Genomic DNA, 57671 nt, shown 5'->3' on the forward strand with positions numbered 1-57671 from the left:
AGATAAGAACACGACTGACGGCCGTTTTTCGGTGCAATACGTTATTCGTCCTCAAACAGATGAGCTGCACGACTACCGCGGATATGCAGGTCGTTTACAAAGTGGTTCTTTGAAAAAAGGAGAAGCTGTAAAAGTTCTTCCTTCGGGAACAGAATCCAAAATTGCCAGAATCGAATTTGGTGGACAGGAAATTGAAGAAGCTACTGTTTTTGAATCGGTTACGATACTCTTGGAAGATGACATCGATATCAGTCGCGGTGATATGATCGTTTCGGTTGACAATTCACCGGTGGTGAGTCAGGATCTTGAAGCGCTGATCTGCTGGATGGACGATAGAAAAACATTGAAACCAGGTGATAAATATCTGCTTCAACATGGAACTGCAAGGACAAAATGTTCTGTTAGAAGCATTGAATACCAAATAGACATCAATACATACGAGAAACTGGATGAGGTTGAAAAACTGAAACTGAACGACGTCGCGAGAATCGTTTTGAGAACAGCACAACCTGTTGCATACGACGCATATCAGCAAAACAGAGCAAACGGCGCTGCGATCCTGATCGACGAAACATCAAACGTAACCGTAGGCGCTTGTATGATAGAATAGAAGGTGTGTTTCCAACACCTTTTTTCTGATATAAAGTTAATATACTATTCCGATAGGCTATAAGAATAACATTCACCATGAACAATTTAGTAATTTCAGACAAAGTGTCAGCCGTAGCAAAACGCGATATCGTTGATTTGCAAAACAAAATCAACGCGTTTAATACGGGTGAAACACCGGAAGAAGCTTTTCGTAAGTTTCGTCTGACGCGCGGAGTTTACGGTCAACGCCAGCCAGGCGTTCAAATGATCCGTATCAAATTGCCTTACGGACGGATCACCGCTGATCAGCTTGTCCGTATTGCTGACACTTCCGACAAATTTGCAACCGGTAATTTGCACGCAACGACGCGTCAGGATATCCAGCTGCACTTTGTAAAACTTTCAGATTCTCCTCAGTTATGGGCAGATCTGGAAGATGCAGGAATTACTTTGAAAGAAGCTTGTGGAAATACCATTCGTAACGTGACGGCTTCATCGGTTGCCGGTATTGATCCGGAAGAACCTTTTGATGTGACCCCGATCACACATTCCATATTTACTTATTTCCTTCGTAATCCGATCAACCAGGATATGGGAAGGAAATTTAAAATTGCCGTTTCTTCTTCTGAAAAAGATTCAGCCCTTGCTTTTATCCACGACGTTGGTCTTATCGCCAAAATGGGTACCACTGAAGCAGGTGAATCCGTAAAAGGTTTCAAAGTTTTGATTGGCGGAGGGTTAGGCGCGCAGCCTTTCTCGGCACAAACTGCTTTTGAATTCCTGGAAGAAAAAGATGTTATTCCGTTTATAGAAGCTTTGCTTCGTGTTTTTGACCGTTACGGAGAACGTGTGCGTCGCCATAAAGCGCGTATGAAATTCCTTTTGAACGATCTTGGACTGGAAGGAATGATGGCAAAAGTTGCAGAAGAACGTACTGCCGTTAAAAATAAAGTCTTCACAATTCCTGAGGACTTATTCGGTACCAACGAGGCTGAATCAATCAACCACGCGCCCCGCCCCTCTTTGAGCGAAGAAGAAATTTTGAAAATTGCTTCTGAAAGTATCGAAGACCTTACAGAATTCACAAAATGGCTAAAAACCAACACTTTTGAACAAAAACAAAAAGGTTGGTACGCTGTTCAGCTACGTGTTTTGTTGGGAGACATGAGTTCGGATACAGCGCGTACTTTGGCTGATATTGTTCGTCAATATGCGGCTGATGATATTCGTGTAACGGTAAACCAGGGTTATATCCTTCGTTTTGTAAAAGGCGAAGATCTTGTGGCGATCTACCATGAACTGGCCAAGCTTGGACTTGTAAATCCTGGCTTCGACAGCACAATGGATATCACAACGTGCCCGGGAACAGATACCTGTAACCTTGCTATTACCAGCAGCTACGGAATTACCCGTGTGCTGGAAGATGTCATGAAGGATGAATTTCCCGAAATGATCTACAACCAGGATATCAAAATCAAGATCAGCGGTTGTATGAATGGCTGTGGCCAGCATAACGCTTCTAACATTGGTTTCCACGGAAGCTCTATTAAAAACGGGAAACTGGTTTTGCCAGCACTTCAGGTTTTATTAGGTGGTGGTTTTTCCGGTGATGGAATTGGTTTGATTGGAGATAAAGTGATCAAAGTTCCTGCAAAACGCGGGCCGGAAGCACTTCGTACCATTTTCAATGATTACGAATCCAATGCTTTTGATGGTGAATATTTCAACCAGTATTACACTCGTCAGACCAAAAATTATTTCTTCCAGCTCTTGAAACCAATTGCGGATCTTTCCAATGTGCAGGAAGATGACTACCGCGACTGGGATCACGATGAAATGTTCAAAACTGAGATTGGTGTTGGTGAATGCGCCAGCGTTTTGGTTGACCTTGTAGCCACTACCATTACAGAAGGACAGGAGAAATTGAATCTTGCAAAAGAAAACTTTGAATCAGAAATTTGGGCTGATGCTATTTATCATGCTTACAATGTTTTGATCACCGGTGCAAAAGGTTTGCTGATGACTAAAGACGTGAACACAAACACGCAATACGGTATCATCAACGACTTTGAAAGTAACTTCGGAAAAGAATTCAAGTATGAAACCCCGGCTGAATACATTCTTCCGGATTCACAGGAAACACCATTCCGTTCGCTTGCTTTCAGCATCAATAAATTTGAACCAACACAGGCGTTTGCAACCTATTTTGTTGCTACTGCTGAGAAGTTCTTAGACTTTGTTCGCAACACGCGTGAAGCGCAGTTGATGGAAACGGGTGAGCCCGCTTTGCAGGAGCTTTCGTTTGGAAAGGATAGCTAATTGAATGGTAGTCGGCTTTCGGCAGTCGGCGATCAGCTTTTCGCCTGGTGCTGAGCCATAAAGAAGTCAAGTTTTGAAAACGGGGACACCCTGTCTTGACTTCTTTAACCTTACCAAACATTTGACTTTTTATGCACTTTAAGTCGTTCCAGACTTCAATCATTTTACTGCAACCTACTGACAGCTGATCGCCGAAAGCCGACAGCCATTTCCTCATGAAACTTACATTAATCGGTGCCGGACCAGGTGATCCTGATCTTATCACCATGAAAGGTATAAAAGCATTACAAACTGCAAAAGTTGTGCTTTATGATGCGCTGGTGCATCCCTCCATTCTGGAAAATTGTCCGGAAGATTGCCTGAAAATTCATGTAGGTAAACGTTTTGGTAAAGTAAGCTGCGGACAAGATGAAATCAACAAACTGATCGTTGCCTCGGCCGAACAACATGGCGAAGTCGTACGACTGAAAGGTGGAGACTCCTTTATTTTTGGCCGCGGTTATGAAGAAATAGAATACGCCGCACAATTTGGCATCGAATCAGAAGTTATCCCTGGTATATCCAGTACCTATGCCGTTCCTGCCCTGGCCGGAATCCCTCTGACTACACGTGGCGTCAGCGAAAGTTTCTGGGTGGTTACCGGAACTACAAAATCACACGAATTATCCGCCGATCTTCCCTGGGCAGCGCGTTCATCTGCAACGGTAGTGATCCTGATGGGCACACATAAGCTGGAAGAAATCGTAGGGATTTATACCAACCTCGACAAGTTCGACGAACCCGTGGCCATAATCCAGAACGGGTCTTTACCCGAACAGAAAATTGTTCTGGGTACAATTGGCAATATCCTCCCCCTTGCCAAAGAAGCAGATGTAAAGTCACCAGCCGTTATTGTGATAGGAAAAGTGGCCGCTTTACCCGGTTTGTCTTATCAAAAACTTGAAGAAGTAATAGGTCGGCCGAACCTGACCGCCTGATTAAAGAATAAAGAAGTAAATAATTCCTGCCAGAACAAGATAGCTTACAAAAAGCCATTTCTTCTTATACTCATAGGCTTCGCGGTTGTGGAAATAATCAAAAACCATTGAAGCAGAAAATCCAATAACCATCAAAACGACGGAAAACACACCGCAATCAAGGCGGTAGTGTTTGTAGGCATGAAGTGCCGGGGCACCCAAAGCCAGATACATCAGCCACATACCAAAACCCATCCGGTAGAGGTATACGCTGAGGCGACGATCATTCTTTATGTCAAATAAGCCTTCTAACACAGTCTGATACGTATTTATTTGATTTAGTGAAACTAACCAAATTTAAAAACAAATGCTAATTTTTTATAAACATATGATATATGTAATTTTGCAAAAAATGTTTTATGAATAAATTAGTTTCGAAAATTTCAATTTTTTTCCTTAATTCTCTGGCCGGCCTTTCCTGGAAAAACGCTTTCAGAATTTCTACTATGCTTAGCTGGCTGTTATTTGACGTTGTCAGATATAGAAGAAAAGTGATATTGAACAATTTACGAAACAGTTTCCCCGATAAAACAGAAGCTGAACTTGCCTTGATTGCAGACAAGTTTTACATCCATTTTACAGACCTGATCCTAGAAACTTTAAAGTTCAGAACTGCTCCTCCCGAGGTGATCAGAGAACGGCTCCAAGGTGATCTCAGCATCATCAACAATTTATATCACCAAAACAAGAGTGCCATTTTCCTGATGGGTCACCGGGGAAACTGGGAGCTTGCGAATTTGTTTTCCTCACTCGAATTTTCTCACGACTGCATTGTTGTTTACAGGCCTTTACAAAACAAAGAATTCGATAAATGGTTTCTTGATTACCGGACGCGTTTTGGAGCCAAACTGGTTCCGATGGACAAAATATTTAAGGAGTTGTTGACGCCAAGAACCAAACCTTTTGTCGTGGTTTTGGCAAACGACCAGTCAGCGAATCCCAAAACAGCATTCTGGACCAAATTTCTTCATCAGGATACCGGCATTTTCCGGGGCGTAGAAGCGATTGCAAGAAAACTGAATCTTCCTGTATTATATGCAGAATTCAGCAAAGTTGAGAACAAAAGAGGTTATTATCATGTTGACATAACAACAATAACCGAGACTCCGAAAGAAATTCCTGTCAATGGAATTTTGGAAAAGCAGATTCAGATATTGGAACAGGATATCAGACTTCAACCACATAACTGGTTATGGAGCCACAGACGCTGGAAACATTGTAAACCTGAGTGTCTGAAACCTGAACAATTGCTGAGTTTAGTACCCTGACGAAAAAGTTAGCTGCGTCCGTACTTTGCTTCTCTGAATACAGCCGGTTTTGTGAACCGAAAACGCTGTTATTTTAGAAGTACGCATCGCATGAAAAATATCACTACCCAATTTTTAATAAGGCTCTTATCTGCCATTTCGAAATTGTCATGGAAAGCGCTGTATCGCTGTTCCGACATGCTCCGGTTTTTAATTTTTGATGTATTTCACTATCGCCAGCAGGTTATCCTGAACAACTTACGAAACAGCTTCCCGCAAGAAAAAGAAAATACCATTCAGAAAATAGCCAAGAAATATTATCAGAATTTTACGGACATTATTTTCGAAACAATCAAACTAAGAAACATTTCCAAAAGTGATCTTCTCAGTCGTTTTGAAGCTGAATCGGATTTACTGGATCATTATTATGAACAGAAAAGAAATCTGGTTGTGGTTGCGGGGCACCTGGGAAACTGGGAAATGCTGAACTTATTTGGCTCGGTCAAATTCAGATATCAGATGGTTGTCGTTTACCATCAGCTTGCCAATCAAACATTCGATAACTGGTTTAAAGATGTAAGAACCCAGTTCGGAACGGAAATGGTCCCGATGCAGGAGGCCTTTGCACGGGCGATAAGTCCGCGAGAAAAACCATTTCTTTTTATCCTCATCAATGACCAGTCTCCCGCGCCTGAACGGGCCTATTGGACGACTTTTCTTAACCAGGATACGGGCGTTTTCAGAGGTGTTGAGCTGATCGCGAGAAAACTTAACGCACCAGTCTTGTATATGGGTGTTTTAAGGAATAATTTTAAACGGGGATTTTATAAATTTTATTTCCGGCTGATTACCGAAACCCCAAAACAAGAACCGACCAACTATATTCTTCAGAAGCAAATTTCGTTTTTAGAAGAAGATATTGTCCGACAACCTGATAACTGGCTTTGGAGCCACAAGCGCTGGAAACATAAGCGTCCGCAGGTATTACAGCGGGATCAACAACTTGAAGTAAAAGAAAAATCGTGAATAAACCTGTTAAGTTTTTAATCCTCCGCTTTTCATCCATTGGTGATATTGTTCTTACTACGCCCGTTGTTCGTTGTTTGAAACAACAATATCCAAATGCTGAAATTCACTATTTCACAAAAAAGAAGTTCGGCTTTTTACTCGAAGATAATCCCTATATAGACAAAACATGGCTGCTCGACGGCAGCCTCAATGCCATGATCAAAGAGCTCCGTACGGAAAACTTTGATTATATTATTGATCTTCATACCAACCTGCGCACGCTGCATATCAAACTGGCGCTGTTCAGGCGGTCGTATAGTTTTAAAAAACTGAATGTGCAAAAATGGTTGCAGACACAGTTTAAAATCAATTATCTGCCGGATATCCACATCGTGGACCGATATCTGGAAACACTGAAACCGTTAAACGTCATCAACGATGACCTCGGCCTGGATTATTTTATCCCCTACAAGGATAAAGTGGAAAGAGACTGGATTCCTCAGACACACCGTAAAAACTTTGTGGCGTATGCAATCGGCGGACAACATACGACCAAGAAACTACCCGTACCCCGGATGATTGAATTGTGTCGTAAAATCAATTTCCCGATCATTCTATTGGGTGGGAAAGAAGACTTTGAGGCGGGGGAAGAAATAGCCAAAGCCCTGGGCGATCAGCTGATATTCAATGGCTGCGGTAAATATAATTTCAATCAGTCGGCTTCGCTGGTGGAACAGTCCATGATTGTTTTTTCACACGACACCGGGCTGATGCATGTGGCTTCCGCATTTAAGAAAAAGGTTTATTCCATCTGGGGCAATACGGTTCCTGCTTTTGGCATGTATCCGTACAAAACTGCTTTTGAGGTGATTGAAAACAATAATCTGGATTGCAGGCCCTGTTCCAAAATCGGGTATAAGGAATGCCCGAAAAAACACTTCAACTGTATGAACCAGCTTTCCTTTGACTTTGATATCAAAGAACTTCCAAACAGTAAATAGTGTTTTTGAAACCGTTGCTCAATTAAAATATCATAACTTTTATTGAATGAACAAGAAAGTAAATATCGGAATAGTTCAAATGAGCTGTTCTGCTGACGTAGAAGAAAATTTCGAAAAGGCTAAAAATAAAATCCGTGAAGCGGCTTCCAAAGGTGCGCAGGTAATCTGCCTTCAGGAGCTTTTCAAATCCCTGTATTTTTGTGATGTTGAAGATCATAAAAACTTTGAGCTCGCGGAAGCCATCCCCGGCCCTTCCACAGACGCGTTGGGAAGTCTGGCCAAAGAACTTGGTGTAGTCATTATTGCTTCGCTGTTTGAAAAACGTGCGCATGGTCTTTATCATAACACCACGGCCGTATTGGATGCAGACGGAACGTACCTTGGCAAATACCGTAAAATGCATATCCCTGATGATCCGGGTTATTACGAAAAATTCTATTTCACACCGGGAGACGCCTCAAGCGAAGAATCTGACACAAACGGCTACCGCATTTTCAATACCAAATTTGCGAAGATCGGCGTGCTTATCTGTTGGGATCAGTGGTATCCGGAAGCTGCGCGTATTACCAGCTTAATGGGAGCCGAAATTCTTTTCTATCCTACGGCCATTGGCTGGGATACCAATGAAACCGATCCGGTGATTAACGACGAACAATACGGTGCCTGGCAAACCATCCAACGCAGTCATGCCGTGGCCAATGGTGTCTACGTGGTTTCGGTTAACCGTGTAGGCCGTGAAGCTGACCAGCAATTCTGGGGCGGATCCTTTATTGCCAATCCGCATGGAAGGTTGCTGTACCTGGCATCCCATACCGACGAAACGGTACATGTAGAAGAACTGGATCTGCAAAAACTGGATCATTACCGCACGACCTGGCCGTTTTTCCGGGATAGAAGAGTCGATTCTTACAAACCTATTTTAAGCCGCTATATCGACGGAAAATAAGTAACTAAAATATAACTATTCCTATATTTAAAAAGGATCACATCATGTGATCCTTTTTTCATTTCGACTATTCACAAAACTTATTTTTGAAGTTTTAGCAAAAATTTTAACAATAATATTAAAATTTAAAACCTGAAAATTTAATATCTACACAAAATACATACAAAATCATCTAAATATAAACTTAACAATCAACACAATTACCCGCCACACAACAAGTCTACCAAGCATATAGATTGGATCAAAGTAAGTTTATTGTAATTAAATATAGGTATATTACAATAATATTCTCCCACAAAGCCAACAAACCAATTATTATTGCAAAAAACTTCAATTTTTAAATTTATTCTCTTGCATTTATCCTCTTTGTCAGTATATTTGAAATGTCATTAAACGAATGACTAAACTTCTTAACTGCCAGATATATTCCAGCCGCACATGAATATATCCGAATGTAAGAGGGGGAACACGATTATCTTGAGTTGCCAGGCCGCGCGTCTGTCAAAAAAGAAGTTCTGCCTTTTTACGATATACTATTTACAATTGATTACCCGTCAACGTGGACAAACAATTTTGTCGACTGCTGAACTACCACGTTAGCACTCAGCGACGATCCCACTGTTTGTCCTCGATTAAGAGGGTATTGCTTTCCGGAAAAGCAGTTTTGTAAGCTTATGGCTGTGCTGTTCTGTCCATGCGAAAGTGTGTGCGGCGCACAGAAACGTGGACACCGCAGCCATAACTTTTTTTTACCCGCTCTGCATTAGTACTCACCTAATTAATTTAACCGGATTCCCCATGCGTAAAATTTTACTATTATTCTTATGGGCCTCTCTCTTTTCTACATTGGCGAATGCCCAAACTCGTGAAATAAGTGGAAAGGTAACTGCGGCCGATGACGGTCTGGGATTAGCGGGAGCTTCTATTATCTACAAGGGCTCTAATACAGGAACAAACGCCGACGCGGACGGTAAATTTAAATTTACAATTCCTGGCGACGGCGTTTTGGTTATTTCTTACGTTGGTTTTTTAATTAAGGAGGTTCCGATCGGGAATCAATCTGTTTTCGACATTAAATTAGATGCGGATACCCGCCAGCTTGCCGAAGTCGTAGTAACAGCTTTTGGTATTGAGCGAGAGAGAAAAGCATTAGGTTATACAGTTCAGGAAGTTAAAGGTTCAAGTCTTACCGAATCACGCTCCACAAACGTAGCAAACGCACTTTCAGGTAAAATTGCAGGTGTAAGAATCCAGTCAAACGGCGGACCTGGCAGTGGTTCTACCATCCAGATACGCGGTGCCGGATCAATTTCCGGAAACAACCAACCCCTCATTGTTATTGACGGTGTGCCTATGCAACAGGCCTCCGCAACTTCTGCATCAAACCAGTATGGTGGTGGTATGTCAGAAGTAAACCCCGACAACATCAAAGATGTTTCCGTTTTAAAAGGCCCGAATGCAGCAGCCCTCTATGGTTCACGTGCAGCAAACGGGGTTATTCTGATCACTACAAAAAATGGTAAAGGCACAAAAGGAATTGGCGTTGAAGTTAATTCAAATGTAACTTTTGAACGCCCCTGGATCAAACCAAAATTCCAGAACACCTATGGTGGCGGAAATGGTTACAGAACCTGGTACCACGACGGATGGAGCGGTTCCATCACCGATCCTCTTGAAATTCAGCAATACCGTGCAGCTTACGGCCCTAATGCACCTCTTTCGGGAACAGAAGGAACGGATGAAAGCTGGGGCGCGCCGATGGACGGCCGTCTGGTAAGACAATGGTGGACTGGAAATGACGTGGCTCCATTAACCCCGCAGCCAAACAACTGGGACGAATTCTGGAACACCGGCAGCACTGTTTCGAACAGCATTGCCGTTGCAGGTGGAAATGATCAGGGTTATTTCCGTTTGGGACTCGGCCATACAAAACAAAGTGGTATCGCTTATTACAACGATTTTCACCGGTATAACTTCAAGATCAACTCCGGCTACAACCTGACAAAAAATTTCAGTGTGACACTTTCCGCTGAATACATTAAGTCTGGTGCTGACAACCGCGGTTACACTTCCGGACAGGAATTCATCTGGTCGCACAGACATGTTTCCTGGAAACAGCTTCGCAACTATGAGCAGTACACTGCCGTACACAACCAGATCCCGGGGGATACAGATCCACCAAACTGGCAGCATACATTCTTTACCAACCCTTATTTCTCTCAAAAGAAACTGACCAGTGGAAATGACAAAGACAGGTTGCTTGGAAATATAGCGCTTAACTACAAAATTCTGCCCTCACTGAGTGTTATGCTTCGCAGCGGAACGGACGTATGGAGTGATACCCGTATCAATGTAACAAACTTTGAAAGAGTGCGCAACGGTACAAAAACACCAGGCAGATACAACGAGGAAGTTCTTCGCAACCAGGAAACGAACTCAGATATCATGTTTACATTCAACAAGGATGTGGCAACAGATTTCTCTCTGAACGTTCAGGCTGGTGCGATCAAGAGAACCAACTATTACAAAAGAAATTACTTCGCCGTTGGAGAACTGGTCGTGGATGGGGTTTACAACGCCGCCAACTCCATTCCAAGTTTGAACACGATCGAAAGTACGATCACTAAATCAGAAAATCAGAGCGTTTTCGGTGCAGCGCAAATCGGATGGAGAAATCAGTTATTTGTAGACGTTACCGCCAGAAACGACTGGTCGAGTACACTTCCTAAAAACAACAATTCTTACTTCTACCCTTCTGTTTCGCTGAGTGCCGTTCTTACCGATATTTTTGATGTAAAAAGCAATGTTTTGAGTTTCGCCAAAGTTCGTGCGAGTTTGGCACAGGTTGGTAACGATGCGGATCCTTACGCTTTACAGCAAACTTTTACAGCAAATGGTTCCTGGAATGGTAGCCTGAGCAAGTTTGCCGAAGCTGTCAAAATCGCTAACTCCGGCCTGAAACCTGAAATCACAACAGGTAAAGAATTCGGAGCTGATCTAAGATTCTTCAAAGGCAAAATCGGTCTTGACATGACTTATTACAGTCAGAGTACAAAAGATCAGATCCTTGCGGTTGAAATTTCAAAGGCAAGCGGATACGACAGCCGTGTGCTTAACGCAGGTGAAATTACCAACAAAGGGGTTGAGATCATGTTAACTGCCAATCCTGTTAAGTTGTCTAATGGGTTCTCCTGGGACATCGCGGTGAACTTTGCCAAGAACAAAAACAAAGTGGTTGCACTGGCGGAAGGACTTACAACTTACACACTTGCAACACAACGCGGTATGACTTCCGAAGCCAGAATTGGCGAAGCATATGGTACCTATTACGGTAAAGGATGGCTGCGTTCACCAGACGGACAAGTAATCTACGCCAACGGTTTGCCACAAGTAGCACCGGGCACAATCAAACTTGGTAACATCCAGCCGGACTGGACAGGAGGTATTTCCAACACATTTACGTACAAAGGCATAACCGTTTCAGCTTTGGTTGATGTGCGTATGGGTGGTGATATCTTCGATGAAGGAACCGGAACAGGTCGCTGGACAGGTCAGTATGAAGAAACAGCCATTGGACGTGAAGAAGGGGTTATCGGTGACGGCGTTAAACAAATGCCGGATGGAAGTTTCGCTAAAAACGACATCATCATTCCTGCAAAAGAGTTTTACGCTTACAACAACCCGCGTAACTATCACGAAGCAGCCATTTTTGATGCAAGTTATGTCAAGCTGCGTGAATTGACGCTGGGATACAGCCTGCCATCTTATCTGTTGAAGAAAACATTCTTCCAGACTGCCAAACTTTCGCTGGTTGGCCGTAACGTTTGGATGATCTTCAAAAACACACCACACGTGGATCCGGAGTTTGATTCGAAAGGTGGAAATGCACAAGGATTTGGCTACGGTCAGCTTCCAAGTTCAAGAAGTATGGGTGTTAACCTGAGCTTTTCATTCTAATTATCCTGTTGATCGGGACCTTCTAATTGACTTTCATTATGAGAAAAATAACATACAAGCCACTGGTTCTTGCCCTGACAGCCGTATTGTTCTCAATGAACAGCTGTACCAAGGATTTTGAAGAAATAAACGCCAACCCAAACAGCCCGACACTGGTTAAAGCCCAGTATTTGCTTACCACCGGTCTGGAATCTTCAATCGACCGCTACTGGGGACACAGAGATCGCTTCGAACGCATTAACATTGACGCGGCAGAACTTTACATGCAGCACCTGACACGTAATATTTATTCCAACGAAGGTGATGACTACACGGTTTCTGTTGCCGTAACGAACAATAACTGGAAAGGCTTTTACAACGACGCGCAGGTTAATTTCCAGAGAATTATCACCATGTCGATGCCCGACGGCACGACACCGAACGCCAATTATGCAGGTGTTGCGATGGTTATGAGAACATGGGTTTTCTCTTTGCTGACGGATATGTACGGCCCTATTCCTTATTCAGAGGCTATCCAGGGAACGGCTGCTACGCCGATTTATACGCCAAAATATGATTCTCAGGAAGCCATTTACACGGCCATGCTTGCGGATCTGAAAACAGCCAACAGTATGCTGACTGTTGGGGGGCCGGTGGTTGCAGGAGACATCGTTTACAATGGTGACATTTTGAAATGGAAAAAGTTTGCCAACTCGCTTCGTTTGCGCCTGGCCAATCGTCAGGCAAAGAAAAAACCGGCTGAATCGAAAGCCGTTTTCGCAGAGATTCTTGGAGACGCCAAAACTTATCCAATTTTCACGACCAATGCAGACAACGCCCAATTAAACTGTTCGGCCGTTTTGCCAAGCAATAACGAGTGGAACCAGATCATTATCCAGGGCGGACGTACTGACTGGAATTTGAGCAAAACACTGGTGGATCAGATGAACGCAATGGGTGATACCAGAATTACGGTCTATGGCAATCCAAACAAGGCAGGCGTATACCAGGGTCATCCAAATGGTTTACCTGATGCCATAGCAACAACCTTTTTATCGACGAGCTCTACCATCGGAAGTTATTTCACCAAAGCGACGGCACCGGAAGTGATTATGACATTGGCTGAACTGAACTTCATATTGGCCGAAGCTGCCATTGACGGCGATATTACCGGAGATGCGGATGCCTATTTCAAAGCGGCGGTCAATGCGTCTTTCACACAGTATGCCCTGACTCCTAGTGCTGATTTCCTTGCAAAACTTGGCACCGCGACAAAAGCGAAGATCATGGAGCAAAAATGGGTTGCATTATTCGGCCAGGGTATTGAAGCATGGACCGAATGGCGCCGTACCGGATTACCGGTATTCCCTGCCCCGGACCCAAGAGCAGTATTAAACAATGACGGTATTTTACCTACACGTTTCACCTACTCGACCAATGAATATTCCCTCAACAAAACCAGTGTTGAAGCCGGCGTAACATTGCTTGGAGGCAAGGATGACATGAAAACCAAGCTGTGGTGGGTTGAGTAAAAAGGTCAGATTTACTAAGTTTTTAGGCTAAAAAATACTGAAAATGAAATCATTAGAAAAACATATCAAAATTTTCGCTATCTTAATGCTTGCCGGAACAATGATTTCGGCCTGCAAAGAAGAAGATCCATGGGTTGACGCTACCGTCTCCCCCGTGCTTGTTGATATTGTGGGAGCTCCTTTCGGTTATCCGATCGAAAAAACACCTACTGTCACCTACGATAGCTCTGCGGCAGAGTTAACATTTTCTGCCCGAGTGTTAGAATTAGATAAAAGCGGAATACTCGATAAATCAAAAGGTATTGACTCCATTCCTGCTCCCAATGTTCAGATCACGATCAATTACGAAATCAATAAAACGGTAAAAAAAGACACCGTAAAATTTGGTTCAAAAACTTTCATATTCAGCGCTGATGCTTTAAAAGCAGCAGGAAAACTTGGTGATAACCTATCGTCCAACGCAAACGGACTGGTTACTTTCAAGACTTCCTACAAGGCGCTTGGCTTTGAAGGGAACCGTATCCAACGCAAAGGCGACCTGATTAAGTTGACCTGGTCGGGCACCTACAAAGGAACTGCATTTACCCGTTTCTCACAGGCAAGTGTGTCTGCGAAATAATACCGAGCATTTACAAAATACCTTCTTGTCTATTCCCATTACTAAACTTTAATAATAAAAATGACTCAAAAAATCGACCGTCGCAACTTGTTAAAATCAGGCTTAATGGCTATTGGTGGTATGACGCTTGCTCCTCACTTGAGCATGGGAGCATTTGCGAATACTGACTTATCACTTGACCCTGAAAACCGCATTTATCGTAGCCCGATGGTACGGGAGCATTTCCTGGACAAAAAGCCGGATCTTTCTAAAATGATTCGTATCGGTGCTAACGAAAACCCATACGGACCGCCAAAAAGTGCGCAGAAAGCTGTGTGTGATTCAGTAATTGGCGGGAACCGCTACGCGTGGAAAGAAATGAATGATCTTGTTGAGAAGATCGCTAAAAAAGAAGGTGTATCGAAGGATTTCATCATGATGGGCCCGGGTTCTTCTGATCTTTTGGAAAAAGTTGCTCTGGTTCTTTTCATGAAGGGTGGAAATATCGTTTCCGCTGATCCATGTTATATGTCACTTGTTCAGGTCGCAAAATCTGTTGGTGCAACATGGAAAGCCGTTCCTGTAACAGAAAACCATTCCCACGATTTGAAAGCGATGGAAGCTGCTGTTGATAAAGACACAAAGCTTGTTTACATATGTAACCCTAATAATCCAACAGGTGCTATCACAACAGGCAAGGATCTGTTAGACTTCTGTTCACGCGTTTCTGAGAAAGTACCTATTTTCGTTGACGAAGCTTATATCGAACTGGCTGTTGGTGCTGATACTGAAAGCATGGTTGGATTGCTTCAGAAAAACAAAAATGTAATCGTCGCACGTACGTTCTCAAAAATTATGGGAATGGCCGGTATCCGTGTTGGTTACATCGCTGCGCAGCCTGCTTTCATCAAGCAGATCGAAAAAATCACACGCGGCGGTATGGGTATTTCCTACACTTCCATCGCGGCTGCTTCTGCTGCCATGGACGATAGCGAATTCCAGGTTATGACCCGTAAACTGAACCACGAAGCGAAAACCTATCTGCTTGCTAATCTTGACAAAATGGGATACAAATACATTCCGTCTTACACCAACTTTGTAATTTTCCCGATTAACATGCCGGGTAAGGATATGCTTGCAAAACTGGCTGCAAAGAACATCTCTGTACGTGCGTTTGATATTCAGAACAAGCCATGGTGCCGTGTTAGTATTGGCACAATGGATGAAATGAAATCTTTCGTGAGCGCGCTTGGAACGATAAGCTAATTCACCATAATCTGAAAGATGGCTGGTTTTCCGGGGCGTATATCCAATCCGGATATCATCCCCGCAAAACCAGCCTATCCTTTTTACTTCATTTATTACACTGGATTTTTTATCCGGTATTCAGTCAATAAAAAGCTTTAATTATGAGTGATGCCTTACAAAAAACCATTACTTTACTTTTACTGATTGCTTTGGGGTTACTTCTCCGCGGGAAGTTTAAAAGTAAGGAGCAAACCAACGGTATTAAGGAAATCATCCTTTCTGTTGCTTTGCCATCGACAATCTTCATTTCGCTGATGAAGATTGAAATGGACTCATCAATGCTCATTATTCCACTTGTGACTTTGGTGTTTAATTTTCTGATGTTTTTTTCCGCACCGCTTGCCTTTGCACTTTTTGGAATCGAAAAAAACAGTCCGACGGGAAGAACATTGATGATGCTTATTCCTTCATTAGCGCCAGGTCTTTCCTGTTTCCCTTTTATTGCTGAATTCCTGGGTGAAAAAAGTCTGGCCATTGCTGCATTGGCCGATGTTGGAAACAAATTTTTCGTCCTGATTTCGCTTTACATCCTGGCGATGAACATGTTCCTGAAAAACAGCCACGACAAGGAAACAAAACTGGGCGGGAAACTTAAAAGCCTGTTTGCCAATATGCTTCAGGAACCTATTAACGTGCTTATCATCCTTGCGATCGTATTATTAAGCCTGGGAATAAATTACGCAACACTACCCTTTGTAATCACTGAAATTTTTGACAAAACAAGTGCCATGATGACGCCGCTCGTTCTTATGTTTATCGGCCTGGCCGTGCAACTAAAGGAAGGAAAGAAGCGTATCGTAGCTAGTATACTGTTGTTCAGAGCTGGTAGCACAATGCTGATCAGCTCCGGGATGATTTACGTTTTGAATATCACCGATCAGTCTTTGATCCTGCTTGCAGTGGTAATACCGTTGAGTGCGGCGAGCTTCTGGCCTCTGGCGCACATTTCGGCCTTTAATCTGCGTGAAGATGCCATGGGACTGACAAAAGAAAAGAGAACTTTTGATATGGAACTGGCTGTATTGCTTCTAGCATTCTCGCTGCCATTTTCTACAATTCTTATTCTTGGCATTTTGACAACCGGTGCGTATTTCACACATTTATCGACACTGATCATTGCCGGTGTCGTTCTTATTGCGCTGGGCGGACTGCCCAATCTTTTTAGTAAAGTATTTGTAAGAGTTTCAAAAGCCTGACCTGACGATCTGATATGCGTAAAAAAATAATAATTCCATTTCTGTCTCTGCTGTCCTTTACGGCAATGGCTCAGGCCGACAATGGTGCAACTGCTGATTTAAGAACAGGAATCACACGCAAGGTTTCCGGAAAAGAAAAAAAGCAAGATAAATATTTTTGCGCAAGCGCGACAGTAACCATGGCCGACGGGACCATAAAACCGATACGCGATGTAAAGGTGGGTGAAAAAGTAAAGACCTGCCACGAGGGAAAAAGCATTGCTACCGAAGTAAAAGAGGTAGAAGTATACCATAATCCTAACGCAGCTTTGACGGCCGTATATCTGCGTCCTGTCAATGAAACTGTTGCCCGGGAGACATGGCCACTTGTGCCGGCTGTCCTTTTTGAAGCAACGCCGCATCACCAGGTAACCACGGACAAAGGCAGCAAAACAATGAAGCAGTTATCTAAAAACGATGTGTTGTATCACTATGAACCATCAACCGGGCAGGTTTCTTCCTGGAAAGTGGGGATTGTACATACCAACGCACGAAAGGTGGAAACTGCCTATAACCTGACCACAGAAGACGGCTCCTATCTAATTGAAAATGTACTCGTATCGAATAATTAACTCCTGTTTACTATAATCAACGTTATGAAAATCCAGAGCCTGCCGGCTTTGGATTTTTCCATTTTACACGACTGACAGACACGTATTTTAAGCTTGTCCGTTTTCTTTCTTCGGTTCATCCATGCGATTTCAAAAAACCTTTGCGACCTTTACAGCACATTTGAAGTTGAATCAGCAAACCATATCATTTACCACCGTGTTACAAATCAACCTGTCGTCCACACCCAAAGCATCAGGATTTACATTTCCAGCCGAATGGCATCCACACCGCGCCACCTGGCTTACATTTCCGCATAACGATGCTTCCTGGCAGGGTGACAGACTTTCGAAAATGTATCCCCAATATCTGGCTTTTATCAAGGCAATCAGTCAGGGAGAAAATGTAGGGATCATTGCCAATGATGAAAATCTGAAACAATTTATCATCACACAACTGACTGCCATTGGTGTTGATCTTTCCAAAATTGAATTTATTATCAAACCTACCAACGACGCCTGGTGCCGGGATCATGGCCCCGCATTCCTGATTAACCCTGATACCAAACAGCGCATGATCGTTGATTGGGGACATAATGCATGGGGTGGTAAGTATCCTCCGTATGACGACGATAACCGCACGCCGCAGGCCATTGCAAAATATCTGGATTTAGCTGCCGTCACACCGGGAATTATTATGGAAGGGGGTTCGGTGGAATTTAACGGTGCAGGAAGTATTTTGACCAGTAAATCCTGTCTGTTAAATAAAAACCGCAATCCGCATTTAAACCAGGGACAGATTGAACAATACCTTTATGACTACTACGGAGCCGAGCAGGTTCTGTGGGTGGAAGACGGTATTGTGGGCGACGACACGGACGGACATATCGACGACACAACCCGTTTTGTCAATGCAGACACGATTCTTGCCTGTGTGGAAAACGATCCGAACGATGAAAATTACGGCGTTTTACAAACAAACCTGAAAATGCTCAAAGCCATGCGTTTGTTAAATGGCAAGCAACCGAATATCATCGAATTGCCCATGCCCAAAGCAGTGGTTATCGACGATTTCCGGACACCAGGTTCCTATGCTAACTTCCTGATTTGTAATGCGGGCGTTATCGTACCGGTTTTTAAAAACCCGAACGACCAGATCGCCATCGATATTCTCGAACAAGCATTCCCCGACAGAAAAATAATTCCGTTAGAAGCGACCGAAATCATCTGGGGGCAGGGCAGTTTTCACTGTCTGAGCCAGCAAGAACCTTTGATTTAAAATTTTGATTTATATAAAAAACAGCTGGCTAGATATGAAATCTTAGCCAGCTGTTTTTGTAATAATATTGGTCAGAGTTGCCGCAACTTACTTTATCTCCGTAATTCCTCCATCATTAACAGCAAAAGGATGCTCTTCTTCCTTTTTGAAGATTCCTTTTATCGAATCTAAAAATGTTTTCTTTTTTAATTCAACAGGCTCATAAGGTGTAATTGTTTTCCTGCCGATCTGCTTGTGAAAAGGTTGTTTTCGCAATTGTTTTTCAAAAACAACAATGGAATCGTAGAAGGATATACAATTGATATGGCGGGTGATCTCATCAATCCGTATCTTGCTTTTATCAACCACATGATAGTCATAAATTGAATCAACCAGGTTTTTAGATTTTTCTATAAAAGAAACCGGATTTCTCAAACCCCCATGAAATTCATCCCAATACGATGTATGCGTATCTTCGACGATATACAATCCGCCTTCTTTCACCTTCATATATAACATTTCGAAGGACACAAGTTGCTGCTCCATCGTGTGTCCCCCATCATCAATGATAAAGTCAAGTTCCGGCAATTGGCTGGCAACCTGACCTAAAAAATCTTTATCACTCTGAGAACCGATGAAAATTGTCGTATTTTCTTCCTCCAATTTCTTACAATCCGGATTGATATCAATGGCATAAATATGAACATACTCGCCAAAATATTTTTTCCATAATTGCAGCGAACCGCCATGAGAAATACCTATCTCGAGAATATTGATTTTTTGCCCGCGGTACTTTGAAAAATATTTTTCATAAATGTCAAAATAATGGTCCCATTTATGAATGAGGTTTCCTGTATGATTGTAAAAAATGTCACGAATACTGCCGGTTGTTGATTGCATACTTTTTTGATTTTAATAATGGCTAATAGTTACAAATGTATAATAACTAAAAGGTTGTTAAAATCTGATGGAGGAAATAATTTAGAGTTGGTTACATAATCAGTTATCTCATTTACGAGAAAAAGGATAACATCCAGCTCTTTCCATCCCGATAAATGCACCGACATTTTTAATTACGGGCAAAGTGTGTGTGTGTTTCTTTCTTGAAGAATACTTTATACAAGACATCAAATTGATTGGCATAAATCTAAATTCCCTACTGAACTATGTTGCAGCAGCACATATTCAGGTTTGCTTATTCCTAGGATTCAACCAATCATCTGCTTTATCATAGATTAGCTGATACAAGCTACGTTTCGTAATCACAAATTCAGCGCGAAGACTTAATCCCTTGGTAAGTGCTACTTGATAACCATTTTTCAATTGCAGCTTTTTCCGATCCAGTGAACATTTAACTTTGAACACGGGTCGGTCCTGCATGATCGTAAAATCCCGGGCAATATCTTCAACCTTACCATTCACCATCCCCCATTCATTATAATTGAAAGCATCCATACGAAATAAAACATGCTGCCCCTTTTTTATAAGACCAATGTCCTGTGGTGAAACGTAACATTCGGCAATGATCAGGGAATCATCGGGCGAGATGATACCCAAAGATTCACCTGCCTGTATAAAACTGCCCGTGTATTTACCAGAAATCTGCTGCATCGTTCCAGCAACCGGTGCATTGACTACATAGTTTTTCTGCTGTTCGGCAAGCTGTTTCTCCTCTGCATATAACTGTTGCAGATTTTCACGCTGACTACTCAAATCAGACTGCCACTGTCCCATTTGCTGACGAAAAGCGGATTCATATTGTGCAACCAGCTGCGTATGTTCAAAATCTTTACTATCAAATTCGCGCATCGCAATCACCTTTTCCTTAAAAAGTTTTCTATCGGCGTCCAGCTCTTTTTTGATCTTTTGCTGATGAAACAAGTTCTCCTGCATTTTTGACTGAAAAGAAAAAAACTGTTGTGCATATAGCGATGTTCCGAAAACTTGTTCCCTGTATAAACCAGACTGATCAAGTCTGACCAGTTTTTCCAGATCATGGATAAATGAGTTTTTCTGCTCCTTCTGATCCTTATTCAGCTGGATACGCGAAGATAATTCCTGAGAACTTATCTCGTAAAGCATTTCTCCTTTCCTTACCGTCTGGTTTTCAGTTACAGTCACGTGTTGGATAACACCATTGACCAACGAACGAAGTTCTGTTTTCTCGTTTGCAGTACGAAGACTTCCACTGCTTTGGACGGATATATCAATATATAGAAAAGGAAGAGAAAACAAGGTCAGAAGTATAGCAAAAATTGTGGTAGCATATATCCACTGACTCCCGACTGCCACACTCGGTAAGTACCCTTCGATGCTATTTTCAAGAACATCTGGGGGGAAAAGTTGTTGCTGCATACCTTATCGCCAGATTAATTTACAAGGTTTGTTTCAAATACCGTCACACCACTTTGTTGACTCCATAATGAAGCATACTGCCCCTTTTCGACCAATAGCGTTTCATGAGTCCCCTTTTCAACAACTTTGCCCTTATGGACAACGATAATTTCATCCGATTCCCGTACCGTAGACAGTCGATGTGCAATAAGAACTACCGTTTTTCCAGCTGCACAAAGCGACTTGATCGTATCCTGCACATATTGTTCCGAAATTGTATCTAAAGATGACGTGGCTTCGTCAAAAATAATAATCTCAGGTTCGCGGTATAACGCCCGTAAAATGGCCAGTCGTTGCCGCTGGCCTCCCGACAAATTATTGCCGTTCTCGGTCAGTTCCGTAACATACCCATTGGGCAACTCTTCAATAAATTCATGAATGCCCAATTTTCTGGCATAATAAAGTACCTTTTTCATGTCAGGCTCAAACGCACCAAGGGCAATATTTTCCAGGACGGTTGCCGCGAAAAGATGAATCTGCTGCGGAACAACACTCACCAACTTCCTTAAACTTTCATTGCTAAGATGCTGAATATCAAAATCACCGATATTAATCCGCCCGCTCTTCAAAGGGTACAAATTTTGCAGTAGCGAAATAAGTGTAGACTTACCTGACCCGCTCTCCCCAACGATCGCAGTAATTTTACCTTTCCTGATCGTTAGGTTCAAATGTTCAAAAATAATGGCCCGTGTTCCATATCTGAAAGTAACATCTTCCAGATTAATATCCCCGACCATATCCTTCGTGAGCTCGATTTTATGTTCTGTTTTTTCACGTTCCAAATCCATAATCTCAAAAAGCCTGTCAGCGGCAATCAACGCATCCTGAATGGTCTTGTTCGCACCTATGAGTCTGCCGGCAGGTCCTGTAAAATAACCGATCAATGCGTAAAAAGAAAAAAGTTCACCAGCCGTCAGTTCATTGGTAATGACAAAAGAAGTACCAACCCACAGCAAAATGATCGTAAATAGCTGAGAAATAAAGCCACTGGCGGTACTCACTGATAAAGATGACATAAATGAACTATAAATGGTACGGATCAACTGAATAAACCGTGTTTCTGTTTTATAGTTAGCATAGCTTTCCATGCCAAACCTTTTGATGGTCGAAGCTGCATTTAAAGATTCCACCAGCTGTGCTTCCAGCTCGGCAGCATTTTCCATGAGTTTACGCTGAAGACGTTTATTAATCCGGTTCGATATCCAATAGAAAAACACATAAAACGGAATGATGGCAAGCATAATCAACGCCAGCTTCCAGTAATAAGTGAACATGAGCATAAAGGAAAACAGCACGATAAAGACATTAACAACCAGGTCCAGCACCGTCTCGTTGATAAACGACCGGATTTTAACGGCATCATTAACTCTGGAAATAATCTCTCCTACCCGCATCGTATCAAAAAATTGCTGCGGAAGTGTCAGCAAATGTTTGTAATAACCTAAAATAAGCTGCGCATCAATCTGCTGACCGGTTTTGAAAACAAAGACCGTTTTTATCGTACCCACTATGGTTTGCAAAACCAATATCAGCAACATACCGACACTCAATAAACGTAACAAGTTCATGTTCGCTGAAGGCAGGACATGATCGGTTATTTTCTGAATATATATGGACGTGGATAAGCCAAGTAAGGTTGCCACAGCTGCACCAAACAATGCCTGGATCATAACACTTTTGTGGGGATTGACCAAAGCCCAGAAGCGGTGCATGACGGAAACTCGTTGATTTTCAATTACAAAATTATCCGCAGGCATTAAAATTATTAATACCCCTGTCCATAATTTTTTAAATTCTTCTAGTGCCTTAGTATGGGTTTTACCATCTCCGGGATCCATATACGTGACATCTTTATCTGTAACTTTGTATAATACAATGTAATGATGCAATCCTCCTTTTACAATAACATGGGCAATTGCAGGTAATGGAATTTTATTAAGACTTTCTAGCGCTCCCTTAACGCCTTTTGCCTGAAAACCAATTTTTTGAGCGGCTTCAATAAGTCCAAGGACATTGGTACCTTTTGGGTCTGTCCCTGCATATTGTCTCACACGGGCGATAGGCATCCCTAATCCATAATGCCCCGCAACAGAAGCTAGACAAGCTGCACCACAGTCCGTGATATCATGCTGTTTAATAAAAATACTTGCTCTCATAGATAATGACTAACTTAAAGTCTCATACGTATCCCAAAGGCCATGGACACGGGAGAAACACCCCTATATACATTCTCAGGTGTTATTAGAATCTCCGTGGAAGGGTAATCCGTGGCAACAGTTCTTGTAAAGAAAAAATTTCTTTTCGTTTTGAGTAGTAGTATGTCCTTTTGATGGATATTTTGAGTGTAGCTCAATTCTCCAAAATAAGAAAGTCGCTTTTTTCGATATTCCAAACCCAAACCGATCTGACCGTTAATATCCCGGTCTCCTAAAAAAACTTTTGAATTCTTACCCAAATTCTTACCATTCATAACTATATCCTTCTCGGAAGAAAGTTCTCCTAAGTATAGCCCAGCTTTACCGATTGAGAAACCTGTCGAAGCTGTTATAAATAGCGGATTCCCTTCTTTTTTCATCAGATAATATTGATAAAATTTAATCGAAATGACCTTGTAAAGATTAGAGTTAAATAATCCATCCGTAAAATCCATTCTTAGCTGCTTATATGGATTCAGTTCGTATCCGATGCTAATTGTACTCCCGGAGATGACGGTAGGCCTGGAAATTGCCCGTGCCCCACCATTCATTTGATCCATGTAATCTAACCAGACACGCTCCTTATCTATGGATTTAAAGAAAGCTCCATTTAATGCGTAACCAATTGTTATGCGTTTTGTTAAGTTATATATTCTCACTTTAAGATCTCTTCTCGATTTAATCTCGCTATAACCCGTTTTCGCAGTTTCGTTGCCGGACATCCTAATCCTCTCCATTTTTAATGTCGAATCCATTTCAATCGTGGTGTATTCATCCCAAAAATGCATATCATTAGTACTCTCTAATTCTGCAAACAGCTCGCCGTATTTCAGCCTCTTCTCTAATGGTATTTGTTTATGATTTTTTATCAGATCACAGGCAGTTGTAACAAATTCAAGTACATAATTACTCTCCTGCTTTGTCTTACCATTGTAGTTTTTACCACTAACCGAAGTGTATTTCACCACATTTACAGCATCTTGATGTTGATAAAGTGTTAGGTAATTTCTGGTAATTCTTCTTATTGGAATCAGAGGATTTGGGTTTTTCGGATCATTATCTTTCCATTCAATTTTCTGATAAGCCAGCGTTTTTTTGTCAATCCAAATTTTACCTTCCTTTGTTTCTCTCGTGTCATTTGATTTAAATCGAATGACATAAACTGAATCTTTTCCCATATTGTATTTCGAAATTGATTCAAGCTGATAAATAAAACGTTTATTGAAATAGGCAGGATTCAAAAAAGATTCTCTCATTTTGACAGGATCATTCCAATTAACCATAAATGCACCACCGTAATATCTTACGTTATCGATACTGTCGCGTTGAGGAAATCTGAGGTTACGCACTTTAAGCACTTCTACCTGAGCATCTTCTTTTGAATTTTGATATCCACTTTGTTGGACTCTTAACGAAGATTCTGTAAAATCCAGATAGCGATTATCTTTTGTCGATTTATGATAAGATCTGTAAAACCCAATTAATTCAATTGAATTTTGAGGATAGTTGTCATTAATTTTCCTGTATGCTTTCGCAAGTAAGACTTTTAGGGAGCTATCCGGAAAAATGAAAACTTCATTAAGTTGCGTCGCATCCGCTTCTAAAATAATCACAATACCCTGGTTATCAACACCTATTTTATGTTTATTGGTTTTATAACCCAGAGAACTAACGACCAATATCCGATTGTCCAAATTACGAATCACCAAGTTAAAATATCCCTGTTCATTCGTAACAGTTCCATTGTTTTCTCCTTCAATATGAATAGAGGCAAAAGGGATAGCTTGTTGCTTCGCATCCAAAATCCTGCCGGCAATATGTTTCGTCTGCGCATAAGCATTGAGACTTACAAACAGTAACAACCATGCCGATAAGTTTTGTAAATATTTGCTATTGACTGCCATATTAAATCCATTAAGCAATTGCTGTTTTTGGAAGAAACGTTCCTCCAAAAACAGCAAAGTCAAATTATAATCTCTCTGCAAAAATGTAGCCTAAAATGGCAGATGCTACAAAAACCAGTGCTTGCAGCCAAAAACCACCATTTACTTCCTGCATTTCTTCTCTTGATAATTCAACTAATCCGAAGCGATTTAGATTTTCCATCATTTATGATTTTTAAGTTAATTTTATCAATTATTCTGAGGCAAATATGCCTACTCCAGTCAGGAATCCAGCGATAGCCCAAAAAACTATCGCCCAAAATCCCCCTTCAACTTTTACCATTTCCTCGTGGCTCATTTCAACCAAGCCGGAATTCTCCAGTTGTAACATTTCCATTGGATTTTATTTTTAAGATGATTAAAAATTTACTAAAATCATCACTCAATTCTGTTGGCCAACGGTATCTCAGATGATGATATCGTAAAGCTAAGTAACGCCAGTGCACTATAATTGCACTGGCTATATTTTTGTAAAATATTTTTAAAAATTATTTCTTTTTCATCAAAACTCCTTCAAACAGCCGATTTGCGACTTTACTTTCCTCCGCTACACGCTATTTGTCGCCGGTTTTGCCGGTATAAACTATACACTCGGCCTAGGTTAGCGAAGTAATGACGTTTATCGTCCACTACTCAAACCAGGAAATAATGAAACTCTTAATGATAGCGTAGGCTTTAACAACAATAGGGCCACTGAACAATCCAATTAATATGTAGATGTACATTTGCAGCTTTTTATTTAATCCTGCTTTCATCTTTATTAAAAAAGTCTATGTTTTTAAAGCATCTTGCCCATTTTTTTTAATTCCCTACGGAAAGCAAAAAAATGTACAGTCAAAAAAATAGCTGAAAATTTAAAAAGGTCATTGTCTTTAAGATAAGTCAGGGCTTTATCTACACTAACTGCATCGTCCCTGACAAGTAAGTTGGATAGGGAAAACACTACGATCATCAGTAATACTCCAAAGAAGGTCTGAAAGAAAGAACGGTATCTTAACCTTTCGATTTCAGCAGTTTCATTTTTCTCTCTGGAAATAATAACCAATGTCAAACCGCAAAGGCAAAACCATTTAAGAGCCCCAACCCATGTCTCCGCGAATGGTGAAAAGAAGTCAAAATTTAACATGACTGATAAAAACATGACCAATGACAGGATCATAATCCAATAACCGATCTTTTTGAAATAAAATGAAATCATAAAATAATTGTTTATAAGTCAAACCCGATTGTGAATTGCCAAATAACCCCAAGGATATTGAATAAAGAATGTAGTAATACACCATACCAAAAACCATAGATGATGCGGATGTACCCTAGCATTAATCCGCCAAAAGTTTGAGTCATTGTGATGAAGGGGATAAAAAGGTAATGCGAATGATCGAATTGATAATTAAAAAAATGAATCCAGCCAAATATCAAAGCTGACAAGTAATATAACCACTTGAAATAAGTTTTTTTTCGATAGTAACCCAGTGAAAGCCGGAATATCCCTTCTTCTATAAGAGGAGCAAGTATAACTGCTGAAATCACTGTAGTTAAAACACCTGTTTTATAATCAATTTCTTCTAACCTATTATAAAGCCCTAATTTTTCTGCTATTTCTACCGGATACCAAAGGATAAAGGCGGATACTACGAATTGTATGATCAAATAGTAGAAACTTACGTTGAGCAATTTTTGATCTTTCGAAATATCTACATAATCAGGAGCATTTGGGTTTTTAATAAACCCGATAAAATGCAGTATAAGATATTTGAAATGGACGGTCATGTTAAGTATGTGTCTTTAGATTTATTGATGGGCATATTCTTTGACGGCAACGCTACCTGAACTCGTCCTTTCCTGTGTACTTCCAGGTTGATTTACCTTGTTAATAAAAGATAAAAACGGCTGAACCAACATGGCTGGTTTCATCACAGGGCCATTAAAATTAAGATGCAAAGGATGGCTACCGGTAATTTTGTTATAAATATCCAGCCCTTCATTCACCTCAAAATCCACAAGTATCGCCTTCATTTCGGTCATTACTATATTTTTCTTTTCATTAATATCCGGAACTGTCTGGAATTTTTTTAACCGTTTCCATGGTCGTTGGGAAGGTTTGAAATAATTCACAGTTTACATCCAAGCACATGAATCTCGTACTCGTTTTTCAGATGGCTCGCCAGGTTCATGGCAGGAATTACATGACTTTGAATATTGGCCGGGTAGAAAAGCAAAGATTTTTTCATCTGTTGAATTGCATAAAATCCCCTATCACTAAAAGCCCCTTGCTTTCAGTTGTAAACCATAAATCTAGAAACTGCCAGTGCACTATTTCTGCACAGGCAATAATTCTTTAAAAAATTCAGGCGTTATTTGAAACTCTCCTACTTCAACAGACTTGGTTTCTTCATTACTCGATTCGCAAAAACCCATGTTAAACCGGACGGATCGTTCATAATAATAGGTTTGCCTTATGTGGCAAAAAGAGATCGGGGCTCCCATTTCTCTCATAACGCGTATGTATTCAAACACAGCTCTTTTCGAGAGGTCTAATTTTTCAGCCAATTCAGCTGGGGAACCAGTGGCTCTTGTCCCAATCATATGGTGTAGCCGGTCAAACCGTTCCAGATATTTTATCAGGTTCATATTATAGCGTGTGTGTGTAATATTCGAAATGCAATGTAGAAACTTCAATCAAAAAAGCCTTCGTAATCAGGCTTCTTTTTTAATCAAATTTGGAATAAAACAATATTTTATTTTAATAAATACATTAACCACAAAATCCAGATCAGGAATGACAAACCTCAAATCTGGTTATATGTATTCCGAATCACGAGTTCTTTAGACCCTACTCCCCCAACCGCTCCCAATCTCCCGGTTCGTGTAAAAAAACATTGTAGTCTACAAAACCGCGGATTCCGTCGGCCCAGCCTTTTTCGCTGTGTTGCCAAAACAGGACGTGGGCGTCTTCGGCCAGGTCGTTGAGGTGCGTGCGTGAATACCCTGCCAGCCACAGGGGATAATCGTCGAAATTTCCGGCGATGTATTTTTTGTAGAAATGTTCGTTTACATAGATGATCGGACGCACACCATAGTGTTTTTCGATCAGTACAAGCCAGTTTCTGACACCTTTAACGATGATCTCGTTAGGTTTTCTGGCATCTGTTTCAAGGTCTAATACCGGTGGCAGATCGCCCGGAAGCAGTTCCACCTGTCCGATAAAATTCTCTACCTGCCTGTCGGACATTACACGCGGGTTATAAAAGTGATAAGCACCCCGTTTCATGCCAACCCTTCGCGCCTCCTTCCAGTTTCTCTGAAATTGCCGGTCCAGATGTGTGGCGCCCTCTGTTGCTTTTATGTAAACAAAATCAATTCCGACTTCATCGGTTCGTGAGTTTTTCAGCTTGTCCCAGTTTATACGCGCATTATGATGGGATACATCAATACCATGCAAGGCATATTTGAGCGGAAACTTAATTCCGAATTTACCTACGTAAGTCCATTTGTTCTCATCCTTGCTGTCGCTCCACCAAACCAGAGCGCCAATCACCAGCACAATACCTGCAATAATCGCCCAACCTTTTAACGGCAGAGGTTTCAAATAGTCAGGTTTACTTAAAATGGAACTTCGCGATTTCTTTTTTGCCATAGGGAAGCAAAAGTACAAAAAGATAGGAATGGTTGGTTGCAACAATGCGGTGCACCAAAAACTTGTCGTTCTTCATAAATATTTTTCCGCACATCAAACTCCTAATAACAACCTGCTTACCAATAAATTACGCACAAAACAACTCAATTAACTGTCTTCATTCAGCATAAATATCAAAAAAATTACCGCTTAATGCCGCCTATGGAGTGACCTATGGATAAACGGTAAGTCTAACCCAATACAGACTATATTCCCTCATTGTTTACAATAAATCCTGTAAGTCATGGAACCAGAAAATTTAAAGGGTCTCGGAAAGCGATTAAAAAAGCTCCGCCAGCTGCACGGATTGAAGCAAGAAAGAATGGCCCGGGAAATAGGTTTGAGCCAGACAGCATACAGCAAAATAGAGACTGGCGATACCAGCTTGACCGTAACAAGGGCTGCCGCAATTGCCAAAGTATTTGGAATGACATTGGCAGCATTACTGGAATGGGAAGAAAATATTTGAAAAGAAATTAAAAAAAATTGTGACGCCAGATAATATCGCTCGTCTACATACCGAATAAAAGGAAACAGGTTGCACACACTATACATACATTATCATAACAAAACGATTGATTACACGCACATTTCATAACACTTCATCATTTTACAACACTTCATCAACAAACACAATTTAAGCTTACTCACCATTTCATTTTACACACACTCGAAGCCTATTCTAAACGAAAGTTAATGAATAGGCTTTTTTACGTCCATTTCAAGCCATTTCCGTACCACTGATGTGTGAATTTACCATTCATTTCGATATTGTGCCACTCATGTACTTTGCATTGCATAGTACCTGCCATAACCCATACATTTGTTATGTTCTTTAAGCGTAACACATAACAAATTCATAAATCTATTAGCCATGAAAAATTCAATCAAAAACATCGTAAGCGCTCTGGTTTTAGTCGCAACCATTTCATTCACTGCTGTTGCAGGAGATAAAGAAGTGAAAAAAGTAACCGGATTCAATTCCGGAGTTTATGCTTCCAAAGACGGAAAGCTTAAAGTAAACATCGACAAGTACAACAATGCCAGCACTGCGATACTTTTCCAGGATTCGAAAGGAAAAGTGTTTTACAGAGAAGTTGCGGGGAAATACGATAAAAAATTGAGAAGAGAAATTGATATCAACGACCTTCCCGCCGGAAATTACACATTGGAAATCGTTAGCAAAGGAGAAAAACAAACCAAAGAATTCCAGTTACTCGAAAAGGTGGTTGAGCGCTCAATCAAGATGGATTAATTTGCGGTCCGTTGCAAACAAAAAAACCGATGCAGGAGAACCTGCATCGGTTTTTTTATCACTTTATTTTTAAATAACCACGTTCACTATACGTTTCGGAACTACGATGACTTTTTTAGGCGTATTCCCTTCCAGCCATTTGATCACAACTTCATTAGCGAGCACTTCTTTTTCAATCTCAGTAGGTGCTGTATCCAGGGCAAACGGAAGTGTCACCCGGACTTTTCCATTGATCTGAATCGGATATTCGAATACGGCATCCACAACATATTGTTGTTCCCATTTCGGGAAAGCTGCTTTCGAAACAGTTCCTTCCTCATTACCCAACGCGGCCCACAATTCTTCACTCAAATGCGGCGCATAAGGAGAAATCAGGATAACCAGTTCCTGCAAAATAGATTTCTTGTTGCATTTCAGACTTCCCAGCTCGTTTACACACATCATGAATGCACTTACGCCCGTGTTGAAAGAGAAGTTTTCAATGTCTTCCTCAATTTTCTTGATCGTTTTGTGCAATACCTTCAACTCCTCAGGTTTCGCAGCTTCGTCTTTTACAACCCACTGCCCCTGATCGTTGAAAAACAAACGCCAGAATTTACGGATGAAACGATATGTCCCATCAATACCATTGGTATTCCATGGTTTAGCCTGCTCCAACGGTCCAAGGAACATTTCATACAAACGAAGCGTATCCGCACCATATCGTGTAACGATATCATCCGGGTTTACAACATTGAACTTGGATTTCGACATTTTCTCGACTTCCACGCCGCAATGATATTTTCCGTCTTCCAGAATAAATTCAGCATTTTCACCAGCAATGTCAAGGCGGCTTGCCTTGAATTTCTCAACGTCAAGGATATCGTTTTCAACGATATTCACATCCACGTGCAAAGCAGAAACTTCATACTGAGATTTCAGGCCTTCGCTGACGAAAACAGGTTTGCTGTATTCTTCGCTTTTTACACGATAAACAAAACTGCTACGCCCCTGGATCATTCCCTGGTTGATCAATTTTTTGAACGGCTCTTCCTCCGGCACAAACCCACGGTCTTTCAAAAACTTGTTCCAGAAACGACTGTACAATAAGTGCCCGGTCGCATGCTCCGTTCCACCGATGTACAAATCGACATTACGCCAGTAATCGATTGATTCTTTTGACGCAAATTCTGCGTCATTTTTCGCATCCATATAACGGTACCAGTACCAGCTGCTTCCAGCCCATCCCGGCATCGTACTCAATTCGTACGGATTTCCGCTGCCATGCCCCCAACCTTCTGCGCGACCCAATGGTGGTTCGCCGTTTTCAGTTGGCAAATATTTATCAATCGCCGGTAGGTTAAGCGGCAATTCTTCTTGTTTCAACAAGTAAGGAAGCGGTTGACCATTGCTGTCATTTTTGTAGAAAACAGGCACAGGCTCACCCCAATAACGCTGACGGCTGAAAACAGCATCGCGCAGACGGTAATTGATCTTGCCTTTCCCTACACCTTTTTCTTCCAGCCACTGGATCAAAACTTTGTTGGCTTCGTGGAAAGTCAGGCCGTTAATGATGCCAGAATTGATATATTTCCCTTCCTTGGTATTATCCGCCTGTACATCAATTTCCTTCTGAGAATCCAGGATCGGGATAATCGGCAGGTCGAAATGTTTCGCAAAATTCCAGTCACGCTGGTCGCCCGACGGTACCGCCATCACCGCACCCGTTCCATAACCCGCCAAAACATAGTCTGCAATATAAACCGGAATTTTCTCGTCGTTGAACGGATTAATGGCATAAGCTCCTGTAAACGCACCGGAAACGGTTTTCACATCACTCATCCGATCGCGCTCCGACCGTTTTTTAGTAAAATCAATATACGCATCGATATCCGCTCTTTGCTCAGGTGTCGTGATCACATCCACAAGCTCATGCTCAGGCGCGATTACCATAAACGAAACACCATAAATCGTATCCACACGAGTTGTGAAAACCGTTATGGATTCCACACCAGCCCCACCCTCTTTTGAAGTCGCGACCGGGAAAGTCACAAGCGCACCCACCGAACGACCGATCCAGTTACGCTGCTGCTCTTTCAGGGATTCTGTCCAATCCACATTGTCCAGGCCATCCAAAAGACGCTGCGAATAAGCCGTGATACGCATCATCCACTGACGCATCAGCTTCTGGATCACCGGAAAACCACCACGCTCAGAAACACCATCCTTCACCTCATCATTGGACAACACAGAGCCCAAACCCGGGCACCAGTTTACCGTTGCATCCGCAACATAGGTAATCCTGTATTTCAGCGTAGCCTTATATTTTTCCTCTTCTGACCATGAATCCCACTCCTCAGCGGTGAAAGCAGCCGTATCCTCGTCACAAGCTGCATTAACCTGTTGGTTACCGTTGGCTTCAAACTTCGCGATCAGCGTTTCGATTCTTTCCGCTTTCTGGGTATCGTTGTTGTACCAGCTTTCAAAAAGTTCCGTAAAAATCCACTGCGACCATTTATAATACGACGGATCCGACGTACGTACCTCACGGCTCCAGTCGTAACTGAAACCCAGATTTTTCAATTGTTCAATGTAACGGGTAATATTCTGCTCCGTAGTGATTGCCGGATGCTGTCCTGTCTGGATCGCGTATTGCTCAGCCGGAAGGCCGAAACTATCAAATCCCATCGGGTGCAACACATTAAATCCTTTCAGGCGCTTATATCTGGAATAAATATCAGAAGCAATATATCCAAGCGGATGACCTACGTGCAAGCCGGCTCCGGAAGGATACGGGAACATATCCAAAACATAATATTTGGGAAGATCAGACTTGTTCTCAACCTGAAAAGTCTCATTTTGTTCCCAAAAATTCTGCCATTTCTTTTCTATTTCCCGAGGGCTATATTCACTCATTCTTTATCAACAATTTAGTCTAAAATTAACTTTGGTATTAATAGCCCGCAAAAATAGCGTTTTTGATTGTATTCAACCTCGTTTTGCCGTAATTCCTGTCAATATTAAGTTTTGTAAACCATACAGATTGTTATGATTATTAAAGGATTACAGTCAAAATGTAATGCCGCCGTTAGATAAATTGTGTGACCATAACAGTCTTCACACGTATAAAATCCTCACTGCGCCTGGAATACGCAGGTTTTATTAAATTTAAAAAATGCGAAATTCCTGGGGAAACAAATGCTCACATGGACACAAAATATCGTTGTTGTACCAACGGCATAGCTTTTTACAAAGGATTTTTAACAACCAGTAAAATCATCAATTAAAATTAAAAACAGTTTATGAAAAAGTTATTATTGATAGCGCTTTGTGCAGTTGGGATAAACTATTCAGCCTCTGCGCAGTATGATCCGGCTTTCCGGTTTGGTATCAAAGCAGGTGCTAACTTATCCAACATCAACGGCAATGATCTGTCACTGGGGTCGGGGGGAAATGCATTTAATTTCAAGGATAATTCAGACCGCACCTTAGGATTTGCAGGAGGTGTATTTTTCAGATTTGGAAAAGATTTCTATTTACAGCCCGAAATTTTACTCTCTCAAAAAGGGGCAAAATTCGACTTTGATAATTCGGTGAACGATGGCAAAGTTGACGTCAGGTTCTCAAACCTTGATGTACCATTGCTTTTTGGTGTGCGCATCGCCAAATTTTTCAGAATCAATGCAGGCCCAATGGCCTCTCTGAGATTATCGGACAATGGAAAACTGGGCGATTCCTTTAACGAGGTAACAGGAAGCAATTCAAAAGCAGAATTCAACAACCGTCTGGCTTTCGGTTATCAGGCAGGTGTTGGTGTGGATTTTGGCAGAATGAGCCTTGATGTACGTTATGAGGGCAATTTTAATGACATCGTAAAAGTTAATTACAATAACGCAACAACGGCCGCGCAGTTTGGCAGAAAAAGCAACCTGTTCCAGGCAACGCTTGGTTTCGCTATTTTCTGATCCTGAATCACGCTGAAAAGTACTGAGGGCAATTTGAAAATTGCCCTCTTTTTCTTTTATCTGATAAACGACTTACTTTATGAAAAGCATATTTTACCCTGTTGGTTAGGGATTTGATCCAGATAAAGTAATTTTGCAGTTTACATTTTTATATCGTTTGATATATCAGATAAACAATCGGCTTTTAGATTCTGGATTGTTTTGAATAACCCTAACGCGCATACTCCCTATTATCGTGGCTTTAAATACTGACAACGTACGACTGGTTTTTGGACTGAAATTAAAACAGCTTCGCCTGGACAAAGGTCTGTCGCTGAGTGAACTTTCGCAAAAATCAGGATTGTCGATTTCTTATATCAATGAAATTGAAAAAGGGAAAAAGTATCCTAAGTCCGATAAGATCATAGCGTTGGCAAGTGCCATGGAAGTCGATTATGACACGCTGGTTTCGCTAAAACTCAGCAAGCGGCTTGAACCGATATCGGAGTTGCTAAGCTCCAATATCCTGACCGAACTTCCGCTGGAACTCTTTGGGATCGATCCGGCCAGTTTGCTAGAACTGCTTTCGGACGCGCCTACGAAAATCAGCGCGTTTGTAGGAACGCTCATCGAAATTGCCAGAAATTACAATATGTCGGTGGAGAAATTTTATTTCTCCGCCCTGCGCACCTACCAGGAAATGCACGACAATTGTTTTGAAGATATTGAGGAAGAGGCTGAACGGTTTATGTCGGAAAGGGATATTCCTGTGGACAAGCTACTGGATGAAACGTATCTGGCAGAAGTACTGACCTCGGAGTACAATTACAAAATAGAAGACATCAACGAAAAGCTCAATCCTGAATTTGCCAGCGTGCGGTCATTAACAATTACGCGGCCACAGGGAAACCGGCTGCTTGTAAATGTTCACCTTTCTTCGGTGCAGCGTGCGTTTATTTATGGCAGGGAAATCGGATATGTTTATCTGAAACTGAAAAACAGGCTTCATACCACAGCTCTTGTGGAGGCTGAATCTTTTGAGCAGCTGCTCAACAATTTCAAAGCCTCGTATTTTGCCAGTGCCGTTATTATCAAACGCAGTCTGCTCGTACCAAAGCTGAAAGAATTTTTCGCGCTTAAAACCTGGCAGCCGGAAAAACTCGTGGCGATGGTTGAAGCATTTAATACCACACCCGAATCTTTTTGCTACCGGCTTAGCAACGTCCTGCCGACCCATTTTGGCATCAAACAGATCTTCTTTTCGAGGTTTAACAATTTCGCGGGACAGAATTTGTTTGAGATGACCAAAGAAATGCACATTTCAAGAAAACATAACCCGCATACGGTCAAGGACGAACACTATTGCAGAAGATGGATCGCACTAACCATTCTCGATGATCTGGCCGAATCTGTAAAAAATAAAACCTACGTTAATACCATTTGTAAGGCACAGCGTTCGCGATACATCGATACACAGGACAATTATCTGATTGTAAGTTTCGCCCAGCCGACTGCCACGACACCCAATCTGAACGTTAGTGTTTCCATGGGTGTTTATCTCGATGACCAGACCAGTAAAACGATTCAATTTCTTGATGATCCGGAAATTCCTTCACGGGACGTAAATGAAACCTGCGAACGATGCTCTCTGTTCGATTGCAGGGAACGTATTGCGGCACCGGTCATCTTGCAGAAAAAACATAAAAACGAAGAGTTAAGAAAAGCATTACGCCGTTTGATCAACTAAATGGAGGGCTGATAACATAGGGGTTGGGGTTGACTTAAATGTCATGTTTTTATAAGTTGGAAAATTCTAAATTAGAATATCCTTAAAAAGCTGAAACAACAGAGTGCAGTTTCCCTACCGTCTTATCTTTGTAAAATATTTGCAGACGTTATTATGCCAGGTACATACGAATTTGAAGATCTCCTCTTAAAGCTTTCCACCCCCTTTTACATTTCACTAATTGCCCTAGAAATACTCATTACCTATCGGTCACATAGAGTTTCCTATTCCGTCAGGGATACACTGACGAATGCGGCACTGATGTTACTGAATGGCAGTGTCGATCTGCTTTTCCGTGCGGCGTATATCGGGGTATTGATATGGTTTTATAATTTCAGAATCGTTGAGCCGATCGCGAATCCGTATCTGTACTGGTTTGCCTTATTCCTTCTTGAAGACCTGGCTTTTTACACGTTACATTATGTTGACCACCACAGCAGGTTATTTTGGGCTGTCCATGTGACGCACCATTCTTCCGAGCATTTTAACCTGACAACGGGCTTCCGTTCTTCGGTTTTTCAGCCGTTGTATCGTTTTGTTTATTTTATCCCGCTGGTGATGATTGGTTTTAACCCGGCGGATATTGTAATCATGTACTCACTGACCCAGATTTACGGGATTATCGTACATACCGAGTACGTTGGAAAACTTGGCTGGCTGGAATATATCTTCGTGACGCCGTCGCATCACCGCGTTCACCACGCCAGTAATGTCGAATACCTTGACAAAAATATGGGCATGTGCCTGATTATCTGGGACAGGATTTTCGGTACTTTTCAGGAAGAAATGCCTGCCGTTCCGCCTCGTTACGGCTTAACAAAACATACGGAAGCAGCCGGCTTAACGGATACGGTTTTTCACGAATTCGTAGAAATTAAAAAGGATTTTGAACAGCCGGTTGACTTGAAAACCAAATTTAAATACCTGCTTAAAGCTCCCGGATGGTCACCGGACGGATCTCGGCAAACCAGCAAGGAGCTTCAAAAAGAAATTTCGGGCAAGTAATTAAGCCCGCCGGAATTATTTAAACGCCGGATTTCCGGTAATTTCCGCACCCAGGATCAGCAGATGAATATCGTGCGTCCCTTCATAGGTTGTGACGGATTCAAGGTTCATCATATGCCGCATGATCGGATATGAATCGGTTATGCCCATCGCACCCAGAATCTGCCTTGACTCCCGGGCCACCTGTAACGCCATTTCCACATTGTTTCGCTTGGCCATGGATATCTGCGCGGTGGTAGCACGTGCTTCATTCATCAGCGTTCCCAGCCTCCACGACAGCAGTTGTGCTTTAGTAATTTCTGTGAGCATTTCCGCCAGTTTTTTCTGCACCAGCTGAAAAGAACTGATCGGTTTATTAAACTGAAAACGCTCTCCCGAATAGCGGACCGCCGTTTCGTAACAATCCAATGCAACTCCAACGGCACCCCAGGCAACACCATAACGCGCGTGATCAAGGCATTGCAGCGCTGCTTTCAGACCGACCGCATCTGGCAAAATATTTTCTTTGGGAATAAGTACGTTGTCAAAAAGGAGCTCACCTGTGGCACTCGCCCGCAGCGACCATTTCCCGTGAATCGTGGCCGTTGAAAAACCCTCCATACCGCGTTCCACAATCACGCCCTGTACCCGACCTTCCTCATTTCTGGCCCAAACCACCGCAATATCAGCAAACGGGGCATTCGAAATCCACATCTTCGAGCCGTTCAGGATATAACCTCCCTGTGTTTTTACGATATAGGTTTTAAGTCCTCCGGGATCGGAGCCGTGGTCTGGCTCGGTTAACCCAAAACATCCCAGCAGCTCCCCTTTTCCCAGTCCGGGCAGGTATTTTTGCTTCTGCTCTTCGGAGCCAAACTGAAATATGGGCCACATCACCAGCGAGCTCTGCACGGATACAGTCGATCGCATGGAAGAATCCCCACGCTCGATTTCCTGACACATCAGCCCATAGCTGATGTAGTCCATCCCACCACCGCCATATTCCTTGGGAATCGTTGGGCCAAAAACACCGAGCTCACCGAATTTCCTGATGAATTGCTGCGGAAACTCCGCCTTTTGGGCATATTCTTCAATAACAGGTTTAATTTCCAGATCAGAAAACTCCTTTACAACCTGAGTTATCAGGCGCTGTTCGGGTGTTAGCAATTCCTCTATTTGAAAAAAATCAGTCGTCAGCATAATGTTGTTCTTTTTGGATTGAGGATACTCAAAAGTTACAACTTTACGCCAGAAAAAACCTTACCAACCGGATGAAAAACTGAGAAATATTCCTGTTAATTAACCCCTGGTTATTTAAGCCAGTCACTGAACATTTTACTGACAACCTGCAAATCCTGCTTATGTGCTTCGACGCTACCCATGGTTTTGGGCGATGTTTTTTCCAGACATTGTTCCAAAACCAGATTGGGTCTTACCCCGGCTTCCTGCAAGCTGTTCCTCAACCTTTGGTAATCAATATCCCCTTCACCAAAAGTTTCCTGCCAGATACCTCCCTTTGACTGACGCAAATGCAGTTCAACGATGCGTTTTCCATATAACTTCACCACATCAAACAGCGCAATCTGCGAATTTCCAGAGCCACGATATATCCAGTGCACATCCAGACAAAGCGAGACATTCTTAGGATTTGTTGCCAGCATCATATGATGAAATTCCCTTGCGGCTGCCCTCAGCTCCACGTCATGGGTATGATAGGCCAAAGTCATTCCCCGTTTTTTCAGTTCGGCACCGAGTTTGTCCATGTTTTTAGCCTGTTCTGCCAATTGTTCATCCGATTTATTCTCAGGTCCTCCCCATTTGATCGGGCTGGGATTGGTAACAATAATTTTCGTTTTGGCCTGCTGTACTATTTCCGCAATGGACAAAATGGTCTGCAATGATTTTTCTGCCTCGGCAACATCATGCAAAACGCTGTTTACATACACTGACGGCATCGCAAGATTATGCTTTTCCAGCAAAGGCAATAACTTTTTTGCCTCTTCCGCATTATTCAGTCCCGGCTCGTAAGCCGTCAAACCTGTCGAGGCAAACTCGGCTAACGAAGCATCAAGATCTGCAAACCAGTCGCGGCCGTCTCTTTGGTAAAAAGTGATCCAGGAATATTGATTACAGGAAACCTGAAAAGTTTTTTTGACGTCCCGCGAAAAGCCAAAATCCGGCAAAACGCTCACGCTGCTCGCTACCACTGCGGTACTTAAAAACTGACGACGATTAAAAGAGGCCATGATAAAAAAATTAGAACTGACTTGTGTACTGAATACATAAAGTCAGTTCCGTTGATAACTTACCATAAAACGGTTTCAGTTATTCGCTTACTGAAATGGCCAGCAGATACCAGGCTGCATGCGGAAGCCACTGCTCGGCCCAGCGCCAGTCGTTGTCTTTACCCGTTTTGGCATAAGATAAATTGAAATCAATGTCGTCTTCATTTTCCAGTCCGGAGGTTATTCCGTTGGCAATTCCGCCCGGTGCATTGGTGTATTCAAAGGTCCCGAAAAACCCGTAAGCCGGATTGTTATGTCCCGAACCGTGCAGCATACTAGCGTCATAAGGATTTAAACCTAATATCCAGTTCAGCTGGTTTAGTGCAAAATTTTCAAGGTTCCTGGTAAATTCCGTATCATCTTTAAATAACGGCGCCGCAAGTCTTGCCGCTGCCGCCATGGATGCCAGACGCGCATTTTCACCCTGCCACCACGGTGAAGCATCACTGCCGTGCGGAAAAAAGAACGTAGTTTTTCTATTCCCCAATGTATCCTGAACCAACTGGCGGCTATATCCAAACGGATTATTCACTTCCCGGGTAATGGCCAGCTCATGCGCCAGTGATCTTTTGATAACCTCCCTGATCCTGTTCTGAGCCGCGGGCTGTGCAAAAGGGTAATAATAAGTAAGACTTGCAACCGGAAATCCTGCGTCCGACGGATGAAAAAACGGACGGTCCTGATCATCTGCGCGCCAGTAATCGGTTTGTTTATTTCCCGAGGTCAGCCGCGCGAGCAAATGATCGGCACGTTTGGCGGCTGCCTGGGCGTACACACCTTTACCCGTTGCTTTGAACAATTCAGTCGCGGCGCTTAGTGCACAATAATCATCTACAATATTTTCCTTGCCGTCGTTGGTCATCTGCACATTGTTTTTTTCAAGAAATTCGAATGCCCGCTCGGCGGCCAGCAAATAATCTTTGTTGGAAAACTCTCCCGAGGTGTCATAGGCAGAAGCCATCGCAAGGGCAGCAATACTCACGCCCCCACCCGACCGGTAACTGACCTGATAACTTTTCCAGTCGTTGGATTTATCGCTGTCACTAAATGACTGTTCCTTATTTTGCTTGATGCGATAACTCTGGTCTTCTGCCCTTACTACCCGGTCTTTTGCCAGTTTCCCGGCTCCCGGTGCCGACACGGACCGATAAAACGATCCGTTTTTAGCCTGCATACGAACCAGGTAATCCGCACCGTACATAGCTTCATCCAGCAACCGCCTGTTATACTGGCGAAAATCTGTGCCTTTCCTTTTTGTTAGTAAAGCATACGTTTTAAACAAACTCCAAGCCGTCAAAGAAATTTGCTGCGGATTGAAATATGACGAAAATGTAAGGTGGGATAAATGTTTCCCATAATCTCCGGAAGCATCATACCAGCCGCCGTGTGCATCGATGGTGTCCTTTGTTTGTCCTGACAATAACAAATGATGATCGGCAGCGTCCAGCAGCCCGGAGCTCCGCTGTCCTTTAAAATAATAGATCACATTGGAAAGCGTCGATTGTTCCAATACATTTTTGCCGATCACAAAAGGGAAAGAACTGATCTTTTTCCCCGAATTTGTTACCTGAACGGTATAAGAACCACTTCCTTTAAAGGCACTGAAATCGATGGTCCAGAAAAGCCAGTTTTTCCATTTGTTAACCGGACCGCTAAAAACGGGTTTTCCTGAATAAACCGCTTTCCCTGTTGCTTCATCGATCAATTGAAAGGCTGTAAATTCAAGTTTTACATCACTGATAATTAAAGCTTTTTTAGCCCTGGAATCTTCATAACCAACGTGATTGGTGAGAATCTTCGCCGTTTGAGCGGTGAGCAAATGGGAGCAAAAAAGCAAAATCACCAGGATTGCTCCTTTAAATTTGAAACGTGGCATGATATATGGTTTAGGGGTTTTTATTTACCTACAATATTGCGAGAAATTACACTCCGCGGTACGATAGCGTCCGATTTTTTTAGACTAACACTCCACGACAGAAATCTGATTCAGGGCAGCAAACGGCTTTGCATAGGAATCAGAAGGCAAAAATTTTCTACCTTTGCGGTGTTAAAGGATAAATCCCTTTCTTGAAAATGCAACAGACACTTCAACTTACACTCTTGCCGGAGATCGCTCTGGATGATGACAATTTCCGTCAGTTTATCAACAAAAAACTTCGTTTACGTCCTGATGACAAGCCGTTTATCAGAAAAACGCGTCAGTCCATTGATGCCCGTGGTAAACAGGTCAAGGTGAATGTTCAGGCAGAGGTATATATTAATGAGCTTCCGCCGTCCCTGATCCAGACGCCCTTACATTATCCTGATGTGACTACCCGTCCGCAGGCACTCATTGTGGGCTGTGGTCCCGCTGGTATGTTTGCCGCCTTACGTTTAATCGAACTTGGAATAAAACCAGTCCTTTTTGAAAGAGGAAAGGACGTGCGTACACGCCGCCGCGACCTTGCTGCCATTAATAAGGAGCATATCGTGAATCCCGAATCCAACTATTGTTTCGGAGAAGGTGGTGCCGGCACTTACTCTGACGGTAAACTTTATACCCGCTCCAACAAACGCGGAGACATCCGGCGCGTGCTCGAAATTTTTGTAGGGCACGGTGCCAGCGAGCAGATTCTGATCGATACCCATCCGCACATTGGTACCAACAAACTGCCTATGGTGGTAGCCGAAATGCGGAAAAGTATCTTAGAAGCCGGTGGAGAAATTCACTTTGATACCAAAGTTACCGACCTGATTGTAGAGGGCAATAATTTGAAAGGGGTTATCACCGACGACAGTAAAGAACACATCGGCATTGGTGTGATCCTGGCTACGGGCCATTCTGCGAGGGATATCTATGAACTTCTCAACAACAGGAACATATTAATAGAGAGCAAGTCATTTGCCATGGGCGTGCGTATTGAGCACCCTCAGAGCGTTATTGACAAAATACAATATCATTGCCAGACTGACCGCGGTCCTTATCTTCCCGCGGCATCATACAGTTTGGTAACCCAGACGAGATATGAAGGGGTACAGCGCGGAGTATTTTCATTTTGCATGTGTCCTGGCGGATTTATCGTGCCGGCAGCAACCGCTTCCGGTGAAGTCGTTGTCAACGGGATGTCTCCTTCCCGCCGTGATTCTCCGTTTGCCAATTCCGGCATCGTCGTTTCAGTTGAAGACGCGGACCTGGAACCTTATCGTGAATTCGGTGCCCTGGCAGGGTTGCAATTTCAAAAGGAAATCGAGCAGGCTGCCTGCCATTTTGCCGGCGCTACCCAAACCGCTCCTGCTCAGCTTGCAACCGATTTTGTCAGCAAAAGAATGTCGGGGCAATTGAGGGAAACTTCTTACCAGCCAGGCATTACACCGGTTGATTTATACGAAGTACTGCCTCCTAATATGGCTTTTCCGTTAAAGGAGGCTCTGTCTGATTTTGGCAGAAAAATGAAGGGTTATCTGTCAGGCGACGCACAGCTGATCGGTGTGGAAAGCCGTACCTCCTCGCCGGTTCGTATTCCGAGAGAACGCGAAACCTGTGAACACCCTGTGGTAAAAGGACTTTTCCCTTGCGGAGAAGGAGCTGGCTATGCCGGAGGAATCATGTCGGCTGCTATGGACGGGCAACGCTGCGCAGAACAACTTGCCGCCTTATATGCCACGGTTTGACACCTGTATTTGGCTGACTAAAAAATAATGACTAACATTGTTAATCACAGAAAATCGGCCTGAATACAATTTTGTAACCTATATCTACATGGTTGGGTTACTGCGTGGAACCTTAACACATTCCGTGAAACTCTAAGCCGATAAATACTGTTAAAAATATATTGACACCGATTTAAATTAATTTCAACTGCCTCTATGGCTCAGGGATCTTTCTCGTTTTTTACGAATGAATTATTTAAGAAATTAAAAGATCCACTTCCCGGTGAATCCGCTCACCAGCTTATGCAATCTAATTCAAAATTAAGATTGACAATAAAACCCAATGAGCGTACCCGGAAGAGTGCCGTACTGATTTTGTTTTATCCATACCAGAACGAAATATATTTTCCGCTGATCCTGCGTCCCGCTTACGACGGTGTGCATTCAGGACAGGTGGCTTTCCCGGGCGGTCGTTATGAAAAAACAGACGAAAATCTGATCAGAACAGCCCTACGCGAAGCGCAGGAAGAAATCGGGCTTCGGCTGAATGATGTAAAAATACTGGGAATTTTAACCGAGCTGTTTATTCCACCCAGCAATTTTTACGTTTTACCAGTGGTTGCCGCCATACCTTACCGGCCGGATTTCTTTCCTGACCCGAGAGAAGTGGAAGATATCTTTCAGATTAAGTTAAAAGATATCTCGGATGTATCCATAATCGGTTCCAGCGATATGCAGGTTCGGGGTGTTCAGATCACCGCTCCGCATTACGAAGTCAACGGATATAAAATATGGGGAGCTACCGCGATGATGATCAGTGAACTTCTGACGGTGCTGAAAGCAGTGGATTCGGATGTCTGAAACTGGGAAATAATCTCTTTTTTTCATATATTAGCGAGTATTTTCATCCCAGCCTCCCGGCGTTCTTCGTGCATTTTAATCCTGACAAAATCGATTATCCATGTACGGAAAACCGATAAGAGCGTGATCTTACAAAAATTTTACAGCATTTAAACCCTTAGTTTCCGCCTCAATTTATGGACGAAAACGGAGCTACGCCTAACGTAGAAGATAGCGAATTACACAGTCAGTTACCCGTATCGGGTCTTTACGAAAGTTGGTTTCTTGATTATGCCTCATATGTAATTCTGGAACGGGCCGTACCGGCCATTGAGGACGGTTTAAAACCTGTTCAACGCAGAATTATGCATGCTTTGAACGAAATGGATGACGGTCGCTTTAACAAAGTTGCCAATGTCATCGGTTCTACCATGCAGTATCACCCGCACGGTGATGCCTCCATCAATGACGCCATCGTTAACCTCGGACAGAAAGAATTGCTTTTTGACACGCAGGGCAACTGGGGCGATCTGCGTACCGGCGACCGTGCTGCTGCTGCCCGATACATTGAGGTACGTCTTTCCAGATTTTCCAAAGAAATTGTATTTAACAACGATACAACTGAGTGGCAGCTGTCGTATGACGGAAGAAAACGTGAACCGGTAACGCTTCCCGTTAAGTTCCCTCTTTTGCTGTCTCTCGGCGTTGAGGGTATTGCTGTCGGGCTTTCGACCAAAATATTGCCGCATAACTTTTGCGAACTGATTGATGCATCAATCAATATTCTTCAAGGTAAGGAAGTTGTCATTTATCCTGATTTCCTTACGGGAGGGCAAATCGACGTATCCAACTATGGTGACGGGCACCGCAGCGGGAAGGTTCGTGTGCGAGCGAAAATTGAGGAGGAAGATAAAAAGATGCTGGTGATCCGGGATATTCCTTTCGGCACTACCACTTCTTCACTGATCGATTCGATCATTAAGGCCAATGACGGCGGAAAGATCAAAATCAAAAAGGTTATTGATAACACCGCGGCCGATGTAGAAATACAGGTTCACCTCGCGCCGGGCGTTTCACCGGATATTACCATCGATGCACTTTACGCTTTTACAGAATGTGAAGTGTCGATTTCTCCGAATGCCTGCGTTATTATTGAAGATAAGCCCCATTTTGTTGGTGTAACCGACATTTTGAGATATAACACCCAGCAGACTGTCCATTTACTGAAACGTGAACTGGAAATCAGAAGACTGGCCTTGCTTGAAAAAATCCTATACGGTTCGCTTGAAAAGATATTTATCGAAAACCGGATTTACCGTGATATCGAAGAATGCGAAACTTTTGAAGCGGTGATCCGTACGATCGACAAAGGACTTGAACCATACAAACCTCAGTTTTACAGAGAAATCAATGATGATGACATTCTGGAACTGACTGAAATCCGTATCAAACGTATTTCAAAATATGATGGTTACAAAGCCGATGAGCTGATGCGTAAATGGCAGGAAGAGCTGGCAGAAACAGAAGATAACCTGGCCAACATTACCCGTTTCGCGATCGATTACTTTAAAGATCTGCTCAAAAAATACGGAAAAGGAAGAGAAAGAAGAACGGAGATCAGAGCATTTAACCAGATCTCTGCCAATATTGTAGCAGCCAACAATCAGAAACTTTACGTCAACCGCGCCGAAGGTTTTATCGGTTCGGGACTTAAAAAGGATGAGTATGTTATGGACTGCTCCGACATTGACGACATTATCGTTTTCAGGAGTGACGGGCGCTGCCTGGTTACCAAAGTTCAGGATAAGGTCTTTGTTGGAAAAGACATTATTTACTGTGCTGTTTTTGTAAAAAATGATGAACGCAAGGTGTATAACCTCGTGTATGTCGACGGGAAAACCGGTGTTTCTTATATCAAACGATTCCAGGTGACAGCCGTTACCCGCGACCGGGAATATGATTTAACCCAGGGCACACCAAAATCAAAAATCACTTATTTCACTGCTAATGAGAACGGCGAAGCTGAAATTATTACAGTGAACCTGACGGCTCAGAGCAAGGCAAAAGTGAAACAGTTTGATTTCAATTTCGCCGATCTTCTGATCAAGAACAGGAGTGCGATGGGTAACATCCTGACAAAATATACGGTTAGAAAACTGACCATGAAACAAGCCGGCCGTTCAACGCTCGGCGGCGTGGATATGTGGTTTGATCCGATTATTGGCCGTCTGAACCGCGACGAACGTGGCGAATACCTCGGCAATTTCGGCCCGTCAGATAACATTCTGGTCATTTACAAGGACGGTTCGTATGAACTTACAAATTTCGATCTGACAAACCATTATGTTTCGAATGAAGTACTGCTTGTCCGGAAATTTGATACAAAACTTCCGATCACTGCACTTTATTATGATGGCGGACAAAAACAGCATTTCATTAAACGTTTCACCATCGAGACTTCGTCACTGGACAAGAAATTTGTATTTATCAGTGATTCAAAAAACAGTAAGCTGATTCTTGCATCGACTGACAAACGTCCGCGTTTTGAAATTGTTCATGCTAAAAACGAAAAACGAGATCAGCTGCACGAAGAATTTGTGGTAGAAGATCTGATCGATATCCGCGGCTGGAAAGCAATGGGTTATAAACTTGCCATCGATAAATTTAAAGATATCCGCTGGCTGGAATCTCTGCCGGAACCGCCTGAGGAAGAAAAGCCGGAAGAAGTGGAAGAAATATCGGACGACAGTGAAGAACAGGGAACTGAAACGGATGGCGGTGAAGAAAATGAGCCGGGTACCGTAGAAACCGAAACGGTTGAAAATGTAACCGATGAAGCAGATACTGACGAGGAAAACCCGTCAAATGATGAAGAAAATAGTGATCCCGTGAAGCCGAAAAAGAAAGCAAAGAAAAATACGGATTCCGGAAAATCACAACTTGGTTTGTTTTAATAGAAAGTGTTCTCACTTTCTATTAAAACCTTTTTTTCTGACGCCAGCAACAAAATACATTGCTTTGCGCGTATTGAAAAACAGGAACAAACTGTTATGCTATTGAAAGACCCTCGAATTATTTACATCAACTTAGAGGCTAACTTTAAGGAGGCACGTGAAAAAATTGATAAAAATAGTTATTGCCCTACTTTTTGCCAGCCTGGTTTTTATCTTGCTGTGCAATTTCTGGGTGGTTTACTGCACCAAACAGTATAACTATTTTTCAATTAAAAATCTGCCCTCGAATGACGTGGCACTGGTATTGGGGACAAGCCGCAATACGGAAAAAGGGAAAGAAAATCTTTTTTTCAAATACCGGATGGAAGCCACGGCACGACTTTTCAAGGAAGGTAAGATCAAGTACATTATCCTAAGCGGAAACAACGATTCCGAATATTATAATGAGCCGCTGGATATGCAACGGGCCCTGCTGAATCTGGGTATTCCTGAAAATGTGATGACGCTCGATTATGCAGGCTTTCGCACTTTTGACTCGGTTGTACGGTGTAAAGAGGTTTTTAACCAGGATAATTTCACGGTTATTTCCCAGAATTTCCACAATGCACGAGCATTGTACATTGCGCACAACGAAGGAATAAACGCGATATCCTTTGCAGCTCAGGATGTTCCGGACGGATATTCGATACGGACACTAGTCCGGGAATATCTTGCGCGACCAAAAGCTGTACTTGATGTACATTTTTTGAGACCAAAAGCAGATATCACGTCTAATGTAGAGATCAAAAAGAAAAAGGGAACCTGATTGAACAAAAAAAGATTTTACTCACACGAGCCATGAGATATTAATATGAAGATAATTAGATGTTTACTTGTTTTTCTTGCGGTATTAATATCAGTCCGATCTTTCGCGCAGACCAATTATACAATCAAAGGAAGGATTACCGACGCCACCACGGGCGACCCTGTACCTTTTGCAAACATTGCCGTAAAAGCTTCGCTGTCTGGTGCAACCACCAATTTTGACGGTTTTTATCAGATCACTTTCACGCCTCCTGCCGACTCCATTCTCATTACCTATGTTGGGTATGGGACAAAAAGCAAAGCAATTGCCCCAAACGTAGCCGAGCAGACTATCGACGTTCAGCTGACACCGGGTGCCTTGCAGCTGCGGGAAGTCAAAATATTTGCCGGAGAAAATCCAGCCTGGCGGATTATGCGCAAAATTGTTGAAAACCGGAAGGTGAACAACTCTGAAAATCTGGCGGCTTATGAGTATGAAAGTTATAACAAGATCCAGATTGACATTGATAATCTTTCTGAGAAATTCAGAAACCGGCGGGCGGTAAAGAAAATGACACACGTTGTTGAAAAATATGACGAGGTAAAAGGTGAAGACGGGCAAACCGTCATTCCGATTTTTATATCTGAGTCGGTTTCCAATGTTTATTTCCAAAAGGACCCGAAGAAGAAAAAGGAGATCATCAATAAAACAAAAGTTTCGGGTGTGGGTTTAACCGACGGAAGTTTTGTGTCGCAAATTGTGGGTTCTTCATTTCAGCAGTATAACTTTTATAATAACTGGCTGAATGTTCTGGAAAAGGATTTTATCTCCCCCATTTCAGATAGCTGGAAATTATACTACGATTATTACCTGGCAGACAGTATCCCGAATGGCACGAAATATGATTACAAGATCGATTTTGAGCCGCGTCAGGAACAGGATCTGGCTTTCAGCGGCTCATTCTGGATTGACGGCGATAACTATGCCCTGACGCAAATGGACGCAAATGTCGGCAAAAGAGCGAACCTGAACTTCATTGAAAAAATTAAGATTCAGACGTCATACGACCTTTTTGAAGATGATAAAACCTGGGTTCCTACAAAAACACGGGTACTTATTGACGTAGATGAGCCCACAAAACAGACCGCCGGACTGTTGCTCAAATTCTACTCGTCCAATTCAAAATACAAGATCAATACACCAAGAGGCAGTAAGTTTTTCGATACTGCTATTGAGCTGAAAGAAGATTACATGGATCACGACTCGACTTTCTGGCTTAAAAGCCGTCCCGAGTCACTGACCAAATCGGAGATTTTGAGTTTTCAGCTTGTTGATTCCCTGAAAGTATTACCGGTTGTAAAAACCTATACAGAGATCCTGAACATTTTTGTAAACGGTTACAAGAAAATTGACAAATGGAATATTGACATCGGGCCCTATCTTTTCCTGTACGCCAATAACAATGTGGAAGGCCATCGTCTCAGACTTGGTTTTAAAACGGATCCCGGTTTTAGCAGGAAATGGATTTTGAGTGGATATGGTGCCTATGGCTTCCGCGATGAAAAATTCAAATATGGCGCGGGACTTGACTATATATTTTCCAGAAAACCCTGGACAATGGCCGGTATCTCCTATTCCAAAGACCTTGAACGGTTAGGAGTTTCGGCCGAAAATATTGGCACCAATACCATTTTTGGTGCCTTTTCCCGTTTCGGACAGTTCAGAAGACCTTACTGGCAGGAAGATTTTTCCGCCTATGTTAAGCGGGAACTGGTGAAGGGATTGACTGCGAGCGTACAACTCCGCCACCGCGATTTTAAGCCGCTTTTTGACTTTGCATACCGTGAAAAGCCTCAGCTGGGTGCAGAATCGCCTTTGCGTAACACTTACGAAATCACCGAGCTTAATGCGGAAGTCCGTATCGCCAGAAATGAAACGTTCCTGCAAAATGATAACGAGCGGATCAGTATGGGAACCGGAAACTCGCCGGCGTTTACTTTCCGTTATACCATGGGGATGAAAAATTTCCTTCAGGGGGATTTTCAGTATCACAAGTTTGCGATGAATGTGAAGCAGACGTTCAGAGCCGGTGTTTTCGGACGCACTTATTACAATCTGACGTTAGGTTACATTCCGTCCACAATCCCCTACACTTTGCTGTATAACCCCTTGGGAAATGAGTCGTTGTTTTATGTGGACAACGCTTTTAACCTGATGAAATATTTCGAATTTATCAGCGACCGCTACGTGACTCTACGCGTAGAGCATAATGACGAAGGTTTTATCCTGAACCGTATTCCCGCTATCCGCAAATTGAAATGGAGACTTCTCGCTACCGGCAAGGTATTTTACGGACAAGTCAGCAAGGCTAATATGTCGCTCGCTTCCACCGTAGACGCGCAGGGAAATCCGATTCAGACGTTCAGTGAACTTGGAAATGCGCCGTATCTTGAACTTGGTTATGGTATTGATAACATTTTCAAATTCGGCCGGGTTGATGCCATTCACCGTCTGACTTATAAAAACAACCCAAACGTCACCCCGTTTGCCGTGAAGATTTCATTCTGGTTTAGTCTGTAAATAACCTACAAGGTCATAACATCCTTTTCAGAATAAGTAAGATATACGTGGTCGTTGACCTCTATATCTTTTCTGTTTCTGTAAAATACGAGCAAACCATTTTCATTGGTGCACCGGATCTCCCAGTGATTGCCATGAAAACGAATAGCATCCACAATGCCTGTCCACTTGCTTTTTTCAGGATGTTTGGTCCGTTTTATTTTCTCCGGCCGGATAAAGGATTTCTTGGATTCTCCGCCGGTATTCAGCCAATTAATATCACCGGTCAGTTCGGCTACATAACTGTTAACAGGTTTGTTATACACTTCCTGAGGCGTTCCTGCCTGGATAATCACACCATCGCGTAGCACCGCAATCCGGTCAGACCAGGCCAGTGCATCGGCGGCTTCGTGGGTTACAAACATACAGGCCATCTGCTGCTCCTGCCTCATCTGCTCTATCGCTTCTGCCAATATCCGTCGGTTCCGGTTGTCGAGATGTGCAAAAGGTTCATCCAGCAACAACACATCAGGTTGTTCCGCCAGCGACTTGGCGATGGCTGTACGCTGTTTTTCTCCACCCGACAGCAGTTTTGCTTTTTGATTTCTGATATGGATCAGCCCGGTAATCGTCAGCAATTCCTGTACTTTTTGCTTTCGGTATTCCTGTTCATAGAACCGCAGCGAGTAGGAAATATTCTCCTCCACAGTCTGATTTGGAAAAAGCTCAAATTCCTGATGAATAAGCTTGATGGCACTGTGTCCGGGAATAAGTTCTCCACGAACAGACGGCACACGCGCTTCCTGAAAATACACCTCGCCTTCATCAGCATCTATAAATCTCCCCAGAATACGTAACAACGTACTTTTGCCAGAACCACTTTCGCCCAAAATCCCAAGCCATTCTCCCGGATTCAGTTCAAGAGAAATGTCTTTCAAGACAGTTTTACTATCGAAGTTTTTGGAAACAGATTCAGCACGAAGGACAGTCATGGACGAGATGATATTGAGCAATTTATTAAAGATATTAAAAACTAAAACAGGCATGGGAGCAGATTTCCCATGCCTGGTCGTGATAAAAGACTGGCGGTTAATTAACCCAGGTAACCTTATCTTCGATAGGTGTCCGACGAGCCGGAATTTCACCAAGATTGTGATAACCCATGTAAAAGAAGCCGACGCATTTCTGGTTTTCCTTTAACCCCAAAAATGCCCGCAGTGATTCCGTTACGCTTGGACTGCTCCAATAAGCGCCAATGCCATTTGCCGTGGCTGTCAACCACATATTTTGCACGGCACAGGCAGTTGCCGCAACTTCCTCCCATTCCGGAATTTTTTCTTCATGAAGTTCAACGACAATGGCAATGACGGCAGCTGATTTTAAAGATTTAGCACGGGTTCCGTCGTATTTCGCCTGCGAGAAAGTTTCCGGCGTAGTGTTAGCCCTGTAAGCCTCCGCCATGTAATCGCCAAGTTTTTCCAGACCGCCGCCGGTAAAAACGGTGAAACGCCAGGGTTCCGTCAGTTTATGGGTTGGCGCGAAATTGGCGTTTTCAAGAATGGTATCAATAATTTCACGCGGGATTTCCTTTTCAATATAACTTGGCGGAAAAATACTGCGTCGTGAACGAATAATATGGTTGATCGATTCTTTTGTGTTCGTCATGAATGTTTAATTTAAATAGCCACTCAAAATGTCAGAAAGCTGGCTAACCCAACCTTTGACCGTTAAAATAGTAATTATTGTGTCCCGACACGAAAATACTGTAAATTGTGTCCTGTAACGTTATTAACTTCACATCCTTTCTATTTAATCGCACAGATTTATATGCTGGTAACCACTACCCCAAACATTGAAGGCAAGAAAATAACCAAATATATCGGGCTGGTCAATGGCGAAGCCATTATCGGTGCCAATGTCGTCAAAGACTTTCTCGCAGGTATTCGTGACGTGGTCGGCGGACGTTCAGGATCTTATGAACAAAGCCTTCGGGAAGCAAAAAGTATCGCGCTTCGTGAAATGATGGAACAGGCGCAGCGTCTGGGTGCCCATGCGATCATTGGCGTTGATCTGGATTTTGAAACCATTGGCGGTAACGGTTCAATGCTGATGGTTAGCGCCAATGGTACTGCTGTATGTATTGAATAATTAAAAAACTCCCTTGGCAATTTTTGCAACATTATCCGATTTTCCCATCGTATAAAAATGCAGAACGGGAACGCCATAGGCAATCAGCTCCTTGCATTGCTGTATACTCCATTCCACGCCAAGTTGTCGCACTTCTTTGTCGGTTGCACATTTTTCAGCTTCCTTGACCAGTTCCTTTGGAAATTCAAGATGGAAAATGTCAGCCAAAACCGTCAGTTGTTTTTTCGTTGCCAGAGGTTTTAGCCCCGGAATGATCGGTACGGTAATACCTTCGGCACGGCATCTGTCTACAAACCGGAAATATTTCTGATTATCAAAAAACATCTGTGTAACGATGTAATTGGCTCCCAGATCTATTTTTCTTTTCAGGTGTTCAAAATCCGTGTTAAGATCGGGTGCATCGAAATGTTTCTCAGGATAACCGGCGATACCGATACAGAAATCGGTATGAGCCGCCTCGGTTTCGGCATGCAGCAAAATACCTTTGTTCATGTTATCAACCTGCGTAACCAATTCAGAGGCATAAGTATGGCCGCCTAACTTGGCTTTAAAAACACCCGCCGATTTTTCAGGGTCGCCACGAAGCACCAGAACATTATCGATCCCAAGATAATGAAGATCGAATAAGACGTCTTCTGTTTCATCTTTGGTAAAACCTCCGCAGATAACGTGAGGAACGGCATCAACGCGAAACCTTTCCATCAGGCGTGCACATATCCCAACAGTACCCGGACGCTTCCGGACAGGAATACGCTGGATTAATCCACCCTGACCTTTTATATCGATTAATTCCTCGCGATGGTAGGTTACATCCACAAAAGGTGGCTTAAACTCCATCAGAGGTTCAATCCCATTTAATAATTCATTGATATTTTGACCTTTAACAGGAGGAATAATTTCTATTGAAAAGAGAGTCTTGCCCTGAGCCTGGCTAATAAATTCGGTAACTTTAGTCATGTATAGAATTCTTTATTTGCACAAAAGTTTACAAAAGAACACCAATTCTACAACCAAACCAATCTATAAGGCACAAAAAAATGGCCTACCGCATTACAGTAGGCCATTCCACGTAAACCCTCCTCTATCAGTGTTCGTCAAAACTACTGTGTTATACTGACAGGCGTCAGTTACAGGCAGTAGTTTGCTTGACTGACTTCTAAATATAAAATATCTGTGCCACAACTTTGCCCATACCACTTTTAGGAATAAACATTTGGCTATTGTGTACAATTTAGTGGTTTTTAAACAATTTTTCCGGTTAAAATTAAATTTTTAGAAATTTATCAAAATATTATCCGTATGAAATTCTGGCGGGAAATGTGACACTTTTGCTGAATTATTCTACATATTGACCGGAATTACTGCCCATTATTCCCCAAAAACCGATTCTCTCGTCATTTCAATATGATCTATGCCATCCTCATCATATATTTCGCTGGATTGCTGAAAACCGAATGACTCATAAAATTTCTTAAGATAAAGCTGAGCGCCAATCCGTATTGTCTGCCGTCCGTACAGCTCTTCAACAGCCTCGATGGATTTGTTCATCAGCTCAACACCATACATTTTCCCACGGCCGAGCGGAGAAACCACGACTCTTCCTATGGAAGGATATTCATAGGATAATTTGGCGGGAACAATACGGGTATAAGCCATAAGCTTTCCATGATCAGTACCTGACAAATGATAACACTGCTGGTCTTTATTATCCTGATCGAGAAACACACAGTTCTGCTCTAAGACAAAAACCTCATTTCTCAACCGCAATATTTCATATAGTTCATGATTGGTCAATTCATCAAAAGTTTTAAGACTCCATTTTAATTTTAGATTCATTTTTAAGTAAAAAGAGATTGAAAGCTTCTTATTTTTGCCTGAGTTTATCAGTCTTTTGTAAATTTACAAATTATTTGAAACTGAGGCCAGTCACCAAATGGGGCACAAATAAGCTAAGTTGCTAATTTTCTGACCGTTATTTACTTTAAATTAATTACAGATTATTAATAGTTAATGGCGTATTGAAACCTGGCTTTTTGAGACTGGTAAATTGTATTAGAATTTAAACCTATTAAAACTTAAGTAGAATACGCATGGGAAGAGCCTATGAATATAGAAAAGCGCGCATGTTTAAGCGTTGGGATAAAATGGCAAAAACATTTACCCGCATTGGAAAAGATATAGTTCTTGCTGTAAAAAGCGGAACGGCTGATCCTGCTACCAACGCACGTCTCAGAGTGCTGCTTCAAAATGCAAGAGCTGCAAACATGCCGAAGGAAACTGTTGAACGTGCTATTAAAAGGGCAACTTCAAAAGATCAGGCCGATTACAAAGAAATCGTTTATGAAGGATACGGCCCTCATGGGGTTGCGATCCTTGTTGAAAGCACAACCGACAATCCGGTTCGTACCGTAGCCAACGTGCGCAGTTATTTTAACAAGCTGGGTGGCAGCCTGGGCACCATGGGCATGCTTGATTTCATTTTTGACCGTAAATGTATCTTTAAGGTTAAAAATGATGGAAGTAAAGACGTGGAAGAACTGGAATTTGAATTGATCGATGTGGGAGGAGAAGAAGTTTTCCTTGATGAAGAAACAAACCAGATCAATATTTACGGAGAATTCTCTTCCTTTGGTACATTGCAGCATTATCTTGAAGAAAACGGTTTCGAAATCGTGGAAGCTGACTTCGAGCGTATTCCGAGCGATACCAAAAAACTGAGTGACGAAGAAATTGCAGAAGTTGAAAAACTGATTGAAAAAATAGAAGACGACGACGACGTTCAACGCGTTTATCACAATATGGCATAAGCAAGAGCTATCGGCTTTCGGCAGTCAGCTTTCAGTAATCGACAATAAGTAATTTATGTCCATAAACTGACGGCCGATTGCCGGCAACCGAAAGCCTTATTAATGGATTGCAATAATTTTATGCGGTTTGTTCAGAAATTGGAATTGTGCTCCCGCCTCTTTACCCAAAAACGAAAGTCCTACGGGCGAAGACGAGGATACTGCAAGCACCGTTTGACTATCAAATTTCACAGCACCCAGACTTACCGAAATAAAAAACCAGCCTGCCGTTGTTTCCAGCAAAGCACCAACCGCACCTCGCGAGCTTGTTTCTGTTTCCCCGATTCTTTCAAGCAATACCCTTTCCTGCCTTACCTGCTCATATTGTCTTGCGTGCATGTTGCGGTCAAGCTGCCCCATGGACCTTGCCGTTTCGTATTTATCCCCCGCTGAACTCTTGCTCTGATCGTTTGCTGAATCCTGAGCAGCCTCCATTGCTTCCCAGGCCACTTGCATACGGTCGTCCAAAAGTCCTTTCATGTACGCGATCAACTCCTGTTTATTCATTCTGTCAATTCTTTAATTCTCTTTGCATAATTAAGACATTTTATTCAGAAGATCAGGATTTCGGTTTAAACCAAGGCACAAAAAATCGGGTTATCAAATCAGTTTGATTTAATAACCCGAACGACTAATAACAAAAGTCAATATCAGAGTTTAATCATTTTCTTGCGTATGATACGGCCGTTCTGTGTTTTAGCCTGAACGATATAATCTCCTTTTTTCAGTTCCGAAACATCGATCTGAGTTGGTGATTTCTCAACCAAAACTATTCTTCCTCCGTTATCAAATATAGTTACTTCCGCTACATCCGACCCTTCGGCAGATACTTCCACAGTACTTCCGGTTGGGTTTGGGAAAATATAATCGGCATGTTGTTCCTCCTTTTTGATCACCGCAATGATACGGGAAAACGCAAATGTACCGTCAAAGTCAACTTGTTTCAGGCGATAATAGACGATATCGCTAAACGGTTTTTCGTCGGTATATTCATAATCAACAAGTGTTTTAGTATCGCCCATACCTTCTCTTACACCAATGGTTTCGAAAGCCTGCGCGTCATCACTTCTTTGAATTTCAAAATAATCATTATTCGTTTCAGCTGTGGTCGACCATTCCAACAGATTTCTCTGGTTATCCAAAGTCTTAGCCTTAAATTTCACGAGCGTTACAGGCAGCGGAGTCGGTAAATCAGGAGTTTTCGCAAGCAATGGCTTGGAGTTAGCCAGGAAATTGGTAGAAGTGCTGGTAATCGCTTCGAACCATTTTTGTGCAGCAGCATTTTGACCCGCTACATTAAAATGGACATGATCTGCATTTCTTCCGCTATTGTCAATATCGTTAAGGGCTGCACCTTTCCATACATTGGTTGTACTCAAAATAATGGATTGCTGTGCATTTTCAAGATAAGTAATCCGGCCATCGGCCCATCCCGAAATAGCTACCATCCATGCCAAATCATTATAACCTGATTCCTGGCGGGTTTTGGCAATAACACCAATGTTATTCGTCCTGAAAGCCTGCTCTGCATTCGTTACAAACCGGTCGTTAACACCATGCCCCGACAAAATCCCCCGAAGTCCTGTTAAAGGAACATATTTTTTAAATCCGTTTCTGATGTTCACATAAGGCATTCTGATGTTGTAATTCACGAACGAGTGCGAGAAAGGAATATCATAAGCAGCCATATAAGTCTGTTCCATATTCGTACCACCAAAAGCAGCGCTGTAAAAAAGCACCGGCACTTTCAGCTGATTTACCAATAAGTCTCCGAGTTTACCCCAGAAGAAAGAAATATCTTTTACACCCGGCGCCATTCCGCAGTTTCCGCAAAGCTGAGAAAAAATCATCGGCGGCAATAAATCAGGATTACCCGTAGAAAAATAGGTGTTGTATTTATCAGGATCGATCGCCTGTGGATTGATCGAACTTACCATATCGCTTGAAGCGCCAATACTTGGGCTGGAACCGCCCGCAGCATTGGAGTGCCCAACGATGAAAAATACTTCGCCAACACCAACACGTTCTATCACGACTGGTGCTTCTATCTGCGCGCCACCTTTGATACCTCTCACTTCAAGGTCATATCTCCCTCCGATCGCTGTGAGACTACCAGAAAAAACGCCTCCCGTTGGATTTGAGCTGATCGTTGTCCACGCCACCTCCGTACCGGCTTCTCCTGAACGTGTTTTCAAATGGGCTTCGATACGGTCGACGGCTTTGGTAAAAGTACCCGTGATATTAATCTTTGCTTTGTTTGTCTGATCTCGCTGAATGACGATACGAGTCGATGGGAATGCTATTTTTATTGCCTGACCAAAAGAAACCGAGGTTGCCAGCAGGATCAGAAATAAAGCCGGAGCGTAAAATTTAAAATTCATAATTAGTGGTAATTGTGACAGAAAATGTCTGTCGTCCGAAACATTTTTTTCTTCTGGAAGGGCACAACAAATCCGCTCGGATAAAAAATTATCCTTAGAGATATTTTGCAAAAAAGAACCCGATAGAAATTACGTATCGTCAGGAACTGAAAAAAAACAGGAAAACATCATCAAAACCATTCGGCGATAGTCGAACAAAAACACTTGTTTTTCCCTGTGGAAAAACGAACCCAACAAAATTCAATTGATGATACTTATGATGAGGAGGTATAAAAGCAAATGCTGTGAAATCCATTTACCGAACCAAAACTACTGCTAGAATTTATTCTAAACAAATTACACAGCGACTATTTAATACTTTTATATTAAATATCAAAATTATTCTACACAATTTTCAAAAAGAGGTTACTTATAAATCTTTTTGTAGTACACTGAAACAGCGTTCAGTACATTGCCTGAAGGCACATAATCAAAGTTTTCCACGCATTGGGTTTTCTGTTTGGGCGCTTCCTTATTATCTTTGCAAAACTTTCTTATCCAGACGC

At 42.5% G+C, this 57671-nt stretch carries 47 protein-coding genes (1 of these 47 running past the window's edge); 26 read left to right on the top strand and 21 right to left on the bottom strand.

Translation table 11 applies throughout. The features are described from left to right. The 3 genes from M1L62_RS03250 to cobA form a co-directional block, all read left to right on the top strand. Positions 1-610, top strand: partial view of a sulfate adenylyltransferase subunit 1 gene (locus M1L62_RS03250; RefSeq protein WP_254411568.1) — the final stretch only. The gene continues 635 nt to the left of window position 1, outside the view; only the last 610 of its 1245 coding nucleotides appear in the window; its start codon lies beyond the left edge, outside the window; its stop codon occupies positions 608-610. 77 nt (positions 611-687) lie between these two features. After that, a complete protein-coding gene (locus tag M1L62_RS03255; RefSeq protein ID WP_254411569.1) occupies positions 688-2910 on the top strand; it encodes a ferredoxin-like domain-containing protein in 2223 nt (740 codons plus the stop codon). A 215-nt stretch (positions 2911-3125) separates the two neighbouring features. Then, a complete protein-coding gene (gene cobA, locus M1L62_RS03260) occupies positions 3126-3887 on the top strand; it encodes a uroporphyrinogen-III C-methyltransferase (protein ID WP_254411570.1) in 762 nt (253 codons plus the stop codon). On the opposite strand, the gene M1L62_RS03265 is transcribed toward cobA, so the two are convergent. Continuing rightward, positions 3888-4181 (bottom strand): hypothetical protein, encoded by a 294-nt coding sequence (locus M1L62_RS03265; RefSeq protein WP_254411571.1) that lies wholly within the window; start codon positions 4179-4181, stop codon positions 3888-3890. A 104-nt stretch (positions 4182-4285) separates the two neighbouring features. On the opposite strand from M1L62_RS03265, the gene M1L62_RS03270 reads away from it, so the two are divergent. The 11 genes from M1L62_RS03270 (at position 4286) to M1L62_RS03320 (ending at position 18564) form a co-directional block, all read left to right on the top strand. Further along, complete coding sequence (locus M1L62_RS03270; protein ID WP_254411572.1) at positions 4286-5194, top strand: lysophospholipid acyltransferase family protein; 909 nt, start codon at positions 4286-4288, stop codon at positions 5192-5194. 90 nt (positions 5195-5284) lie between these two features. After that, positions 5285-6199, top strand: a complete 915-nt coding sequence (locus M1L62_RS03275; protein ID WP_254411573.1) for a lysophospholipid acyltransferase family protein — start codon at positions 5285-5287, stop codon at positions 6197-6199. Further along, on the top strand, positions 6196-7182 hold the full coding sequence (locus M1L62_RS03280) for a glycosyltransferase family 9 protein (RefSeq protein WP_254411574.1): 987 nt from the start codon (positions 6196-6198) through the stop codon (positions 7180-7182). Before M1L62_RS03275 ends, M1L62_RS03280 begins: the two co-directional genes overlap by 4 nt. A gap of 46 nt (positions 7183-7228) precedes the next feature. After that, entirely contained in the window at positions 7229-8128 is a 900-nt protein-coding gene (locus M1L62_RS03285) for a carbon-nitrogen hydrolase (protein ID WP_254411575.1), read from the top strand. 798 nt (positions 8129-8926) lie between these two features. Further along, positions 8927-12085, top strand: a complete 3159-nt coding sequence (locus tag M1L62_RS03290) for a SusC/RagA family TonB-linked outer membrane protein (RefSeq protein ID WP_254411576.1) — start codon at positions 8927-8929, stop codon at positions 12083-12085. Positions 12086-12123: 38 nt separating this feature from the next. Then, positions 12124-13596 (top strand): SusD/RagB family nutrient-binding outer membrane lipoprotein, encoded by a 1473-nt coding sequence (locus M1L62_RS03295; protein ID WP_254411577.1) that lies wholly within the window; start codon positions 12124-12126, stop codon positions 13594-13596. A 43-nt stretch (positions 13597-13639) separates the two neighbouring features. Beyond that, positions 13640-14215, top strand: a complete 576-nt coding sequence (locus tag M1L62_RS03300) for a hypothetical protein (protein ID WP_254411578.1) — start codon at positions 13640-13642, stop codon at positions 14213-14215. Positions 14216-14275: 60 nt separating this feature from the next. After that, positions 14276-15460, top strand: a complete 1185-nt coding sequence (locus tag M1L62_RS03305) for a pyridoxal phosphate-dependent aminotransferase (RefSeq protein WP_254411579.1) — start codon at positions 14276-14278, stop codon at positions 15458-15460. 143 nt (positions 15461-15603) lie between these two features. After that, positions 15604-16698 carry an AEC family transporter gene (locus M1L62_RS03310; RefSeq protein WP_254411580.1) on the top strand — a complete coding sequence of 365 codons (1095 nt, stop codon included), beginning with the start codon at positions 15604-15606 and terminating at the stop codon, positions 16696-16698. A 14-nt stretch (positions 16699-16712) separates the two neighbouring features. Beyond that, positions 16713-17309, top strand: coding sequence for a hypothetical protein (locus M1L62_RS03315; protein WP_254411581.1), 597 nt, complete (start codon positions 16713-16715; stop codon positions 17307-17309). 121 nt (positions 17310-17430) lie between these two features. Then, the gene (locus M1L62_RS03320; protein ID WP_254411582.1) at positions 17431-18564 is read left to right on the top strand and encodes an agmatine deiminase family protein; all 1134 of its coding nucleotides are present in this window, start codon (positions 17431-17433) and stop codon (positions 18562-18564) included. 87 nt (positions 18565-18651) lie between these two features. Here the strand turns inward: M1L62_RS03320 and M1L62_RS03325 are convergent, their stop codons facing one another. From M1L62_RS03325 to M1L62_RS03370, 10 genes are all read right to left on the bottom strand, one after another. Further along, on the bottom strand, positions 18652-19443 hold the full coding sequence (locus M1L62_RS03325) for a class I SAM-dependent methyltransferase (protein WP_254411583.1): 792 nt from the start codon (positions 19441-19443) through the stop codon (positions 18652-18654). Between the two features lie 285 nt (positions 19444-19728). Then, a complete protein-coding gene (locus tag M1L62_RS03330) occupies positions 19729-20898 on the bottom strand; it encodes an HlyD family secretion protein (RefSeq protein ID WP_254411584.1) in 1170 nt (389 codons plus the stop codon). Between the two features lie 14 nt (positions 20899-20912). Further along, complete coding sequence (locus M1L62_RS03335) at positions 20913-23093, bottom strand: peptidase domain-containing ABC transporter (RefSeq protein ID WP_254411585.1); 2181 nt, start codon at positions 23091-23093, stop codon at positions 20913-20915. A gap of 14 nt (positions 23094-23107) precedes the next feature. Continuing rightward, positions 23108-25084: a carboxypeptidase-like regulatory domain-containing protein gene (locus tag M1L62_RS03340; RefSeq protein ID WP_254411586.1), complete on the bottom strand. Its 1977-nt coding sequence runs from the start codon at positions 25082-25084 to the stop codon at positions 23108-23110. Positions 25085-25100: 16 nt separating this feature from the next. Further along, on the bottom strand, positions 25101-25241 hold the full coding sequence (locus tag M1L62_RS03345; RefSeq protein ID WP_254411587.1) for a class IIb bacteriocin, lactobin A/cerein 7B family: 141 nt from the start codon (positions 25239-25241) through the stop codon (positions 25101-25103). A gap of 27 nt (positions 25242-25268) precedes the next feature. Beyond that, on the bottom strand, positions 25269-25412 hold the full coding sequence (locus M1L62_RS03350; protein WP_254411588.1) for a class IIb bacteriocin, lactobin A/cerein 7B family: 144 nt from the start codon (positions 25410-25412) through the stop codon (positions 25269-25271). 872 nt (positions 25413-26284) lie between these two features. Beyond that, the gene (locus M1L62_RS03355) at positions 26285-26845 is read right to left on the bottom strand and encodes a CPBP family intramembrane glutamic endopeptidase (protein WP_254411589.1); all 561 of its coding nucleotides are present in this window, start codon (positions 26843-26845) and stop codon (positions 26285-26287) included. Positions 26846-26866: 21 nt separating this feature from the next. Continuing rightward, positions 26867-27190 (bottom strand): hypothetical protein, encoded by a 324-nt coding sequence (locus M1L62_RS03360; RefSeq protein WP_254411590.1) that lies wholly within the window; start codon positions 27188-27190, stop codon positions 26867-26869. 198 nt (positions 27191-27388) lie between these two features. Next, a complete protein-coding gene (locus M1L62_RS03365; RefSeq protein WP_254411591.1) occupies positions 27389-27706 on the bottom strand; it encodes an HTH domain-containing protein in 318 nt (105 codons plus the stop codon). 202 nt (positions 27707-27908) lie between these two features. Beyond that, positions 27909-28712, bottom strand: a complete 804-nt coding sequence (locus tag M1L62_RS03370) for a glycoside hydrolase family 25 protein (RefSeq protein WP_254411592.1) — start codon at positions 28710-28712, stop codon at positions 27909-27911. Positions 28713-28995: 283 nt separating this feature from the next. Here M1L62_RS03370 and M1L62_RS03375 point away from each other — a divergent pair, with 283 nt between their 5' ends. Then, positions 28996-29220: a helix-turn-helix domain-containing protein gene (locus M1L62_RS03375; RefSeq protein ID WP_254411593.1), complete on the top strand. Its 225-nt coding sequence runs from the start codon at positions 28996-28998 to the stop codon at positions 29218-29220. Between the two features lie 405 nt (positions 29221-29625). Beyond that, entirely contained in the window at positions 29626-30006 is a 381-nt protein-coding gene (locus tag M1L62_RS03380; protein ID WP_254411594.1) for a T9SS type A sorting domain-containing protein, read from the top strand. 69 nt (positions 30007-30075) lie between these two features. Here the strand turns inward: M1L62_RS03380 and leuS are convergent, their stop codons facing one another. Then, positions 30076-32901: a leucine--tRNA ligase gene (gene leuS / locus M1L62_RS03385; RefSeq protein ID WP_254411595.1), complete on the bottom strand. Its 2826-nt coding sequence runs from the start codon at positions 32899-32901 to the stop codon at positions 30076-30078. 386 nt (positions 32902-33287) lie between these two features. On the opposite strand from leuS, the gene M1L62_RS03390 reads away from it, so the two are divergent. The 3 genes from M1L62_RS03390 (at position 33288) to M1L62_RS03400 (ending at position 36720) form a co-directional block, all read left to right on the top strand. Then, entirely contained in the window at positions 33288-33950 is a 663-nt protein-coding gene (locus M1L62_RS03390) for a porin family protein (protein WP_254411596.1), read from the top strand. 235 nt (positions 33951-34185) lie between these two features. Further along, complete coding sequence (locus M1L62_RS03395; protein ID WP_254411597.1) at positions 34186-35676, top strand: helix-turn-helix domain-containing protein; 1491 nt, start codon at positions 34186-34188, stop codon at positions 35674-35676. A gap of 153 nt (positions 35677-35829) precedes the next feature. Further along, on the top strand, positions 35830-36720 hold the full coding sequence (locus tag M1L62_RS03400) for a sterol desaturase family protein (RefSeq protein ID WP_254411598.1): 891 nt from the start codon (positions 35830-35832) through the stop codon (positions 36718-36720). A gap of 15 nt (positions 36721-36735) precedes the next feature. On the opposite strand, the gene M1L62_RS03405 is transcribed toward M1L62_RS03400, so the two are convergent. The 3 genes from M1L62_RS03405 to M1L62_RS03415 all read right to left on the bottom strand — a co-directional run bounded on the left by M1L62_RS03405 (position 36736) and on the right by M1L62_RS03415 (position 40860). Continuing rightward, a complete protein-coding gene (locus M1L62_RS03405) occupies positions 36736-37899 on the bottom strand; it encodes an acyl-CoA dehydrogenase family protein (RefSeq protein WP_254411599.1) in 1164 nt (387 codons plus the stop codon). A gap of 110 nt (positions 37900-38009) precedes the next feature. Then, positions 38010-38945 (bottom strand): sugar phosphate isomerase/epimerase family protein, encoded by a 936-nt coding sequence (locus tag M1L62_RS03410; RefSeq protein WP_254411600.1) that lies wholly within the window; start codon positions 38943-38945, stop codon positions 38010-38012. Positions 38946-39024: 79 nt separating this feature from the next. Continuing rightward, positions 39025-40860 carry a glycoside hydrolase family 9 protein gene (locus tag M1L62_RS03415; protein WP_254411601.1) on the bottom strand — a complete coding sequence of 612 codons (1836 nt, stop codon included), beginning with the start codon at positions 40858-40860 and terminating at the stop codon, positions 39025-39027. Between the two features lie 197 nt (positions 40861-41057). Between M1L62_RS03415 and M1L62_RS03420 the strand changes: the two genes are divergently transcribed. From M1L62_RS03420 to M1L62_RS03440, 5 genes are all read left to right on the top strand, one after another. After that, positions 41058-42635 carry an NAD(P)/FAD-dependent oxidoreductase gene (locus M1L62_RS03420; RefSeq protein ID WP_254411602.1) on the top strand — a complete coding sequence of 526 codons (1578 nt, stop codon included), beginning with the start codon at positions 41058-41060 and terminating at the stop codon, positions 42633-42635. A gap of 195 nt (positions 42636-42830) precedes the next feature. Beyond that, positions 42831-43475 carry an NUDIX hydrolase gene (locus M1L62_RS03425; RefSeq protein ID WP_254411603.1) on the top strand — a complete coding sequence of 215 codons (645 nt, stop codon included), beginning with the start codon at positions 42831-42833 and terminating at the stop codon, positions 43473-43475. A gap of 176 nt (positions 43476-43651) precedes the next feature. Beyond that, the gene (locus M1L62_RS03430; RefSeq protein WP_254411604.1) at positions 43652-46408 is read left to right on the top strand and encodes a DNA gyrase/topoisomerase IV subunit A; all 2757 of its coding nucleotides are present in this window, start codon (positions 43652-43654) and stop codon (positions 46406-46408) included. Positions 46409-46610: 202 nt separating this feature from the next. After that, complete coding sequence (locus M1L62_RS03435) at positions 46611-47213, top strand: SanA/YdcF family protein (RefSeq protein ID WP_374760294.1); 603 nt, start codon at positions 46611-46613, stop codon at positions 47211-47213. Between the two features lie 45 nt (positions 47214-47258). Then, positions 47259-49772 (top strand): DUF5686 and carboxypeptidase-like regulatory domain-containing protein, encoded by a 2514-nt coding sequence (locus M1L62_RS03440; RefSeq protein WP_254411606.1) that lies wholly within the window; start codon positions 47259-47261, stop codon positions 49770-49772. A 5-nt stretch (positions 49773-49777) separates the two neighbouring features. On the opposite strand, the gene M1L62_RS03445 is transcribed toward M1L62_RS03440, so the two are convergent. Then, the gene (locus M1L62_RS03445) at positions 49778-50743 is read right to left on the bottom strand and encodes an ABC transporter ATP-binding protein (protein WP_254411607.1); all 966 of its coding nucleotides are present in this window, start codon (positions 50741-50743) and stop codon (positions 49778-49780) included. A gap of 97 nt (positions 50744-50840) precedes the next feature. Beyond that, positions 50841-51416 carry a nitroreductase family protein gene (locus M1L62_RS03450; protein ID WP_254411608.1) on the bottom strand — a complete coding sequence of 192 codons (576 nt, stop codon included), beginning with the start codon at positions 51414-51416 and terminating at the stop codon, positions 50841-50843. A 162-nt stretch (positions 51417-51578) separates the two neighbouring features. On the opposite strand from M1L62_RS03450, the gene M1L62_RS03455 reads away from it, so the two are divergent. After that, a complete protein-coding gene (locus M1L62_RS03455) occupies positions 51579-51899 on the top strand; it encodes a heavy metal-binding domain-containing protein (protein WP_254411609.1) in 321 nt (106 codons plus the stop codon). Here M1L62_RS03455 and metF read toward each other — a convergent pair whose 3' ends face one another. Next, positions 51900-52856, bottom strand: coding sequence for a methylenetetrahydrofolate reductase [NAD(P)H] (gene metF / locus M1L62_RS03460; protein WP_254411610.1), 957 nt, complete (start codon positions 52854-52856; stop codon positions 51900-51902). It lies immediately after the preceding gene. Positions 52857-53267: 411 nt separating this feature from the next. Beyond that, positions 53268-53735, bottom strand: a complete 468-nt coding sequence (locus M1L62_RS03465; RefSeq protein ID WP_254411611.1) for a GNAT family N-acetyltransferase — start codon at positions 53733-53735, stop codon at positions 53268-53270. Positions 53736-53989: 254 nt separating this feature from the next. Between M1L62_RS03465 and M1L62_RS03470 the strand changes: the two genes are divergently transcribed. Beyond that, on the top strand, positions 53990-54706 hold the full coding sequence (locus tag M1L62_RS03470; RefSeq protein ID WP_254411612.1) for a YebC/PmpR family DNA-binding transcriptional regulator: 717 nt from the start codon (positions 53990-53992) through the stop codon (positions 54704-54706). A 99-nt stretch (positions 54707-54805) separates the two neighbouring features. Here M1L62_RS03470 and M1L62_RS03475 read toward each other — a convergent pair whose 3' ends face one another. Then, the gene (locus tag M1L62_RS03475) at positions 54806-55252 is read right to left on the bottom strand and encodes a transcription elongation factor (protein WP_254411613.1); all 447 of its coding nucleotides are present in this window, start codon (positions 55250-55252) and stop codon (positions 54806-54808) included. Positions 55253-55395: 143 nt separating this feature from the next. Next, positions 55396-57126, bottom strand: a complete 1731-nt coding sequence (locus tag M1L62_RS03480) for a T9SS type A sorting domain-containing protein (protein ID WP_254411614.1) — start codon at positions 57124-57126, stop codon at positions 55396-55398. Positions 57127-57671 lie beyond the last annotated feature (545 nt).

Source organism: Dyadobacter diqingensis (assembly GCF_024220585.1).
Taxonomy (GTDB): Bacteria; Bacteroidota; Bacteroidia; order Cytophagales; family Spirosomataceae; genus Dyadobacter; species Dyadobacter diqingensis.

What these genes read in the sequence shown, in the direction of transcription:
- M1L62_RS03255 (WP_254411569.1), top strand. Translation starts at nt 688, where the DNA reads ATGAACAATTTAGTAATTTCAGACAAAGTGTCAGCCGTAGCAAAACGC.
- cobA (WP_254411570.1), top strand. Translation starts at nt 3,126, where the DNA reads ATGAAACTTACATTAATCGGTGCCGGACCAGGTGATCCTGATCTTATC.
- M1L62_RS03270 (WP_254411572.1), top strand. Translation starts at nt 4,286, where the DNA reads ATGAATAAATTAGTTTCGAAAATTTCAATTTTTTTCCTTAATTCTCTG.
- M1L62_RS03275 (WP_254411573.1), top strand. Translation starts at nt 5,285, where the DNA reads ATGAAAAATATCACTACCCAATTTTTAATAAGGCTCTTATCTGCCATT.
- M1L62_RS03285 (WP_254411575.1), top strand. Translation starts at nt 7,229, where the DNA reads ATGAACAAGAAAGTAAATATCGGAATAGTTCAAATGAGCTGTTCTGCT.
- M1L62_RS03290 (WP_254411576.1), top strand. Translation starts at nt 8,927, where the DNA reads ATGCGTAAAATTTTACTATTATTCTTATGGGCCTCTCTCTTTTCTACA.
- M1L62_RS03295 (WP_254411577.1), top strand. Translation starts at nt 12,124, where the DNA reads ATGAGAAAAATAACATACAAGCCACTGGTTCTTGCCCTGACAGCCGTA.
- M1L62_RS03300 (WP_254411578.1), top strand. Translation starts at nt 13,640, where the DNA reads ATGAAATCATTAGAAAAACATATCAAAATTTTCGCTATCTTAATGCTT.
- M1L62_RS03305 (WP_254411579.1), top strand. Translation starts at nt 14,276, where the DNA reads ATGACTCAAAAAATCGACCGTCGCAACTTGTTAAAATCAGGCTTAATG.
- M1L62_RS03310 (WP_254411580.1), top strand. Translation starts at nt 15,604, where the DNA reads ATGAGTGATGCCTTACAAAAAACCATTACTTTACTTTTACTGATTGCT.
- M1L62_RS03315 (WP_254411581.1), top strand. Translation starts at nt 16,713, where the DNA reads ATGCGTAAAAAAATAATAATTCCATTTCTGTCTCTGCTGTCCTTTACG.
- M1L62_RS03320 (WP_254411582.1), top strand. Translation starts at nt 17,431, where the DNA reads ATGCGATTTCAAAAAACCTTTGCGACCTTTACAGCACATTTGAAGTTG.
- M1L62_RS03325 (WP_254411583.1), bottom strand. Translation starts at nt 19,443, where the DNA reads ATGCAATCAACAACCGGCAGTATTCGTGACATTTTTTACAATCATACA.
- M1L62_RS03330 (WP_254411584.1), bottom strand. Translation starts at nt 20,898, where the DNA reads ATGCAGCAACAACTTTTCCCCCCAGATGTTCTTGAAAATAGCATCGAA.
- M1L62_RS03335 (WP_254411585.1), bottom strand. Translation starts at nt 23,093, where the DNA reads ATGAGAGCAAGTATTTTTATTAAACAGCATGATATCACGGACTGTGGT.
- M1L62_RS03345 (WP_254411587.1), bottom strand. Translation starts at nt 25,241, where the DNA reads ATGATGGAAAATCTAAATCGCTTCGGATTAGTTGAATTATCAAGAGAA.
- M1L62_RS03350 (WP_254411588.1), bottom strand. Translation starts at nt 25,412, where the DNA reads ATGGAAATGTTACAACTGGAGAATTCCGGCTTGGTTGAAATGAGCCAC.
- M1L62_RS03355 (WP_254411589.1), bottom strand. Translation starts at nt 26,845, where the DNA reads ATGACCGTCCATTTCAAATATCTTATACTGCATTTTATCGGGTTTATT.
- M1L62_RS03365 (WP_254411591.1), bottom strand. Translation starts at nt 27,706, where the DNA reads ATGAACCTGATAAAATATCTGGAACGGTTTGACCGGCTACACCATATG.
- M1L62_RS03370 (WP_254411592.1), bottom strand. Translation starts at nt 28,712, where the DNA reads ATGGCAAAAAAGAAATCGCGAAGTTCCATTTTAAGTAAACCTGACTAT.
- M1L62_RS03375 (WP_254411593.1), top strand. Translation starts at nt 28,996, where the DNA reads ATGGAACCAGAAAATTTAAAGGGTCTCGGAAAGCGATTAAAAAAGCTC.
- M1L62_RS03380 (WP_254411594.1), top strand. Translation starts at nt 29,626, where the DNA reads ATGAAAAATTCAATCAAAAACATCGTAAGCGCTCTGGTTTTAGTCGCA.
- leuS (WP_254411595.1), bottom strand. Translation starts at nt 32,901, where the DNA reads ATGAGTGAATATAGCCCTCGGGAAATAGAAAAGAAATGGCAGAATTTT.
- M1L62_RS03390 (WP_254411596.1), top strand. Translation starts at nt 33,288, where the DNA reads ATGAAAAAGTTATTATTGATAGCGCTTTGTGCAGTTGGGATAAACTAT.
- M1L62_RS03400 (WP_254411598.1), top strand. Translation starts at nt 35,830, where the DNA reads ATGCCAGGTACATACGAATTTGAAGATCTCCTCTTAAAGCTTTCCACC.
- M1L62_RS03405 (WP_254411599.1), bottom strand. Translation starts at nt 37,899, where the DNA reads ATGCTGACGACTGATTTTTTTCAAATAGAGGAATTGCTAACACCCGAA.
- M1L62_RS03410 (WP_254411600.1), bottom strand. Translation starts at nt 38,945, where the DNA reads ATGGCCTCTTTTAATCGTCGTCAGTTTTTAAGTACCGCAGTGGTAGCG.
- M1L62_RS03415 (WP_254411601.1), bottom strand. Translation starts at nt 40,860, where the DNA reads ATGCCACGTTTCAAATTTAAAGGAGCAATCCTGGTGATTTTGCTTTTT.
- M1L62_RS03420 (WP_254411602.1), top strand. Translation starts at nt 41,058, where the DNA reads ATGCAACAGACACTTCAACTTACACTCTTGCCGGAGATCGCTCTGGAT.
- M1L62_RS03425 (WP_254411603.1), top strand. Translation starts at nt 42,831, where the DNA reads ATGGCTCAGGGATCTTTCTCGTTTTTTACGAATGAATTATTTAAGAAA.
- M1L62_RS03430 (WP_254411604.1), top strand. Translation starts at nt 43,652, where the DNA reads ATGGACGAAAACGGAGCTACGCCTAACGTAGAAGATAGCGAATTACAC.
- M1L62_RS03440 (WP_254411606.1), top strand. Translation starts at nt 47,259, where the DNA reads ATGAAGATAATTAGATGTTTACTTGTTTTTCTTGCGGTATTAATATCA.
- M1L62_RS03445 (WP_254411607.1), bottom strand. Translation starts at nt 50,743, where the DNA reads ATGACTGTCCTTCGTGCTGAATCTGTTTCCAAAAACTTCGATAGTAAA.
- M1L62_RS03450 (WP_254411608.1), bottom strand. Translation starts at nt 51,416, where the DNA reads ATGACGAACACAAAAGAATCGATCAACCATATTATTCGTTCACGACGC.
- M1L62_RS03455 (WP_254411609.1), top strand. Translation starts at nt 51,579, where the DNA reads ATGCTGGTAACCACTACCCCAAACATTGAAGGCAAGAAAATAACCAAA.
- metF (WP_254411610.1), bottom strand. Translation starts at nt 52,856, where the DNA reads ATGACTAAAGTTACCGAATTTATTAGCCAGGCTCAGGGCAAGACTCTC.
- M1L62_RS03465 (WP_254411611.1), bottom strand. Translation starts at nt 53,735, where the DNA reads ATGAATCTAAAATTAAAATGGAGTCTTAAAACTTTTGATGAATTGACC.
- M1L62_RS03470 (WP_254411612.1), top strand. Translation starts at nt 53,990, where the DNA reads ATGGGAAGAGCCTATGAATATAGAAAAGCGCGCATGTTTAAGCGTTGG.
- M1L62_RS03475 (WP_254411613.1), bottom strand. Translation starts at nt 55,252, where the DNA reads ATGAATAAACAGGAGTTGATCGCGTACATGAAAGGACTTTTGGACGAC.
- M1L62_RS03480 (WP_254411614.1), bottom strand. Translation starts at nt 57,126, where the DNA reads ATGAATTTTAAATTTTACGCTCCGGCTTTATTTCTGATCCTGCTGGCA.